This window comes from Streptomyces sp. NPDC026575 (assembly GCF_055567415.1).
Genome location: NZ_JBVHQM010000008.1, coordinates 288,357 through 335,722 on the forward strand (window position 1 = coordinate 288,357; position 47,366 = coordinate 335,722).

Genomic DNA, 47,366 nt, shown 5'->3' on the forward strand with positions numbered 1-47,366 from the left:
GTCCGGAGAGCCCCTGCCCTGGCTCGAAGACGGTGCTGAGCCCAACGCGGATATGTGGGCCACCGCCGACGAGTCACGCGATCACATCGTGGAGCTCTACCGCCGGGCGTGGGCGCACGCGGACGCGACGATCGACGCGCTGACTCTGGACACGATCGGCAAGGTGCCGTGGTGGCCCGACGGAAGGGACGAGGTGACGTTGCACCATGCCGTGGTGCGCGTGATCGCCGATACACACCGGCACGCCGGGCACGCGGACATCCTCCGGGAACTCATAGACGGGGCCGTGGGGATGAACCAGGGCAACGACAGCCTGCCGCCGGGCGACTCAGCGTGGTGGGAGAACTATCGAACCCGGCTGGAGCGTGCAGCTCAGGAAGCCGATCGAGACGCATGACTGCGGACCAGACCGAGTCGGCCAGCCGCTCGCGGCTCGGCTCCACCCGTTCGCGCGCTTTGTTCGCGGGACGTGAGTGAGGCGTTTCCGGAACGTCAGGGGCCCCGGGAAAAGTGGTGTCCACACCGCGGGAACGGCCAAAGAAGACTCCCGCACGAAACACAGGGGGAACCCGATCATGCGCACTTCCCGGATTCGTACCGCCACCCTGGCCGCCGTCACCGCCGCACTGGCACTGGGCCTGACCGCATGCGGCGGCGCCGACGGTGGCTCGAAGCCGGCGGGCGGCGACGACGCCGCCGGCACCGCACAGGGCCGGTTCACGTCCAACGGGGACGGCAAGGGCGGTGCGAAGCAGGCCAACGGTGGCAGTGACACCAAGGAGGGCGCGCGCTCGACCACCGCCTCGGGCGGGACGGACGAGGTCGCGAGCAAGGGCACAACGGCCGGCGCCCAGCAGTGCCGCGGCGACCAGATGCTGCTCACCGCGGTGCACCGGTTCGCCGGGCAGCAGGGCGACCACCTGCTGGTCACCGCGTCGAACAAGGGGACTAAGCCATGCTGGGTCACCTCCTACCCGGCCGTGAAGCTCGGCGACGACGTCGACGGGGCCGCACTTCCGCACTCGAAGAAGGACAACCCCGGCGGCGACAAGCACCTCACGCTCCAGCCCGGTGGCAAGGCATACAGCGCAGTGAACCTCTTCGACTACGGCTCGAAGAACCACACGGCGCAGTCGTTCGCCCTCGCACTGCGTGGCGCGGAGGGGCACCACGGCCCCTTCTACTCCGTCCACATCAACGGCGAGAAGCCGCAGTTCAGCTGGAACGAGGCCGACGTGCTGAACTGGAGCACCAAGAAGCCGTACGACTTCTGACGGCCCGTCGGCCAGTGACGGTCGTCCCGGACACGCCGCACCACGCGTCCCGCCCAGTCACACCGACATAAGGCCGAGCGCTTGTGTCTGCCATATGAGTGCGGGTGATCGAGCCGTGCCCGTGGCGCATTGCGCCGCGACTGTGCCCCCATTAGCTTCGCGGAAATGCTGGCTGGCCTCCTGCCGGGTCTGCGGGACCTGCGTACACCCCTGACGGTGGGATACCTGTGGCTGACGTGCAGCTGGCTGTGGTTCCACGAGGTACTGCCTCAACGGGCCACGGCCCACGGGGCCATCGCCGACCTGTACGACCTCAATGGAATCCTTCCCCCTGCCGCCCTCCTGGCCGCGCTGACGTTTATCGCCTACTTTGTCGGATCGCTCGTCGAGCTGGACATCGCTTCGGCGCGGTGGCTCGACGTGGCCAGGCTCAACCGGGCAGCTTGGGAAGCGGTCGCGGACCGGGTCGCCACCCGTCTCGACGACACAGCCGACATGACGCCCGAGCGCTACGCGGATGCCGCAGCAGCATGGCAGCGCGCTGCGCCCCGCCGGACAACCACCCGAGTGCAGCTGCACGCCAACTTCGAGTTGCAGGAGGTGCAGCGTCACCTGTCTGAGCGCACGGGCCAGCCCATCGACTCGCTGGGCATCCGGACCGACAGCGATGGCGTCCCTCTTGAGCCGGTGGTGTGGGGGCCGTGGCGGCGGCCCTGGTGGCGCATGCTGAGGCCCCGAACGCCGGTATTCCTGACGCCGGCCTGGCGCCTATGGAGACCCAACTCCAGGCACGACTCGCCGGTGGTCGGGATGCTCGTGGAACGGCGCGTCGCGCTAAGGGCTGTCCCGTCATCCCTGGCGACGCGCACGACGACAGCTACGGCACCTCTCCCGCACGCCTGAACGGCGCGGGGGGGGGACCCCACCGTTGTCGGGACGTCCGGATACGCCCAGTATCCGGACGCCCCTCCGCCTTGCGATGCCGCTCGGCTTCCAAGGAACGGATGAAGAGCCGAGACGGAGTTCGCGGTGGGGACCCCTCCCGCGCCCTGCTCGGCGGGGTGGAGTTCCTTGCCCCAGCCGCGCAGGAGCCCGCTGGCCTACGCGTGCACGGCCCATCCTCCGAACTACGCAAACGACCGAGGTCCTGGCCGCCTTGACGGGGCCAGGACCCGGGATCTTCACTCGCGATGGCCTACCCGCCGTCTTGCAGCGGACAGCTCTCAGGCGCCTCGGCGCACCCGGGCAGCCTTGCGGGCCTCGGCGAGCTTACGGGCCTCCCTGGCCTTGCGAGATGTGCCGCTGGTGCCGCGGGAGGTGTCCTTGCTGGTGCCCAGGCCGCGGAAGGGGGCGTTGGCGTTCTTGGGCCGGGGCGCGGCGGGCCCGCCGTCGAGCGGGATGCCGGAGGGGGGCTTGGCCCCGGTGATCCGGCTCAGCTCAGCCTCGCCCGAGCGCACCTTGGTGGTCGTCGGCTCGATGCCGGCCTCGGCCATCAGACGGCTCAGCTGGCTGCGCTGGCCCGAGAGGGCCAGGGTGACGACGCTGCCGGACTCACCGGCCCGGGCGGTGCGGCCCGCGCGGTGCAGGTAGTCCTTGGGGTCGGTGGGCGGGTCGACGTTGACCACGAGATCGAGGTCGTCGACGTGCAGGCCACGGGCCGCGACATTGGTCGCCACCAGGACGGTGATCTGGCCGTTCTTGAACTGCGCGAGGGTCCGGGTGCGCTGCGGCTGGGACTTGCCACTGTGCAGGGCCGCGGCGTGGACGCCGCTGGCCCGCAGGTGCCGGGTGAGCTGGTCGACCGCGTGCTTGGTGTCCAGGAACAGCAGTACGCGGCCGTCGCGGGCGGCGATCTCCGTGGCGACGGCATACCGGTCGGGGCCATGGACGACCAGCACATGGTGGTCCATCGTTGTGACCGCGCCCGCGGACGGGTCGACCGAGTGGACTACCGGGTCGTGGAGGTAGCGGCGGACCAGGTGGTCGACGTCGCGGTCCAGGGTGGCCGAGAACAGCATCCGCTGGCCGTCGCGGTGCACCTGGTCGAGCACCTCGGTGACTTGCGGCAGGAAGCCCATGTCACACATCTGGTCAGCCTCGTCGAGGACGGTGATCCTTACCCGTCCCAGGTGGCAGGCCCTGCGCTCGATGAGGTCGTGCAGGCGGCCAGGCGTGGCGACAACGACCTCGGACCCGTCGCGCAGCGCAGCGGCCTGTCGGCTGATCGACATACCGCCGACGACCGTGGCCATCCTCAGCCGGAGCGCCTCGGCATACGGCGCGAGGGCCTCGGTTACCTGCTGGGCCAGCTCCCGGGTAGGCACCAGGATCAGGGCGAGAGGCTGCTTCGGCTCCGCGCGCCGCCCGGCCGTCCGTGCGAGCAGCGGCAGGCCGAAGGCGAGCGTCTTGCCCGATCCGGTGCGCCCGCGTCCCAGGACGTCGCGTCCCGCGAGGGCGCTGGGCAGCGTGGCTGCCTGGATCGGGAAGGGCTTGCGCACGCCGAGCTCGGTGAGGGTTCGCAGCACTTCGGCCGGCAGTTCCAGGTCCGCGAAGGAGGCGACCGGAGGCACCGTCGGGGTGCGGCTCGCCGGCTGGGCGAGGTCGCTGTGTGAGGTGCCGAGGTGGTCCGGGTGGTTCATGAAGAGCCTTCCGCATGCGGAACGTACCGAGGAAGGCCCGGCAGGACAGGAGAAGCCGACGAAGAATGGGATCCGGACTGGCGGAATTACCAGCCGCCACAGCCGCCCAAAAGGCGAAGGGTAACACAAGGCCAGGGGGTGAGAAGCCCGCGACCATGCTGACCGGCCTCACCGCCGCGACGGGTCGCACGCTCATGGTCCTGGCGGTCATCGCCGCACTCGGCGCCCTGGCCGCCTGCCGACTGCCCTCGCGCTCGCGTCAGGCGAACAATGCGGCCGCAGCTCCCCAGAGTTATCCACAGGAGGCGCCCTCCGGAAACGCTCCCCGCCCGACTTCGCTACCGTCGGTGACATGCACGGAGGACTGCCGTTCATCGGCATCAGCACCATCATCTACGGCCTGATCGGCCTGATCGCCGCCGCAGTCGGCGCGATCCGCACCACGGGGGGGGCTCGTCATGCACACCATCACCGTCATCGTCCCAGCTCACAACGAGGAGGAGGGGTTACCGGCCACGCTGGAGTCGCTCGCCTGCCAAACGCGCCGGCCTGACCGCATCCTGGTCGTGGACGATGCCTCCACGGACCGCACGGGCGAGGTGGCCTCATCACACGGCGTGACGGTACTCCGCCCGCCGCGCAACCTCGGCAGCAAGGCCAAAGCCCAGAACTACGCCCTTCCGCACTGCACCACCGACCTGGTCCTGGCCGTCGACGCGGACACCGTCCTCGCCCCGGACTACATCGAGACCGTCGTCCCCGTCTTCGACGACCCGGCCGTCTCCATCGCCGCGGGCATGGTCCGCACCCGCCACACCCGCACGATCTGGGAGCGCGGACGCTCCACCGAGTACCTCTTCGGCTTCCACTGGCACCGCCCCATCCAAGCCCGCGCCAACAGCCCCATGGTCTGCTCCGGCTGCTGCTCCGTCTTCCGCCGCGACGACCTGATGTCCTTCGGCGGCTTCCCCGAACGCACCATCGTCGAGGACATGGACTACACCTGGTCCCAGCAACTGGCCGGCAGACGCGCGGTCTACGTCCCCGATGCCGTCGCCCTCGCCGCCGACCCGGAGGACCTCACCTACCTCCGCAAACAGGTCTGGCGCTGGATGGCCGGCTTCTGCCAGAACGTCCGACTCCATCTGGGCCGCCTGATCCTGCACAAACCCCTCCTGGCGCTCTGGGTGCTCCTCGCGCTCTTCGAGATCGTCACCGCCCCCTTGTGGTGGGCAACGCCGTTCCTGGCAGCCGCCACCACCGGTCAGCCGCTCCCGCTGACCGTCACCTGGTGGGCAGGTGCCGAACTCCTCCTCACCACCCCACCCCTGATCTACGCCGCCCACCGCCGCAAACTCCCCCTGATCGGCGTCCTGTTGAACCTCCCCTGCGTCTACGCCACCAAGGCCGTCAACCTCGTCTACGCCTGGAAGGCCCTCGTCGTGGAACTGCTTCTGGTACCACTCCATCTCGCACGGGGCCTGACGGTGTACGAGAAGGGGCGAGCCGACACCCCGTCCCACCGAACGGCAGTGGCGGGAGCGGGGTGAGTATGAGTTCAGCGAGGCCGGCCCTGCCCTGGAGGCGAGGGGCTGCTCAGGACACCAGGGTCTGCTCTTCCAGCTCGGTCAGCTTTACGGTGCACAGGCCGCCGCGTTCGGTCTTTACGTCCGTCACCTTGAGCTGTGTGCCGGGCGAGAGGATGAACTCCTCCTCGTCGGTGAACGCGGAGAAGCTGTGGATTCCCACGGCGCGGACGGGGCGCACCTCGAAGAGCGTCCGCTTGCCGCGACTGCCGAGGAACGCCCTGGCCACGCTGAGCTTGGACGTGCAGGAGGACACGCCCCACCAGGTCACGGTCCGTCCGAGCGGGTACTGCGCACGCAGATCCAGCGATACTCCGCGCCACAACGACTGGGTGCGGTGGGGAAGTTGCGACATCGCCGAGAACAGCAGTCGGAGATAGGGGAGGTAGGGAACGATTCTGGTCCGGTCCGGAGAGCGCAGGATGGCGTTGATCTCCCGGTAGAAGGCGGACTCGCAGGTATAGAGGTAAAGGGCGGCGATCGCGTCGGCGGGCAAGCCGCCGGTCACCTCGTCCGCCCGCCTCTTGCCGAATTCATGCGACAGCTCGACGTGCCGGTCGAGCCCGGACAGCAGCTCGGCGACCGGGCTGACGGCGTCACGGAAGTCCATGAGCGGGGTGTCGAAGACGCCGGTGATCGCCGGGAGGACGAGCCCCTCGTCCTTTACACCGGCGAGTCGTTCGAGGTAGAGCTGATGAAGCTCCATGGTGGACGCGATGAAGGCGCCCATGCGTGCGGCGAGGGCGCCGGTCGTCCCGTCGGTCTCGGCCGCGAGCGCGTTCCATCCTGTGCTCGGCAGCCAGTCGATCTCATCGGCGCCCAGCGACGCGAGGGCCGCGTTCACCGTGCCGAAGTGGTCGCCTTCGCAGAAGATATCGCCCTGGGCCGCGGGATTGGGGTGGTCGATGTGGCGGACCTCGACCTCGGGGTACTTCTCCTGGAGTCGGAGGACGACCTTTTTGAGATTGCGTGCGTGGGCTCCCCACCAGGCGAAGACGACACCGCGGTCCTCCTCGTCGGCGTCCTGTTTTGCCTTGAGGATCTCCTCGACGATCCGCTCGGCGACCGGCCGCCAGAATGCGGTGTGCCGGTCGGGTCCCGTCGTCCCGTCACTGCTGGCGGTGAGTGCGGCGTTCAGCAGCAGTACACCCTGTGTGAGCATCGCCTGGAACCACTCCGGTGGCTGGACGGCGTCCTGCTCCTTCAACAGTGCGCGAACATCGGCAATGGGGGTCTTCTTGGGTATGCCGTACTTCCACATCGCCGCGGCCTTGATGATGCAGCGGATGCTGACGACCCTGCCGAACTGGCTGTCCTTCCAGTCGTGGAAGGTGTTGTCGAACATGGCGATACCCGTGGCGCTCTCCGGCCGCGGATAAGGGTTCTGGCCGAAGACGACGACCTTCCATTTGTGTGGTGGATGGGGCTTGAGAGCCTGGAAGGTCAGTTCACGGACGGGGACGACCTCCGGTCCGCGCCCCGGGCCCATGAACGCGGCCGCGTCCGGCTGCGCCTCGATGACAGGCTTCAGCAGGGGAAGCCACGGTTCACCGCCGCCCTTGAACAGTTCGGCGAGGGCCAGCGGGTCATTCGGGTCGGGCGTGACAGGGGTGTGGGCATCGCTCATGGTGACGGAACTCCGCAATATCAAAACGTACTTGAGGGAATGACGGGCGAGCTGAATTAAAGAGACGATGGAAGGAGGTGAGGTAAAGAAGCGACCGAAGGGATGAACTGGCGGCGGGTCGGTGAAGTGATGGGGGTCGATTGCCGCACCGGCAGGTGGTGGATGTGATGAAGGCGATGCCGGGAAACCTCAAATGCCGGTCATTTGGGCAGGCGTCGACGTTCGTCGAAGGTGTGGGAATCCAGGGCCTGACCGGCGGAAATCTGGCGGCAGGCTAGCACCGGGTCGGTGGGCTGGCAATCGTGACGAGAGGTCACGGACGGCTGCTGGCAGCGGTGTTGTCAGTGGGTCAGGGTAGCGTCGTGAGCGGTGGAAGGGCTGTCTCTCAAGGGGAGTGGATTATGACCGTTGGCCGTGCTCAGGCGCCGCTCAGGGTGGTGTTGGCCGACATCAACACGAAGGTGGTGGAGGCATGGCGGGCGGCGTTCGCCGATACCCCCGAGATCGAGATCCGGACGGGCTCGATCCTCGATGAGAAGGTCGATGCCTGGGTCAGCCCGACCAACTCCCGGGGCCGGATGGACGGTGGGGTCGACGCGGTCATCAAGCGGCATATCGGAGCGGGTATCCAACTGCGCGTGCAGCGGGCGATCCGCGACGAGTTCGCGGGAAGGCTTCCGGTGGGCAGTGCGGTATGCGTGCGGTCCGGGGCGGTCAATCCGAAGTTCCTGATATCGACGCCGACGATGGAAGCCTCCTGCCAGAACGTGAGCGAGACCCTGAATGTGGCCCTCGCGTGCGCCGCCGCGTTCCAGGCCATCCACCGGCAGAACAAGGAGGCACCCGGAAGCATCGAGTCGGTGGCGCTGGTCGGCATGGGCGCCCACACCGGCTGGGTGCCGGCGCAGGTCTGCGCCAACCTGATGTGGACGGGCTACACCCTGTTCCACGACTTCCACTTCGAGGACTACGACGAGCTGCGGGGCACGATCATCGCGCAGCTCGACGACATCGAGAACGCACCCGACGAAAGGCGGGTACGCATCGCCCCGCCCCAGCGTCCCGCCGCCCGCCGCTGACGGCTTCCGGGCCTTCCCAGGGAGCGCCTTCCGATCTAGGGAGCGCCTTCCGGTCTTCGTGGGCCTGGAAGATCGGAAGGATGCCCCCTAGGCGTGTCCGGCCGAGCGGTTCCCGGTCGGGCATTGTCTTAAGAGTGGCCGCCGCCCGGGGCCGTACCGATGAGGGCCTGCGCCGCCCCGGGGGCGTGGGCGAGTCGCCCGGCTTCGCGGATCTGCTCCTTGTCCAGGGTCCCGGCCTTCGCCAGCTGGATCGCCTCGTGGATGCCGCTCTCGTCGCCGTGCGCGAGCATCACGAAGAACCAGCGCACTGCCTGCACCGGGTCTGGCGTGGTACCGAAGCCGTCGCGATACCAGCAGGCCGCGGCGTTCATCGCCCCCGTATGCCCACGCTCGGCCGCCCAGACGTACCAGCCCAGCGCCTCCTCGTCCCGGTCCAGCGCCGACAGTCGGTCGGCGAGCACCGCGCCGGCGGCCGCGATCCCCTCGCGTGCGGCGGTCTCCAGCAGTCGCAGGGACTCGTCGGGGTCGTCGACGAGTTGGGCGAGGTTGAAGGCGCCGTAGGCGTCCCCGCCCTCGGCGGCCGCCCGGAACAACTCCGCGGCCCGCCCCTGGTCCTCCTCGACGCCGAGACCCGTCGCCAGCAGGTGCCCGTAGGTGCGCTGTCCGGCCGGGAGCCCGGCCTTGGCCGCCGCGCGGGCATAGCGCACGGCCATGGGCAGGGCCGACTCGTCGAAGTACTCCAGGTAGATCCCGGCAAGCAGCGCGGCGGCCTCGGCCGACCCGGCATCCGCCAGCGGTACGAGCTCGACGGTCACCCCGGCCGCCAGTTCAGCACCCTCCGTGCTGCCCTCCATGGCGGCCCGGACGAAGGCGTGTCCCGCGCCTACCCAGTCCCCGGCCTCGGCGGCCCTTCGTCCCTCGTCCAGCTGCATGCGGGAACCATAGGCCACCGTCTGGTGGGCCGTGCTCGGAGCCATATCCGGAGCGCGGCGCCCCGGAACCGTCCGAGTCGCTCGGTGGGGTGGTGGTGCCGAGGCATCGCCGGACCTGGGCCCTCGTGGCGTCCACCAACAGGACCTACCGACCCCCTCGACCTTCGTCTGCTCACCCCGCCACATGTCGGCAACAACGCGGCGGCAGCGCGACGGCCACATGGTCCGCCGGACACCTGCTAGGGCGTGTCTCTTGGATGGGCTGGTCAGTTGATCGGACGTGTCTGTCCGGTTAGTGATCACTGATGCGATGTGGGGCCGGATCGAGCCGTTGATGCCGGCCGATCCGGTCCGTGGACGACGGTGGGCCGACCACCGCCGGACCCTGGAGGCCATTGCGTGGAAGTACCGCACCTGTTCACCCTGGCGAGACCTGCCCAGCGAGCTAGGGTCTTGGCAGACCGCTCACAAGCGCCTGATCAGGTGGGCCGTGGACGGAACATGGGAACGCATCCTCGCGGCGGCCCTCACTGCGGCGGATGACGGTGGCGACGTGGACTGGACAGTCTCGGTGGACTCCACCGTCTGCCGGGCTCACCAACATTCGGCCGGAGCCAGGAAAAGGGGGCACCAGACCATTCCGAGCCCGAGGATCACGCGCTCGGACGTTCCCGCGGCGGCCTGAGCACAAAGGTCCACTTGGCCAGTGACAGCCAGGCTCGCCCTCTGGGTATCCACGTCACCGCCGGTCAGGCTGGCGACGCGCCCGCCTTCGAGGCGGTCATGGCTAGGATCCGGATCCCACGCAGCGGACCCGGGAGGCCAAGAACCCGCCCGGTGACCGTCCTGGCGGATCGCGCCTACTCGTCCCGGGCGATCCGTGCACACCTCCGCCGCCGAGGGATCCGGGCTGTCATCCCGCAGCCCGCCGATCAGATCGGCCACCGTCTGGGGCGAGGCCGCGCTGGAGGCCGCCCGCCCGGCTTTGACCCCGACAAATACAAGGAGCGCAATGCCGTCGAGCGGTGCATCGCCCGACTCAAGCAGTGGCGCGGCCTCGCCCTACGGACGGACAAACTCGCCATCGCCTACCAGGCCGCACTGCACGTCGCCGCCATCCTCATCTGGGCCCGCAGATGACCAAAGAGCAGAACCCAGTGTTGACATTGACCATGCGGCCAATACTATTGACCGCATGGTCAATAGTATGGAAGCACACACACCTCATCGACTCGGTGCCGTCAGCGCACTGGTGTGGGGCTACGTCGCAGCCATGGTCGCAACCGTCGTGGCGCTGGCGCTCCTGGCGTCCAGGGCCCCGGGGCAGGCGACTGAGGAGGCATGGGGGCACGCCCTGATCGTCATGCTCTTCGCAGTCCTCCTTCTGGTGCGACTCCGGTCGGCTCGGTCGGGCAGTACCAGGGCGGTACGGGCACTCGGCATCATCGCTGCGGCGCTGCTCGTCGTGAACCTGGTGGAAGCCGCCCTGCCGGACGTCTTCCCAGAGTGGATGCGGGTCGAGATGGTGGCGATCGCTCTCTGGATGGCGGCACTGCTCATCCTGGTCCGCCGTTCGGCACGCCACTGACCAGCGCACCGACCCGCTAGGAATGATGCTGTGAACACGCCCCACTCAGAGCCTCGCCCACGCACCCGTCAGCGCCTCAGCGAGGAAGTACGTCGGACACAGATCATCAAGGCCACCATCGCGGTGGTCGACGAACTTGGCTACGAGAGTGCCTCTTTGGCCCGGATCGCCGAGCGGGCGGAGGTCTCCAAGGGCCTGGTCTCGCACTACTTCACGGACAAGGATCACCTGATGGAAACGGCCGCCAGGACCACTCTGGCGACCATGAGACAGGACATCGCAGACTCTCTCGTCCTGACCGATCCGGTCCCCGAGGTCATCCGCGCCGCGATTCGCCGTGCGGCCAGTCTGGGTACAACGCACCAGGCCGAGCTGACCGCGATGCGACAGATCAGCACTAACCTGCGTAAGGCCGACGGCACCCCACGGCTCGGCCTCACCGACTACGAGCAGACCTACCAAGGCCAGGAAGCCCTGTTCCGGCGCGGTCAGGAAGAGGGCACACTCCGCGACTTCGACACCCGGGTCATGGCCGTCACCTACCAGGGAGCCATCGACACGATGCTCACCTACCTCCATGGCCATCCCGAGGCCGACGTCCACCACTACGCGGACGCCCTCGCCGACCTCATCGTCGCGGCCATCAGACTCCCTCAAACGGCCACTTGACACTCTTTGGCCATCCGGGGCCCGACCAAAGAGACACGCTCTAGCCGATATCGGGCGCCGATCGCACTTCGATGCCGTCGCCGGTCCGTTCCATCTCCAGTACGACGAGCTCGTTCTTGCCCCGCCGCCACAGATGGCTCGGCGCGTACAGGGTGATCTGCGGTCCCAGGGACCAGTAGCGGCCGAGTGCGAAGCCGTTGAGCCAGACCATGCCCTTGTCCCAGCCGGGAAAGGCGAGGAAGCCGTCGGCGGGGGTGTCGACATGGACCCGGGCCCGATGGAACGCGGGGCCGGTGGGCGTGCTTCCGCCGCCGAACTTCAGGGCCGAGAGGTCGTCCAGGGGCAGGCGGCGGATCTCCCAGTCGCGCAGCTCCTCGTCGTCGAGGAGGACCTGTCCACTGATGCCCTTGGGGTCGTTGAGGCCCTGGCCGAAGTTGATCCGGCCGGTGGGGTCGACCAGCAGATCGAGGGTGCTGGAGGCGCCGGAGGTGGTGAAGTCGACGGTGTGGTCGGGTTGGTTGCGGTCGAAGGTGCCGATGCGCCGGCCGTCGCCGTACACCAGCGCACGGTCGCCGAGTCCGGTGATCCGCAGGCGTCTGGTCCCCCGCGGTCCGCGCACCCGAGTGCGGTAGTGGATGAGTCCGTGCGGCTGCCCGAGGGCCTCCATGTGGACGGGGGTGGTACGGCGTATCGGAGCGTCGCTCAGTGCGTCGAGGGCCTTCATCAGCGGTACCGACTCGCGGACGGCGACCTTCTGGGGCGGCATCCGGCGTGGTGTGGCCGGCAGCGGGGCGTTCGGCAGTGTGGTGTAGTCGGCGAGCACCTCGCGCACCTTGTGGAACTTCTCGGTGAGTTCGCCGGATTCGCTGATCGGGGAGTCGTAGTCGTAGCTGGTGACGGTGGGCTGGTAGGCGCTGCCGTGCAGGTTGGCACCGGCGGACCAGCCGAAGTTCGTTCCGCCCACCGCCATATAGAAGTTGATCGAGGCTCCCGCTTCGAGGATCTTTCGCACGTCGGCGGCGGTCTGCGCCGGGTCGGTGGTGTGGTGCCGCTCTCCCCAGTGGTCGAACCAGCCGTCCCAGAACTCCGTGCAGAACAGGGGCTTGTCGGGCTGGAATCTGCGCAGCTCCGCGAAGGGCCCGGTGGGGTCCCCGTCGAAGTTGACGGTGGACAGGAGGTCGGGAAGGCTGCCCGCCTCCAGCGCCTGCCGGGTGGCTCCGTTGGAGCAGAACAGCAGGCTGTCGATGCCCTGCGCCCGCATGGTGTCGCGCAGATGCTCCAGGTGTGCGTGGTCGTCGTCGTAGCTGCCGTACTCGTTCTCCACCTGCATGGCGATGACGGGTCCGCCGCGGGTGGCCTGCAGATCGACGAAGCGCGGCAGCAGTTCGGCGAACCAGGTGTCGACCGCCCGCTCGTAGGCGGGGTCGGAGCGGCGCAGCGGCGCGTCCTTGTCCTTCAGGAGCCAGGCGGGCAGGCCGCCGAAGTCCCATTCGGCGCAGATGTACGGCCCCGGTCGCACGATCACCTTGAGCCCGGCCTCGTCCGCGGTCCGTACGAAAGCCGCGACGTCGCGCCATCCGGTGAAGTCGGCCTTCCTCTCGTACGGTTGGTGGAAGTTCCAGGCGACATAGGTCTCCACCGTGTTCAGGCCCATGGCCCGCATCCGCAGCAGCCGGTCCCGCCAGTCCTTGGGATGCGTCCGGAAGTAGTGGAAGGCGCCCGAGAGGATCCGGAACGGCTCGCCGTCCAGCAGGAATTCGTCGCCGCGGAGGGTCAGTCCGCGCGGGCTCTCGGCCTGGGCGAGGGTGGTACGGCCGCCGCCCAGGGCGACGCCCACGGACGCCGCCCCCGCCATGGCCGCGCTCACGAATCCACGTCGGCTGAACTGCGTCATCTCTGCTCTCCTCGACTCGATCGGTCGTCGCCCAAGGTTCGAACATGTTCAGCGGTGCGCGTTTCTGTGCATTGAGAGTGTTGTGTAGAACAGAAAGGAACACAAGGGTTCGTGGCCAGGGCATGATGGAGGACAAGCAAAAGCGCGTGAGACAACCGGTGTTGGTTGCCTCACGCGCTCTCGGGTCCGCGTGCGCAGGAGTGTGTCAGCAGATGGCCGGGGGCGTCTTGATGCGTCTGGAACGTGTGGCTGCCGGGGTCAGGTGGGGGCCGGTGCCGGCTTCCGTTCCCGGCTCGGTGCGTTGTCGCGCCGGGGGAGGAGGAGCGGTGTGGCCAGCAGGAGCAGACCGGCCAGGGCGATCGCGGTGCGGGGGCCGGTGAGGCCGGCCAGCAGGCCCCACAGTCCGGTCAGTGCCGCGGTGGCGGCCTTGGCGGTGACCGTCCACGCGGACAGGGCGCGGGCGACCTGGTCCGTCGCGGTGCGCTCCAGCCGGTAGGTGGCGTACACCGTGTTGAACACCCCGATGCAGGTGATCAGCCCGAGTTCGACGGCCATGACGAGCACCATCCCGGCGGCCCCGGGGCCGACGAAGGCCAGTCCGATCGACCAGCAGGCGCGCAGAGTCCCGGAGGCCAGCATCACCCTGCGCTGCCCGAACCGCGCGACGAGCGGCCGGGCCAGCCGTGAGCCGATCATGCCGCCGACGCAGGGCACCGCGAAGGCGAGGCCGTACTGCCAGGGGGCGAAGCCGAGGCGGCCGAGCATGAGGACGGTGAGCAGTGGCGCGGTCGCCATGATCAGGGCATTGACCAGGACCGTGTTGAACAGCAGCGGGCGCAGCGTCGGGTGGGCGAGCAGATAGCGCCATCCTTCGAGCAGGCCGCCGGCCCTGGGGCGTGGCGCAGCGGTGCGCGCGGGGCGTGGCTCGCTGCCGCCGATCGCGCGGATCCCGACCGCCGAGAGCAGATAGCTGACGGCATCGGCCACCACGGTCACCATGGGGCCGAGCAGTCCGATCGCGGCAGTGCCGAGCGGCGGTCCGATCAGGGTGGTGGTCCACGTCGTGCTCTCGAACCGCCCGTTCGCGACCAGGAGGTCCCGCGGCGGTACGAGCGACTTCAGATACGCCCCGCCGGCCGCCCTGAAGGCGATGTCGGCCGCGGCCACGATGACCGACACGACCACGAGTTGGGCGAAACCGAGCCGGCCGAGCGCGTACGCGGCCGGGAGGGACATCAGCGCCGCGAACCGGGCCAGGTCCATCGCCACCATCACCGGCCGCTTGCGGCGGAACTCCACCCACGGCCCGAGCGGCACCGCCACCACCGCGCCCACCGCCAGCCCCGCGGCGGCCAGCACCGACACCTGCGCCGGCCCGGCGTGCAGCACCAGGATCGCGAGCATGGGGAACGCGTCGAACGCGAGCCGGGTGCCGAACGCGCTGACCGCGTACGCCGCCCACAGCCACCCGAAACTCCGCCCCAGCGACCTCTTGGTCCGCATGCCCAGCCCCCCTGGCCGTCGCCCTCACCTCACCCGGACAACCTCGCGTTGCCGTGACGTATCCAAGCCAGTGGCGGGCCCGCCGATCAAACAACCGCTGTGCGTGGTGAGGTACAACCATGCGTTGTACACAGAGGCGGAGCCGCCGCCTAGGGTGGTCGGTGTGAATCTCGATGCCGTGCGCACCTTCGTCGCCGTCGCGGACGCGGGGCAGTTCCAGGAGGCCGCCGCCCAGCTGTCGATCACCCAGCAGGCCGTCTCCAAGCGGGTCTCCACGCTGGAACGGGACCTCGGGGTGCGGCTGTTCACCCGTACCGCGCGCGGAGCCCGGCTCACCATCGACGGGCAGGCGTTTCTTCCGCACGCCCGCGACCTGCTGCGGGCCGAGGAGCGGGCGGCCGCCTCGGTACGCCCCGGCAGTCGCGCGCTGCGCGTCGATGTGATCGGCCGGCAGCTGGCCCCCGCGGCGCTGCTGCGCGACTTCCACCGCGCGCATCCCGGGACCGCGCTCGACGTCGTGACGCTCTTCGACGTCGACGCGGCCCTCGCCGCCGTCCGGTCCGGCACGATCGACGCGTCCTTCCGCGCCGTCACCCTGCCCGTGCGGCAGCTGCCCGACGGCATCGAGGCCGCCCGGGTCCTGCATGAGCCGATCCAGCTCCTCACCGGACCGGCCCACCCGTTCGCCGCCGCCGGTTCGGTCGCCCCCGCCCGGCTCGCCGGCCACCGGATCTGGATGCCCGGCATCGTCACCGGGACCGAGTGGGCCCTGTACTACGACGATCTCGCCGCCGCGTTCGGGCTCACCATCGAGGTGACCGGCCCCGACTTCGGCACCGAGCCGCTGCTCGACACGATCGCCGACTCGGCGGTGCTGGCCACCTTCGTCGGCGAGCAGACCCGCCTGGTCTGGCCCGCCGACTGCGATCTGCGGCGCATCGACCTGCGCGATCCGACACCGGTCTACCCGCACTCGCTGATCTGGCGCAGCGACAACCCGCACCCCGCGCTGCGCACGCTCCGCGACTACCTCGCCGCCAGGCGGCCCGGCCCGCACGACGCCGGTACATGGCGACCGGAGTGGGCCCAGTGAGCGACGCCGGTCCGACGTCCGCGCCGCGGCGGGGACCGGCGGCAACGGCCCCGGCGCCCCGAGCGGAGCCCGGCCAGGACCCATCGGACAGGCCCTAGGCGATCAGCGCCGGCAGTTCGCCGCGGACGCCGGTCACCGACTGGTCGTAGCGGCGCAGCACCAGCCGGGCCAGTTCGGGAGCGGAGCCGAGGACGGGGGCGAGGACGTCGGCGCGGGCCTCCCGGGCACCGGCGGCGATCCGGTCCGGGAGGAAGCCGGGGGCGATGACGTACGGGGCGACGGCCACCCGGTGCACGCCCTCGGCGCGCAGGGCCCGTACGGCGTCGGCCGTGCGGGGAAGAGATGCGGAGGCGAACGCAGGTCGCACGGCACACCAACCAGCGGTGCGCCGCCACTCCCGCGCGATTTCAGCGATCACTGCGATCGCCTCCGGGTCGGAAGAGCCCGCCGAGGCCAGGACGACCCCGGTCGAGCGGCGGTCGCCGGGCCGCAGCCCGGCCTCGGCCAGCCGGCGCTCCAGCGCACCGGTCAGGAGCGGGGACGGGCCGAGCACCTCGGCCTGCCGGACGGTCAGCAGGGGCAGCCGCGCGGCGGCCTCGCGCAGCACCGACGGGATGTCGGCCTTCGCGTGGAACGCGCGGGTGAGCAGGAGCGGCAGCGCCACCACATCCCGTACTCCTTCGGCCGACAGGCGCTCAAGCACCCGCGGCACCCGGGGCGCGTTGAAGTCGAGATGGCCGACCTCGACGCGCAGCCCCGGCCGCAGCGCCCGTACCCGCGCGCAGAGCGCGGAGACGGTCGCCGCGTGCCGCGGGTCGCGGCTGCCGTGGGCGACGACGACAAGCGTGGGGGAGGCGGGGCGGAGGTCCATGGTTTTCAGCTCTTCACCAGCAGGCCGCGGCTGCGCAGCACCCGCCGCTCGATCGGTGCGAAGATCAGCAGCTCGATGCCGATGCCGACGATCAGGATCAGCAGGATCGCGCCCAGCACCCAGGACATGTCCTGGAGCTCGCGCCCCTGCTCCAGCAATTGCCCCAGACCGGTGCCCAGATCGGGCGCGTTGACGATCAGTTCGGCGGCCATCAGCGAACGCCAGGAGAACGCCCAGCCCTGCTTGAGGCCGGCGATATAGCCGGGCAGCGCGGCCGGCAGCAGCACATGCCGCACCCCGGCCAGACCGGTCGCGCCGATGGTGCGGCCGGCCCGCAGATAGAGCGGGGAGATCTGGTCGACGCCCGCCACCAGGCCGTTGGCGATGGAGGGCACCGCGCCCAGCAGCACCACCGCGTAGATGGTGGCGTCGCTCAGCCCGAACCAGATGATCGCCGCCGGGACCCAGGCCACCGAGGGCAGCGACTGCAGACCGCTCAGGATCGGGCCGATCGCAGCCCGTACGGCCTTGACCTTGGCGACGATCAGGCCGAGGACCGTACCCAGGACGACCGAGGCCAGGAAGCCCAGGGCGCCGCGGGAGACGCTGGTCCACACGAAGTTCAGCAGGGTGCCCTCAAGCCACTTCTGCTGCAGCGAGCGGGCGACGTCGACGGGACTCGGCAGCAGGTAGTGCGCCTTGAGCTCGAAGTGGTAGGCGAGCTGCCACAGCCCCAGCACGATCGCGATGGCGACGAGCGGAGGCAGCGCCTTCGCCACGGCGGTGCGCAGCCACGGCTGCCGGGCGACGACCGTGGACTCCAGTGCGTCGAGGCCGGCCTCCAGACCGGCGATATCGCCGGCGGCGTCGCGCTTCTTCGCGACGGCGGTGTCGGTGGCCGAGGCGTCGCCGGTCGATGCGGCGGCGGCCTCGGCCGAGGTCTCAGTGCTGGCCATGGCGGCGGATCTCCCCACGGAGCTGTTCGGTGATCTCGATGGAAAGGTCGGCGACCGCGGCGTCCTCGATGCGGCGCGGCTGCGGGATGTCCACCCGCCACTCGCGTGCGATCCGGCCCGGCCGGGAGGACAGCAGCACCACCCGCTCGGCCAGCCGTACGGCCTCGCGGACGTTGTGGGTGACGAACAGCACCGAGAGGTTGCCGGCGGAGCGGCTGTCGTTCTGCTCCTGCCAGATGCGGGTCAGCTCGTCGTGCAGGACATCGCGGGTGATCGCGTCCAGTGCGGCGAACGGCTCGTCCATCAGCAGCAGTTGGCTGTCCTGGGCGAGCGCCCGGGCCATCGCCACGCGCTGGCGCATACCGCCGGACAGCTCGTGCACCCGCTTGCCGTACGCGCCCTTGAGGCGGACGAGTTCGAGCAGCCGCTCGGCCTCGTCGCGGCGCTCGGCGCGCGGCACCCCGCGCAGCCGCAGCGCCAGTTCGATGTTGCGGCCCGCGGTCAGCCACGGGAACAGCGCGTGCTCCTGGAACATCAGGGCCGGCCGGCCGCCGGGCGTCTCGATGGTGCCGGCGGACGGCGCGTCGAGGCCGGCCACGAGGTTGAGCAGGGTGGACTTGCCGCAGCCCGAGGCCCCCAGGAGGCAGACGAATTCGCCGGGTGCCACATCGATGCTGATGTCGTCCAGCACATGCTGCTGCGCGCCGGTGCGGCCGAACGACTTCGAGACATGGTCGATGCGAGCCGCGTACGGCACGGTGGTGCCCGTGTCCGCCGTGGCGGGCTGCTGCTTGGTGAGCGTGGTGGTCGTCATCGGTGTCACCTCCTGGGGGAGTGCGGTGCGGTGCGGGCTACTTGCTGCCGAGGCCGGCGTCGTCGACCGGCTGCTTGCCCTCGGACCTGAGCACCTTGTTCAGCAGCGTGAGGTCGTAGACGCCCTTGAGGTCGGGCTTGTGGAGCAGACCCGCCTTGACGGCGTGGTCGGCCTCCTGCCGGAGGGTGGCGGCCAGCGGGTCGTCGGTGACGTCGACGTTCTTGAACGCCGGGTCCAGGACGTTGTTCGGCAGCGCCTTGCCGGCGACCTCCGCCAGCTTGTCGTTGAGCGCCTTCTTCGCGTCGGCCGGGTGCGACCGGATCCAGTCATTGGTCCTCACCGAGGCGCGCAGCACGGCCTCGACGGCCTTCGGGTGCTCCTTGAGGAACCTCTGCGAGACGATCACGTTCGTGATGACGAACTTGCCGTCCTTCCACAGCTTCTTCTCGTCCAGGATCGTCTTGCCGCCCGCGGCGACCAGCTTGGACGCGGTGGGCTCGGGCACCCAGGCACCGTCGATGGAGCCCTGCTCGAAGGCGGTCGGCGTCACCTTGTTGTCGGTGCGCTGGACGGTGACGTCGCCCTTGCCGGTGGTGGCGTCGACCTTGTAGCCCTTGCCCGCCAGGAAGTTCAGCAGCGCCACGTCCTGGGTGTTGCCCAGCTGGGGGGTCGCGATCGTCTTGCCCTTGAGGTCGTTCAGCCCCTTGATCTTCTTGGGGTCGACGACGAGTGAGACACCGCCGGAGGCCGAGCCCGAGATGATCTTCAGGCTCTTGCCCTGCGACTTGGTGAAGCCGTTGATCGCGGGGGAGGGGCCGATCCAGCCGATGTCGATGGCGCCCGAGTTGAGCGCCTCGATCTCCGCGGGGCCCGCGTTGAAGGTGGCGGGCTTGACCGCCGTGCCGCCCAGTTCCTTCTGGAACAGGCCCTTCTGGAGGCCGATCAGGGGAGTGGCGTGCGTGGTGTTGCCGAAGAACCCGATCTTGACCTGATCGAGCCCGTCGATCTTGGCGCCCTTGGGAGCGACGCCGGCCGCGGTGTCCTTCTTGGCATGGGAGCCGTAGCCGCAGGCGCCCAGCGCGCCGATCAGGAGCGGGACGGTGGCGGCGGCCGCCAGCAGGCGGTGACGAACGGCAGACACGGGAGGAGTTCCTCTCGGAGGGCCGGGGCAGCCGCGCCCGTACTAGGGCGCGCCCGGCGGAGCTATGGATCTTCGGAAGGGGGGTGTGGGGGGTACGGAGTCACGCATCGTCAGCGCACACATCGGCCGACTCCGCCCTGACCGCTCCCTAGGAGGCCGCTGCCGATGCGGCCGCCCTCCTTCGCGAAGGTCGAGAAGATGTCCTGGGTCGTCTCTGACATGTTCAGAAGTCCCATCCCTCGTCGTCCGCCGCCGGGGCCGGGGCGGCCTGTGCGGCCGCCTCCGCGAAGGCGGTGCCCGCCATCCCCGCGGTCAGCGTCGTACCGTCCGCCGGGTCGATCAGCAGGAACGAGCCGGTGCGGCGGGAGTCGGCGTAGGCGTCCAGGGCCAGTGGCTCGGCCGTGCGGACCACCACCCGCCCGATGTCGTTGGCGGCCAGCTCGCCGGGCGCCGGGTGCTGGGAGAGATCGTCCAGCGTCAGCCGGGACGGGATGTCCTTGACGATCGCCTTGACCGTACGGGTGGTGTGCTTGAGCAGCACCCGCTGGCCGACGGTCAGCGGCCGGTCCGCCACATGGCAGACCGTCGCCTCGACGTCCTGGGAGACGGCCGGGGCCGCGGCGGTCGGCGCGATCAGGTCGCCGCGCGAGATGTCGATGTCGTCGCTCAGCCGCACGGTCACCGACTGCGGCGCCCAGGCGACGTCCACGGCCTGGCCGAGCGCGTCGATCGCCTCGATGCTGGTCGTACGGCCCGAGGGCAGCACGGTGACGGCGTCGCCGACGCGCAGCACACCGGAGGCGATCTGGCCCGCGTAGCCGCGGTAGTCGGGGTGCTCGGCGGTCTGCGGGCGGATCACGTACTGGACCGGGAAGCGGCCGGGGTCGTCCGACGGGTCGGCGACGACCGGCACGGTCTCCAGATGCTCCAGCACGGTCGGGCCGCCGTACCAGTCCATGTTGGCCGACGGCGACACGACGTTGTCGCCGGCCAGCGCCGAGATCGGGATCGCGGTGATCTCCGGGACGCCCAGCGAGGCCGCGTAGGTCGTGAACTCCTCGGCGATGGCGGCGAAGACCGGTTCGGCGTAGTCGACCAGGTCCATCTTGTTGACCGCGAGGACGACATGCGGGACGCGCAGGAGGGCGGCGACCGCGGCGTGCCGGCGGGTCTGCTCGACCACGCCGTTGCGGGCGTCGACCAGCACCACGGCGAGCTCGGCGGTGGAGGCGCCGGTGACCATGTTGCGGGTGTACTGCACATGCCCGGGGGTGTCGGCGAGGATGAAGCGGCGCCGCGGGGTGGCGAAGTAGCGGTAGGCGACGTCGATGGTGATGCCCTGCTCGCGCTCGGCACGCAGCCCGTCGGTCAGCAGCGCCAGGTCCGGCGTCTCCTGCCCGCGGCCCAGCGAGGCCCGCTCGACGGCCTCCAGCTGGTCGGCGAGCACCGACTTGGAGTCGTGCAGCAGCCGCCCGACCAGGGTGGACTTGCCGTCGTCGACGGAGCCGGCGGTGGCGAAGCGCAGCAGTGAGGTGGCACCCGCGTCCACGGTGTTGATCGTGCTCATGGTTAGAAGTACCCCTCGCGCTTGCGGTCCTCCATGGCGGCCTCGGACAGCTTGTCGTCGGCCCTCGTCGCGCCCCGCTCGGTCAGCCGGGACGCGGCGATCTCCGCGATCACGGCCTCGATGGTGTCGGCGTCGGAGTCGACGGCACCGGTGCAGGACATATCGCCGACGGTGCGGTAGCGCACCTGCCGGGTCTCCAGGCTCTCGCCGTCCTTGGGACCGCCCCACTCGCCGGGCGCCAGCCACATACCGCTGCGGGCGAACACCTCGCGCTCGTGGGCGTAGTAGATGGCGGGCAGTTCGATCTTCTCGCGGGCGATGTACTGCCACACGTCCAGCTCGGTCCAGTTGGACAGCGGGAAGACCCGGACGTGCTCGCCGGGCGAGTGCCGGCCGTTGTAGAGCTGCCACAGCTCGGGGCGCTGCCGGCGCGGGTCCCAGCCGCCGAACTCGTCGCGCAGCGAGAAGACCCGCTCCTTGGCGCGCGCCTTCTCCTCGTCCCGGCGGCCGCCGCCGAAGACCGCGTCGAAGCGGTTGGTGTCGATGGCGTCCAGCAGCGGCACGGTCTGCAGCGGGTTGCGGGTGCCGTCGGGGCGCTCGCGCAGCTCGCCGCGGTCGATGAAGTCCTGCACGGAGGCGACGTGCAGCCGCAGGCCGTGCCGCTGCACCGTGCGGTCGCGGTAGTCGAGGACCTCGGGGAAGTTGTGCCCGGTGTCGACGTGCAGCAGGGAGAACGGGACCGCGGCGGGCGCGAACGCCTTCAGCGCGAGATGCAGCATGACGATGGAGTCCTTGCCGCCGGAGAACAGGATCACCGGCCGCTCGAACTCGCCCGCCACCTCGCGGAAGATGTGCACCGCCTCGGACTCCAGGGCGTCCAGATGCGACAGCGCGTAGGGGTTGTCGCCCCCGGGCTCGCCGCCGGTCTCGGTACGAACGGTCGCGGTGGTCACGCCAGTCCCCTTTCGGTCAGCAGCGCATGCAGCGCCGCCGCGGACTCCTGCACGGTCTGGGTGTGCGACTCGATGCGCAGATCGGGCGATTCGGGCTGCTCGTAGGGGTCGTCCACACCGGTCAGCCCCGAGATCTCGCCGGCCGCCTGCTTGGCGTACAGCCCCTTCACATCACGCTCGGAGCAGACCTCGACGGGCGTCGCGACGTGCACCTCCAGATACGCGGTGCCCTCGTTCTGGTGGCGCTTGCGCACCGCCTCGCGGCTGTCCGCGTACGGCGCGATCACCGGCACCAGCGCCTTGACGCCGTTGCTCGCCAGCAGCTCGGCCACGAAGCCGATGCGCTGGACGTTGGTGTGCCGGTCCTCGCGGGTGAAGCCGAGGCCCGCGGAGAGGAACTCGCGGATCTCGTCGCCGTCGAGCACCTCGACGCGATGACCCTCGCCGCGCAGCGTGGCGGCCAGCTCGCGCGCGATGGTCGTCTTGCCCGCGCTCGGCAGACCGGTCAGCCAGATCGTGGCGCCCGTCATGGATATCTCCTGATGCTCTGTCATCAGTGCAGCCCGCACTCGGTCTTGTTGCTCCCGGCCCAGCGGCCGGCCCTGGCGTCCTCGCCCGCCAGCACCCGCCGGGTGCAGGGCGCGCAGCCGACGGAGGCGTAGCCGTCCATCAGCAGCGGGTTGGTGAGCACGCCGTGCTCGGCCACGTACGCGTCCACGTCGGCCTGCGTCCAGCGGGCGATCGGCGAGACCTTCACCTTCTGCCGCTTGGGGTCCCAGCCGACGACCGGGGTGTTCGCCCGGGTCGGCGACTCGTCCCGGCGCAGGCCCGTCGCCCAGGCGTCGTACCCGGTCAGGCCCTCTTCGAGGGGCTTGACCTTGCGCAGCGCGCAGCACAGGTCCGGGTCGCGGTCGTGCAGCTTCGGGCCGTACTCGGCGTCCTGCTCGGCCACCGTCTGCCGCGGCGTCAGGGTGATGACGTTGACGTCCATCACCTCGGCGACCGCGTCCCGGGTCCCGATGGTCTCGGGGAAGTGGTAGCCGGTGTCCAGGAAGACCACGTCCACGCCCGGGAAGGCCCGCGAGGCCAGGTGGGCGACGACCGCGTCCTCCATCGAGGAGGTCACGCAGAAGCGCGCACCGAAGGTCTCCGCGGCCCACTTGAGGATCTCCAGGGCGGGCGCGTCCTCCAGGTCGCGTCCCGCCTGTTCGGCGAGCTGCTGAAGGTCGGTGGTGGTGGTCACGGGGTACCTCCGTCGGAAGCGGCGGGCCCGGTGGCTCCGGGAGCCAGCAGGCCGAGGAACTTCAGCCGGAACGCCCGGCTGCAGGACCGGCATTCCCACGCCCCGTGGCCCTCCTCGGAAGGCAGCAGGTCCTCGTCCCCGCAGTACGGGCAGTAGAAGGGCGCGGCGCGTTCGCTCACTTCAGCGCACCCTCTTCCGCGCGGGCGGCCCAGGTGGCGAACCGCTCGCCCTCCTCGCGCTGTGCCTCGAAGTTGCGCAGCACCCGCTCGACGTAGTCGGGGAGTTCGTCGGCGGTGACCTTCAGACCGCGCACCTTGCGGCCGAAGCCGGGCTCCAGGCCCAGCGCGCCGCCCAGGTGCACCTGGTAGCCCTCGACCTGGTTGCCGTCGTCGTCCAGCACCAGCTGCCCCTTGAGGCCGATGTCCGCGACCTGGATGCGGGCGCAGGCGTTCGGGCAGCCGTTGAGGTTGATGGTGATCGGTTCCTGGAAGTCCGGCATCCGGCGCTCCAGTTCGTCGATGAGCAAGGAGCCCCGGCCCTTGGTCTCGACGATGGCGAGCTTGCAGAACTCGATACCGGTGCAGGCCATCGTGCCGCGCCGGAACGGCGAGGGGTTGACCTGGAAGTCCAGTGCCTCCAGCGCGGCGACCAGCGAGTCGACCTGGTCCTGCTCGACGTCGAGGATGATCATCTTCTGCTCGACGGTGGTGCGCAGCCGGTCGGAGCCGTGCGCGGCGGCGAGTTCGGCGATCTTGGTGAGGGTGGTGCCGTCGACCCGACCGACGCGCGGGGCGAAGCCCACGTAGAAGCGGCCGTCCTGCTGCTGGTGCACACCGATGTGGTCGCGCCACTTGGAGAGCGGCTGCTCGGGCGCCGGGCCGTCGACCAGCTTGCGCTGGAGGTACTCGTCCTCCAGTACCTGGCGGAACTTCTCCGGACCCCAGTCGGCCATCAGGAACTTCAGCCGGGCGCGGGTGCGCAGCCGGCGGTAGCCGTAGTCCCGGAAGATCCCGACGACACCGGCCCAGACGTCCGCGACCTCGTCCAGCGGCACCCAGGTGCCCAGGCGCTGGGCGAGCTTGGGGTTGGTGGAGAGCCCGCCGCCGACCCAGAGGTCGAAGCCAGGGCCGTGCTCGGGGTGGACGACACCGACGAAGGCGACGTCGTTGATCTCGTGGACCACGTCCTGGACCGGCGAGCCGGAGATCGCGGTCTTGAACTTCCGCGGCAGGTTGGAGAACTCCTTGCTGCCGATGTAGCGGTCGTGGATCTCGTCGACGGCCGGGGTGCCGTCGATGATCTCGTCCGCCGCGATGCCGGCGACCGGGGAACCGATGATCACTCGCGGGCAGTCACCGCACGCCTCGGTCGTGGAGAGCCCGACGGCCTCCAGCTTCTCCCAGATGGCGGGGACGTCCTCGATGCGGATCCAGTGCAGCTGGATGTTCTGCCGGTCGGTGATGTCCGCGGTGCCGCGGGCGTACTGCTCGGAGACCTCGCCGATGGCCCGCAGCTGCGCCACGCTCAGCCGGCCGCCGTCGACGCGGACCCGCAGCATGAAGTACTTGTCGTCCAGCTCCTCCGGCTCCAGGATCGCGGTCTTGCCGCCGTCGATCCCGGGCTTGCGCTGGGTGTACAGGCCCCACCAGCGCATCCGCCCGCGCAGGTCGTTGGGGTCGATCGAGTCGAATCCGGCCTTGGAGTAGATCGTCTCAATGCGTGTCCGCACATTGAGACCGTCATCGTCCTTCTTGAACTGCTCGTTGCCGTTCAGGGGCGTGTAGTGACCCACTGCCCACTGGCCCTCGCCGCGGTGGCGTCCGGCCTTGCGGCGGGTGGTGGCTGCGGAGCGGGCACCCCCGGCCGAAGGCTGGGGGGCATCTGGGGTGGCGGCCATGGGCGTACGTCCTTCTGGGCGGGCTCAAGTGATCGGGACCGGCGCCGGGCGCCCACGGTGACCTGCGCGGACACACCGAAGTGCGGCGCGTGGGGACGCGTCGGCGGTGGATCTGCGGATCGTGGGGTCTCAGCGCGTCCGCGACGATGGGGACGGCGGGGTGTGCGGTGGTGCTGGGTGCTGTCCGGGGGCGATCGCCCCAGGTGGGTGCAGCCTCAGCCCGCCCGACAAATGGCGCTGGACATGCGGCCGAGGTCGACGTGCCGCCGACTCACCAAGGCAATTCCAGCTCGAGACATGACGGAAGCGTGGCACGCCGTTCTCGGGCCAGTCCACCGTTATCCAGGATATGGACATGGACGTCTCGCATGACGGGACGATGTGGTGTTGATCACGCCTCGGAGGGGGTGTGCGGTGCGACGAGCGGGCCCGCACCCGGCCAGGGTCCCGGGGCCGGTGCGTCGGGCTCCTCGGTCACGGTGGTGTCGTACAGCCGGAAGCCCCGCCGCTGGTAGTTCGCCATCGCGTGCGCGCCGTCCAGGGAGCAGGTGTGCAGCCACACCCGCTTCGTCGGGGCCTGCCCCGGCCAGCGCTCGGCCAGGTCCCAGGCCCGCTCGATCCCGTACGCCAGCAGGTGCCCGCCGATCCGGCGCCCCCGGAAGGCCGGGATGAGCCCGAAGTAGACGATCTCCACGGATCCGTCCCGGGCCGCTTCCAGCTCGATGAACCCGGCGGGCGTCCCCCGCTCGTACGCCACCCAGGTCTCCACGCCCGGCCGCCCCAGGTACTCCGCCCACCGCGCGTACGGCCACGCGAGCCGGTCGGTCCAGGCGACGTCGCCGCCGACCGCCGTATAGAGGAACCGGCTGAATTCGGGCGACGGCCGTTCGGACCGGACGATGCGGACGCCCTGCTCGGCCGGCGGCTCCTGCGCGGGGGACAGGTCCGCGGGTGCGGTCTGTTCGAGGTACCAGGTGGTGACCGAGAGGCTCATGCGGCCAGCACATCACACCGGCCCGCGGCGGCCGGATCCGGGCCGCGGGCCGGAACGGCGCCGCCGCCGTACCGTGCGGCGGCGCACCATCCGGATCGTGAGACATCGGCTCACCGTGTGGACGGCGCGGTGGTGCGTGCCGCTGCCCGACCGGTGTCGCTACCCGCTCTTCACCATTCTGGCGAAGACCACCACGTTGCCCGTGTAGCCCGAGCCCGCGGAGTACGTCCCACCGCAGGTCAGCACGCGCAGCTCGGGGCGCCCGGTGTCCTGGTAGACCTTTCGGGCGGGGAAGTCGCGCTTGCCGAAGACCCGGACGCCGTAGACCTCGAAGACCGCGATCCGCCCGTCCTCACGGGTCACCCGGATCGTCCTCCCCTTCTCCAGGGAGCCCAGCCCGTAGAAGACCGCCGGCCCGCTGGCGCTGTCGACATGGCCGACCAGGACGGCGGTACCGCGCTCCCCGGGAGAGGGGGCCGCCCGGTACCAGCCCGCCAGATGGGCGTCCGACGCCGGCGGCGCCGCGATCCAGCCGTCCGCGTCCAGCCCCAGCGGCAGCACCGGGGCGGACACCCCGATCGACGGGATCGCCACCAGCGAGGGGGCGGAGCGCGGCAGCGGCGGCGGGGCGGGGCCACCGGGCGGCGCGTCGCCGGAGAAGAGGGAGGTGGCGGCGTCCGGCTGCGGCGGGCCGTCCGCCTCGCCGGACAGCCCGTGGCGCAGCATGCCGAACCCGACGAGACCGACCAGCACCAGCGCGCCCCACCGGGGCCGCCGCCCGCCCGCCGGTTGCCCCGGGGCCGCTTCCGGTGTCCTCGGCGAGCCCGCCGCGCCCATCGCTCACCTCCCGCGGCCGCGTGCCGGGGAGTGCGCGGCCCCGGTCGGCACGCTAGGCCGCGGCCGGGGCGGCGGCGAGCGCAGCCCGTCGAACGGGTGGCGGACGGATCTCCCCGCGCGCACCGCTTGGCCCGCGCCGCGCGCCCTCACCCCCGCCGCGCCGCGACCACCGCCGGCGCCGTCGACTGCGGCAGCAGCTCCGCGAGCCGGGGCGGCGGCAGCAGTTCCACCGCCACCCCGTCGGCGAAGCGGTACGGCCGGTGCGCCAGCACGCCCCCGAGATGGCGGCGCAGGCGGGACAGCTCGGCCCGCACCGTGACCGTGCGGCTCCCGTCGCCGAACAGGTCCTCGGCCAGTTCGGCGGCGCTGCGCCCCCGCGGATGCGCGGCGAGCACGAACAGCAGCTCGGCATGGCGCGGGGTCAGCGCGTGCGACCAGCTGCCGGCCGGCCCGCTGACCGTGACCGTGGCACCGTCGCGTCCGCTGACGTCCAGCACCACCCGGCTCGGCCCGGCCTCCGGCTCCGGCCGGCCGACCCGGATCAGCCAGCCGCCGGGCAGCGGTTCCAGGGCGCACATCCCGTAGCGCGGCAGCCACAGCGGCCCGGCCTCGGGCGCCTTGGGCAGCGCCACCCGCTCCGGCGGCGTCAGGCCCGTCACGCCGACGACCCAGCCGTTCGGGTCGACGGCCAGCGCCCGCCCGCCGAGCCGCGCCAGCACCGGCGCCGCACTCGACCGCAGCCGCTCCAGGGACGTGTGGTGGCGGGTGCGCAGCTCGCCCTCCGCGAGCCGGGCGACCGCCGAGACCAGGGACAGCGTCGTGGGGTGGAAGGTGTGCGCCGGTCCGCTGATGTCCACGGTGCCCAGCAGACGGCCGTCGCGCGGGTCGTGCAGCGGTGCCGCGGCACAGGTCCACTGCTGGTGGCTGCGCACGAAGTGCTCGGCGGAGTGCACCAGCACCGGGCGGCGGGCCACCAGCGCGGTGCCGATGGCGTTGGTGCCGACCACGCCCTCGGTCCAGTCGGCGCCCTTGTCGAAGCCCAGCCGGTCGGCCATCCGCCGGACCGGGGCGCTGCCCTCCCGCCACAGCACCCGGCCCTCGGCGTCGGTGACGACCATGATCTGCTGGGCCGCGTCGGCCGTCGCCAGCAGCCCCTCGTTGAGCACCGGCAGCACCGTCGCCAGCTGCGACTTCTGCCGACGGTGCTCCAACTCCGCGACGGACAAAAGGAGTTGGGAGCTATCGCGATCCGGGTCCACGCCGGAGCCCAGCACCCGGCGCCAGGACTCGCCGATGACCGCGCGGGGCGACTCCGGCGGTGCGCCGGGTAACGCCTCGCCCGTGAGCGCCGCCTCGTGCACGGTGGCGAGGCGGCGGGTGGTCGAGCGGATGTCCTGGGCCGACCAGATGGCGCTGTGGATCGGTCTGTCGCTCACGCTGTTCTCCGTTGTGCGGTCCACCGGGCGGTGCCCATCGTGCCGTCACCAGGCCGTCCCGGAGGCGCCATTGTCCAGATCCGGAGTGTGCGCTGCAACGCATTGCAACCGTTGTGGCCTATGACGCGTAACCGGGACGCTGGGCCGAGCGGCCGATGGCTTCCCGCCGCCGCGCGGTACGCCGGTCACCCGTCGGCGAAGCCGCCGGTGACGTCGGGACTCCATCGGCCGCGGCGCGACGTCGGCACGGTGCGAGGGGGGCTCACCATGGTGGCCGCTGCTCCGCGTGTCGTGGTGATCGGAGCGAGCGAGGGGGCGCGGATCACACGCGCCGCCCGGCTCGCCGGCCACTACAAGGTCGCCCGGCTGCCCGCGGTCGACGTCCTGATCAGACGTCAGCCGCTGCCCGCCGACGGCTATGTCATCGACGGCGCCCCCCAACTGCTCGACCGGGTGGCCGGTGTCGGCGGTCTGCTGCCCGCACTGGCCTTCGCCGACCTCGTCGTGGTGCTGCACGGTGCCGAGTGGAACGGCACGGGTGAGGTCTGCCGGGTCCTGCGCTACTACGAGGCGCGCGGGGTGCTGGCGGCCTTCCCGCCGGGCACACCGGACGGCGAGATCATCATGGCCGTCGACGCGGCGCTGCGCGGGCGCACCGCGGCGGACCCGTCCGACGACCCGCCGGACCCGCCCTAGCGGCCCCCAAGACCGGGAGCGGTGCCGAGTCGGCGCGGCACCGCTCCCCGACGGGCGCGGCGGCGGTAACCCCCTGTCCCCGTCCCCCCGCGAGGCAACGGCCCGGAGGTGACGTGGAACCGCCGCCGCGCCGCCGGCTCCACGGGCCGACGCCGCTCAGGGCGCGTCGTCCGGGACCGGCCGCGCCCGCGCCACGATCGCCGCGAGATCCAGTGTGTGCGGCAGCGTCCCGAACGCGGCGCCCGCGTCGCCGCCCAGCCGGGAGGCGCAGAACGCGTCCGCGACCTCGGGCGGTGCGTACCGCACCAGCAGCGAGCCCTGGAGCACCAGCGCCATCCGCTCCACCAGCCGCCGGGCCCGGGCCTCGATGCCTTCCAGGTCGGCGAGTTCGGTGAGCAGCCCCCGGATCGCCCGGTCCAGCCGGTGGTCCGCACCCCGCGCGGTGCCGATCTCGGTCAGGAAGGCGTCCAGCGGCCCGGGGTCGTGGCGCAGGGCGCGCAGCACGTCCAGCGCCTGGACGTTGCCGGAGCCCTCCCAGATCGAGTTCAGCGGCGCCTCGCGCAGCAGCCGCGGCAGGCCCGACTCCTCGACGTAGCCGTTGCCGCCCAGGCACTCCAGCGCCTCCGCGACCATCGGCGTGCACCGCTTGGTCACCCAGTACTTCGCCGCCGGGACCGCGAGCCGCAGCAGCTGCCGGTCCTGCTCGCCGCCGCCGTCGTAGGCGGCCGCCAGCCGCAGGGCGAGCGTGGTCGCCGCCTCCGACTCCAGCGCCAGGTCGGCCAGCACATTGCGCATCAGCGGCTGGTCGATCAGCCGGCCGCCGAACGCCTCCCGGTACGCCGTGTGGTGCAGCGCCTGCGCCACCGCCTGCCGCATCACCGCGGCCGAGGCGGTCACACAGTCCAGCCGGGTCGCCGCGACCATCTCGATGATCGTCGCCACCCCGCGCCCCTCCTCACCGACCCGGCGCGCCCAGCTCCGCCCGTCGAACTCGACCTCCGCCGAGGCGTTCGAGCGGTTGCCGAGCTTGTCCTTCAGCCGCTGGATGCGGAACGCGTTGCGGCCGCCGTCCGGCAGCACCCGCGGCAGCAGGAAGCAGGTGAGCCCGCCGGGCGCCTGCGCCAGCACCAGGAAGGCGTCCGACATCGGCGCCGAGCAGAACCACTTGTGCCCGGTCAGCACGTACTCGCCGGGCGCGGCCAGCGGCTCGGCGCGCGTGGTGTTGGCCCGTACGTCGCTGCCGCCCTGCTTCTCCGTCATGGCCATGCCCGCCAGCGCACCGCCCTTCTCGGCGACCGGCCGCAGCTCGTGCGCGTAGATGTGCGAGGTGAGCAGCGGCTCCCATACGGCCGCCAACTCCGGTTCGGCGCGCAGCGTGGGCACCGCCGCATGGGTCATCGACAGCGGGCAGCCGTGTCCGGCCTCGGCCTGGGTCCACACCAGGAAGCCGGCGGTGCGGCGGAGGTGGCCGTCGGGCCGGGACCAGGCGTCGGTCAGGCCCGCCGAGACGGCGTGGCCCAGCAGCCGGTGCCAGGCCGGGTGGAACTCCACCTCGTCGATGCGGTGGCCGAACCGGTCGTGGGTGTGCAGGACCGGCGGATGGGCGTTGGCCTGCTCGCCCCAGCGCTGGGCGTGCGCCGAACCGGCCGCCTTCCCCAGCAGGCTCAGTTCCGCCCGTACCTCCGCGAGCCGGGCGCCGTCGAGGTACCGGGCGACGCCCTCGGTGAGGGCCGGGTCGCTGCCGAAGACGTCGTAGCCGACCAGCGGCGGGGGCTGGTTGGTGACCGTGTGAGTGGTGGCTGCCATGCCGGATACGGTAAGGAGGTGCAGCCGGCAAACGAACCAACCGAGCGGCCCGCGGGGCGTCTGACCAGGGCCCGTGTGCTGTACCGCAATGTCTCCAAGCGCCGGCTGGCCTGGCTGCTGTTCAAGGACATCGTCCACTCCTGCATGACCTACCGCGTCACCGGTCTGGCCGCCGAGGCCGCGTTCTGGTGCCTGCTGTCGCTGCCGCCGCTGATCCTCGGACTCCTCGGCGTGCTCGGCTACACCCAGGCGTGGATCGGGCACGACACGATCGACGCCGTCCGCGAGCGCATCCTCGCCGCCGCCGGCACCGTGCTGTCCGGCAAGGGCGTGCAGCAGATCGCCCGGCCCCTGCTGGACGACGTCTTCACCGGCCGCCGCCCCGACGTCATCTCCCTCGGCTTCGCCATCGCCCTGTGGTCCGGCTCCCGGGCGCTGAACGTCTTCGTCGACACCATCACCATCATGTACGGGCTCGACGGCCGGCGCGGCATCGTCAGGACCCGGCTGCTGGCGTTCGCGCTCTACCTGGGCGGGCTGGTCGTCGGCGCCGTCGCGCTGCCGCTGATGGTGGCCGGGCCCGACACCGTCGTGAGCTGGCTGCCGGCCAGTGAGCAGATCATCCGGGTGCTGTACTGGCCGTTCGTCCTGCTGGTGTCCGTCGCCTTCCTCACCACGCTCTACCACCTGTCCGTACCCGTCCGGTCGCCCTGGCAGGAGGACATTCCGGGGGCGGTGGTCGCCCTCGCCATCTGGGTGCTGGGTAGCTTCCTGCTGCGGCTCTACCTCACCTCGACGGTGGAGGGCCCCACGATCTACGGGTCGTTGGCCGCGCCGGTCGCGGTACTGCTGTGGATCGGGGTGTCCGCCTTCGCGGTCCTGGTCGGCGCCGCGATGAACGCCTCACTCGACCGGGTGTGGCCGTCGGTCGCCACCGCCGCGGCGCGCGAGGAGCGCGAGGAGAACGCGCGCCGCGCGGCGGAGCGGGACGGCGACGGGGGCGGGGACAAAGACGCCGATGCGGACGGGAGCGGCACCGGCGAGGAACGCGCCGGCTGAGTGCGGTCGTCCTGGTATCGCCTGTCGCTCCGGTGGCAGGGGCTGCTTCAGTGGCCACGTACGCCTTGCCCCCGCCCGTCCGCAACCGCAGGGAGACGGCATATGGCCCCGACCCCGCAGCCCACCGACCTCGCCGGCCCACGCGTCCCCGAGCACCCCGCCCCCGCCCCCGCCCCCGAGCACATCCCGTACCGCGGCAGCACAATCCGCCAACCCCAGCGGCCGCCGGTCGAGATCGACCACCGCGCCGACCCGGAGGCCGTCGAGCTGCACGGACCCGTCTTCGGTGGCACGGACGTCGGCGCGCTCGACGCCGACCTCACCCGCCGGCACACCGGCGAACCCCTCGGCGAGCGCATCACCGTCACCGGCCGCGTCCTGGACCGCGCCGGCCGCCCCGTGCGCGGCCAGCTCGTCGAGATCTGGCAGGCCAACGCCGCCGGCCGGTACGCCCATCGGGGCGACCGGCACCCGGCCCCGCTGGACCCGAACTTCACCGGCACCGGCCGCGCGCTGACCGACGACGAGGGCCGCTACGCCTTCACCACCATCAAGCCCGGCGCCTATCCGCTGGACACCTACGACCACGCCTGGCGCCCAGCCCATATCCACTTCTCGCTCTTCGGCTCGGCGTTCACCCAGCGGCTGATCACCCAGATGTACTTCCCCGGCGACCCGCTCCTGCCGTACGACCCGGTCCTCGGCTCGGTCACCGACCCCGCCGCCCGCGCCCGCCTGGTGGCCACCTACGACCACGCACTGTCCGACCCCGAACGGTTCCTGGGCTACCGCTGGGACATCGTCCTGGACGGCCCGTCCGCCACCTGGATCGAGGAGGGCCGCTGATGCCCCGTGCCACCACCCGGCCGGACTCCGGCACCGCGCCCGACGCCGCCCCGCCCGCACCGACACCGGCGCAGACCATCGGCCCGTTCTACGGCAACGCGCTCCCGTTCCCCGGCGGCGAGCGGATCGCGCCGGCCGGCCACCCCGACACGATCACCGTGCACGGCCGCGTACGGGACGGAGCCGGAGCCCCGGTGCCCGACGCGCTGCTGGAGTTCTGGCAGGCGGCACCCGACGGCAGCCTGACCGGCGCGCCCGGCTCGCTGCGCCAGGACCCGGCCACCGGCGCGCTCCTCGGCCGCGACGGCGTGGACTTCACCGGCTTCGGCCGCGTCCCCACCGACGCCGACGGGCGCTACGCCCTGCGCACCCTGCCCGCGGCCGCCCCCGCCGGCCGCCCGGACGCCGCGCCGTACCTCGCCGTATGCCTCTTCGCCCGGGGACTGATCCAGCACCTCTTCACCCGCGTCTACTTCCCCGAGCACCGGACCGCCCACGCCGCCGACCCGCTGCTGACGAGGCTGCCCGCCGCCCGTGCGCGCACCCTGCTCGCCGAACCGGACGGGCCCGGCCGGTACTGCTTCGACATCCGGCTGCGGCACTCGGCGGACGGCGCGCACGAGGAGACGGTCTTCCTCTCCCACCGCTGACCGCCCCGGAGGCGGCGCCGGCCCCTCGCCGCCTCCGCACACGCCGCGGCGGAACCGGCGTCACTCCACGGGGCCGCCTCTGGAGTGACGCCGGTTCAGCGGGATTCCCGGTAGCGCACCAGCAGCATCGCCGCGTCGTCGTGGAGCGGCCCCTCGGCGTGCTCGACCACGTCTTCGCGGACCGAGCGCAGCGCGGCCTCCGGGTCGGGGTCCTTCAGCAGCGCGGAGCGCTCGTCGAGGGGGTAGAAGCGGCCCGTCGCATCGCGGGCCTCGGTGACCCCGTCGGTGTAGAACAGCAGCTGGTCGCCGGGGGTGAACGGCACCTCGTAGGGGAGCGGGGCACCGGAGCCGGCCAGCGTGAGGCCGAGCGGCAGGGCCCGGTCGGGCGGTGCGGCGAAGGCGACCGTGCCGGCGGGGCGGACGACGAGCGGGGCCGGATGGCCGTAGTTGAGCAGCGTCGCCCGCGGCCCGTCACCGATCTCGGCGAGCACCGCCGTGACGAACCGCTCGCCGGACAGATGGCGGTTCAGGGCCCGTTCGACGCGTTCGCCGACGGCCGGCAGATCCGGCTCGTCGTGCGCGGCCTCCCGGAAGGCGCCCAGCACCACCGCCGCGCTCTCCACGGCCTCCAGGCCCTTGCCCTGGACGTCGCCGACGATGATCCGTACACCGGCGGGCGAGGTCACCACCTCGTACAGATCGCCGCCTATCCGGGCCTCGGCCACCGCCGAGGTGTAGGAGACCGCGATCCGCAGCGGGCCCGCGCTGCGCGGCACGGGGCGCAGCAGCACCCGCTGGGCGACCTCGGCGATCGAACGGACGCTGGCCAGCTCCGCCTCGCGGCGCTGCCGCATCACCGCGGCGACCACACCGGCCGCGGTCACCCCGGTCACCGACAGCAGCGCGATCAGCCCGCGCCGGCTCTCGAACAGGCCGTCGTAGACGCCCAGGCCGAGGCAGAGGACGAACGCCGTGAGTCCGACGAGAGCGGTGCGCCGCCAGCCGCCCACCAGTCCGGCGAACGCGGGCCCCAGGGACACCAGGGGCAGAAAGCCCACTTCCGGGCCCGCGGTGAGGTCGACGACGCTGACCACGGCCATCACCGTGTAGGGGAGTACGGACAGCACACGGGAGCCGGTGCACAGCTCCCCGTTCTCCACGGCCAAGGTGTTCTCCGACGGTGTCGTGTCCGGTGATCGGGTTACGGGGGCGGGCCGTCGGCCGTCGGAGTGTCCAAAATCGGCCCCCCGACCCCCGACCTGAGCATATGCAACCTATGCCGTACCGAAATACCTCGAATGGGCCTGTTACCGAATCGCAGTGGCCCGCAGCGCACCGTGCAGACGGCCGCCGATTCTTACGGACCCGTGACGCGGCGGTCGTGGCGCGCGCCGCAGGGCCCGGTCACGCTTAGCGTGACCGGCATGCGAGTACTGGTCACCGGCGGCGCCGGATTCATCGGATCGCAGGTCGTCGCCGCGCTCCGCGCGCGCGGCCACGAGCCCGTGGTCTTCGACGCACTGCTGCCCTCGGCACACCCCGAGCCCCCGCCGCCCCGCCCGCAGGAGCACCGCATCGTCGCGGACGTACGCGACCGGGCGGCCGTCGACGCGGCCCTGCGGGGCATCGACGCGGTCTGCCACCAGGCGGCGATGGTGGGCCTGGGCAAGGACTTCGCCGACGCGCCCGGCTACGTCGGCTGCAACGACCTGGGGACGGCCGTGCTGCTGGCCGCGATGGCCGACGCGGGCGTGCGCCGGCTGGTGCTCGCCGGGTCGATGGTGGTCTACGGGGAGGGGCGCTACACCTGCCCCGGACACGGTGTGGTGCGGCCCGGCCCGCGCGCCGCCGACGAGCTGGCCGCCGGGCGGTTCGAGCCGCGCTGCCCGCAGTGCGGTGCGCAGCTCGGACCGGGGCTGGTCGACGAGGACGCGCCCACCGATCCGCGCAACGTCTACGCCGCCACCAAGCTCGCCCAGGAGCATCTGGCCGCCTCCTGGGCGCGGGCGACCGGCGGCCGGGCCGTCTCGCTGCGCTATCACAACGTCTACGGGCCCGGAATGCCACGCGACACCCCGTATGCCGGCGTCGCCTCATTCTTCCGCTCGGCACTGGCCCGCGGCGAGGCACCGACCGTCTACGAGGACGGGGGCCAGCGGCGGGACTTCGTCCACGTACGGGACATCGCGGCGGCCAACGCGGTGGCGCTGGAGGCCCTGCCGGAGCGGGCGCCGGACACCCTGACCGCGTACAACACGGGCAGCTCGCAGCCGCACACCGTCGGCGAGATGGCGCACGCCCTGGCCGCGGCATACGGCGGCCCGGCGCCGGTGGTGACGGGGGAGTACCGGCTGGGCGACGTACGGCACATCACGGCGTCGTCGCGGCGGATCGCCGAGGACCTCGGCTGGCGGGCGGAGATCGGATTCGCCGAAGGGATGACGGAGTTCGCCCGGGAGGAGATGCGCCCGGCGGCCGGTCCGGCGGCCGGTCCGGCGGCCGCGGTGACCGGGGCGACCGGTGCCGCGGCGGGTGCCGCCCGCCCCGCCCCGGTGGACGTCGTGCTGCCCTGCCTCGACGAGGCCGCCGCGCTGCCCTGGGTACTGGCGCGCATCCCGGCCGGCTGGCGGGCGATCGTCGTGGACAACGGCTCCACCGACGGCTCCGCCGAGATCGCCCGCGACCTGGGCGCCACCGTCGTCCACGAACCGCGCCGCGGCTTCGGCGCCGCCTGCCACGCCGGACTGCTGGCCGCCGAGGCGGACATCGTCTGCTTCTGCGACTGCGACGCCTCCCTCGACCCGGCGCTGCTCGCCCCGTTCGTGGCCGCCGTCCGCGACGGTGACAGCGATCTGGTGCTGGGCCGCCGGCGACCCCAGGGGCGCGGCGCCTGGCCGCCGCACGCCCGAGCCGGCAACCTCGCGCTGGCCCGGATGCTGCGCCGCCGCACCGGGCTGCGGCTGCACGACCTCGGCCCGTTGCGCGCCGCCCGGCGCACCGCGCTGCTCGGCCTCGGCCTGACCGACCGCCGCAGCGGCTACCCGCTCCAGATGGTCGTCCGGGCCGCCGACGCCGGCTGGCGCGTCGAGGAGCGCGATGTGCCCTACCGGCCGCGTACCGGCCGCTCGAAGGTCACCGGCACCTGGCGCGGCACCTGGCACGCGGTCCGCGATATGCGCGGCGTCCTGACCCAGCCGCCGCTGACGCCCCGTACGAAGGAGGCGGCCCGATGACCGCGCCCGACCGCCCGGAGCCGCCGGTGGGCCGCGGGCCGACCACGGTCCTGGTCATCGCCAAGGAGCCGGTGCCCGGCCGGGTCAAGACCCGGCTCACCCCGCCGTACACCCCCGCCGAGGCCGCCCAGTTGGCCGAGGCCGCGCTGTACGACACCCTCCGGGCCGTCCGCGCCGTGCCCGCCCGGCGACGGGTGCTGGTGCTCGACGGCCGGCCGGGAAGCTGGCTGCCGGCCGGCTTCGACGTGCGGCCGCAGGGCGGCGGCGGCCTCGACGAGCGGCTCGCCCGAGCCTTCGCCGACAGCACCGGACCGACCCTGCTGATCGGCATGGACACCCCGCAGGTCACCCCCCGACTCCTCGCCCCCGTAACGGACGTGGGTGCATGGGACGACTGCGACGCCTGGTTCGGCGCGGCCGAGGACGGCGGATTCTGGGCGCTCGGCCTGGCCGTGCCCGACCCCCGGCTGCTGCGCGGCGTCCCCATGTCCACCGACCGCACCGGGGCCGTCCAGCGGGCCCGGCTGACCGCCGCCGGACTCCGGGTGGCGGAGTTGCCGCCGCTGTGCGACGTCGACACCGCGGACGACGCCGAGCGGGTCGCGGCCGCGGCACCCGGCGGACGGTTCGCCGCCACCCTCGCCCGGCTGACCCGGGCCGGCGGCCGATGAGCGCCGCCGTGCCGCCGGCGACCGCTCCGCCCGGCACCGCCTCCTGGGGAGCGGACCCGTACGCCGACGCCCTCCGCAGCGGTCGCGGCCCGCTCTTCCTGCGCCGTACCGACGGGTGGCTGCTGCCGCTGGAGGTCGAGCGCTGGTGCGCGCGGGCGGACGCCGCCGACCTGTCGGCGCTCGGCCGCTGCGAGGGCGCCGTCCTCGACATCGGCTGCGGCCCCGGACGGCTGGTCGCCGAACTCGCCGCACAGGGCCGGCCGGTGCTCGGCATCGACGTCAGCCGGGCCGCGGTCGCCCGCACCGCCGCGACCGGCGGTGCCGTGCTGCACCGCTCCGTCTTCGACCCCCTGCCCGACGAGGGGAGTTGGGGCACCGCACTGCTCCTGGACGGCAATATCGGCATCGGCGGCGACCCCCGTGCCCTGCTCGCCCGGACGGCCGAACTCGTCGCCCCGTCCGGCCTGCTCATAGTCGAGACCGCCCCGGCGGACCTCGACGAGCGCGTCGAGGTCCGGGTCGACACCGGGCAGCATGCCTTCCTCGGCCACGGCCACGACGACGGACACCGCGCACCGGGCGCCCCGTTCCCCTGGGCCCGGGTCGGCACCCGTGCGCTGCTGCGGTACGCGGCCGCCACCGGCTGGGCGCCCGCCGAGCGGTGGACCTTCGCGCGGCCCGGTCAGTCCCCGGCGGCCGGCCGCTGCTTCGTCTCCCTGCGCCCGCGCCGGTCCCCGCCCGCCCGGCGCGGCTGAACCGTACGGCACAGCAGCCACAGGGCCGAGGCCGCGAACAGCCCCGCGGTGATCAGCAGCCAGCGGGTCAGGAACCCCTGGCCGGACAGCCCGGTGGCGGTCTCGAAGTGCGCCGCCGAGCCGCTCCCCGCCGAGCCCGCGATCAGCGGGAACCACACCAGCAGCAACAGTCCGGACAGCGCGGCGGGGACCCGGACGTACCCGGTCCAGGCCGGATGCCGGGCGGTCCGTGCCGTGTACGCCGCCACGCCGCGGTCGGCGCACGCGTACAGCGGCAGCAGCACCAGGTCGTGCAGCAGCGCCGCCCCGACGAACCATACGACCACCAGCGGCCAGTCCCCGCCGCTCAGCAGCCGCACCCCCGCGTAGCCGGTGAGCGCGAAAGAGGCGAGCATCAGCAGCAGATGCAGCGGCCCTTCGCCGTACCAGCGGTGACGCCGCAGCGTCCGCAGAGCCCGGACCGCCCGCTCCCGCCACCCACCCACGCGCTCGCGCCACGTGCGCCGCATCCTCACCACTCCCCGAACGTCAGCCGCGACACCCACTTGGTGTTGAGCACCCCGGGCGCCGCCGGAACGATGATCCGTGCCGGATAGCCGTGGTCCGCGGACAGCTCCGCACCGCCCACTCGCAGCGCGAGCAGCGACCGCGGATCGCGCACCTGGTTGTCGCGCAGCGCGGCCCGGCGGAACGCGCCGTGCAACTGGAGCGACTCCACCAGCAGGCCGGGCGGCTGCGCGCCGAGGCCCACCAGCGCGGCGAGGTCGCGCAGCCGTACGCCGCTCCACAACTGGTCGTCCGTCGACCAGCCCTCCACACAGGCGATCGGCAGCGCCGACACGTGCTGCGGCAGCCCCAGCAGCGCGGCGCGGTCCAGCCGCACCCGCCGCCCGCCCCCCTCGACCGTCAGCCGCCAGTCGCCGCCGGTGTCCTGCGCTCTGATCCCGGCGAACGCGGCCGTCTTGTTGATCTGGAAGCCGTTCGGTCCGCCGCCCGGGTCGCGTCCGCCGTGCGGCGCCAGCAGGGCCGTCCGCCGCCACCAGCCGCCGACGCTCTGCCCGGCGGTCGTCGCGAGCAGCAGCAGCGATCCGGCGCCGACCAGCCCCAGCGCACCGCGCCGGGACACCGTCGGCCGGTCCGGCCGGACCGCCACCAGCCCGGTGTCATCGGCGTCCGCTGCCGGGTCCGTGCGCTCCCGCACCGCCCGTACGGTCCGCGGCAGCCGCAGCACCACATGGGCGACGAAGGCGCCGATGAACACCCACGCGCCGTAGAAGTGCAGCGGATAGAACGACCCCGGGAAGAGGTACTCCAACTGGATGTTGAGGATGCCGGTCACGAACTCGAACAGCGCGCCGCCGACGAGCAGCAGCAGCGAGACCCGCTCCAGGGCGTGCCCGACGGACCGGGCCGGCGGCAGCGTGAACAGCTTGGGGATCACCGACCACAGCTTCGCCAGCAGGATCGGCACCAGCGCGACGCCGAGCGTGACATGCACCCCCTGGGTGAGCCGGTAGAGCCAGTGCGGATCGGTCGGCCAGCTGAAGAGGTAGAAGCCCAGCAGCCCCTTTCCGGGCGTCTTGTCGTTGACACCGCCGGCCAGGTCCGGGTTGTACGCGGCGTACGAGAGCAGGCCGGTGACGAACAGCAGCGTGATCCCGGCCAGCAGCACCACACCGAGCAGCGCGGTCAGCCGGGGGCCGCGCAGCGGGCTGCGCCAGAACGACGGCGACGTGGGGGGAACGAGACGGTGGTGGGCACCCATGATGAGTCCTCGGCGGTCGATGAGCCCTCGTCGGTCGGCGCGACGGCGCCGCACCGCCCGGACGAGCAGGTCCGCTCCGACGGTATGCCGCCACCCGGGCCCCCAGGGGGCCGCGACGCATGACGAAACTCTGACGTCGGCGGAACGGCGGGCCCCGGTCGCACCGCTCGCGCCCTAGCGTGCCGGTGTGACCCCCCGACCGACTTCCGAAGAACGCGCCGACGCGGCCGATGCCTGCCGTACTCCGGAGGACCGCGCCGCCCGCCGGGCCGATCTGCTGGCCGCCGCGGCCGGCGCCCTGCTCGTCGTGCTGGCCGCCGCCGTCGGCGCCGTCATCCAGCGCGCCAACGGCAGCCTGCACGTCAACGTGCCGCCGCTGTACGCCTCGTGGTTCGCGCACCTGGGCCCCGGCACCCCCGCCGCACTCGCGGTCGCCGTCCTCGTGATCGCCTACGGGCCGCCGCTCGCCGACCGGCTGCCCTGGCGCCGGCTGGTCCTCACGGGCTGGGCGGCCTCCCTGGCCTGGACGTGGTCGCTGGCCCTGGTCGACGGCTGGCAGACCGGCGTCGCCCGCCGCCTCACCACCGAGTACGAGTACCTGACCGTCATCCGCCGCTTCGACGATCTCGGCCCGGCACTGCGCGACTTCACCACGCACATCCTCAACACAGGGCCCGACCACTGGCCCGCCCATGTCGCCGGGCACCCTCCGGCCGCGGTGCTCACCTTCGTCGGCCTGGACCGCATCGGCCTGGGCGGCGGGGCCTGGGCCGGCGCCTGGTGCATCACCGTCGGCACCTCCGCCGCGGCCGCGGTCCTCATCGCGCTGCGCGCCCTCACCGACGAGCCGACCGCGCGCCGGGCCGCGCCGTTCCTCGCGCCGGCCCCGGCCGCGGTGTGGGTGGGCACCTCCGCGGACGGCTACTTCGCGGCCGTCGCCGCCTGGTCGCTGGCGCTGCTCGCCCTCGCCGCCACCCGCCGCACCCGCCACCCCGCGGCCGCCGCCCTGGCCTCCGGGCTCCTCTTCGGCCTGACCTGCTACCTCTCCTACGGCCTCACCCTCATCGCGCTGATCGCCGCCGCGGTGCTGCTGCTAGGGCCTGTCCGATGGGCCCGGCCAGGACCCATCGGACAGGCCCTAGCCCGCACCGCGCGGCCGCTGCCCCTGCTGGCCGCCGGGGCCGGCGCCGTGGCCGCGGTCTTCACCCTCGCCGGTTTCGACTGGTGGGAGGGCTACCGCCTGCTGGTGGAGCGCTACTACCAGGGCGCCGCGGCGGTCCGCCCGTACGCGTACTGGATCTGGGGCAACCTCGCCTGCACCGTCCTGATCACCGGCCTGGCGACGGCCGCCGGTCTGCGCCGTGTCCTGGCGGCCGCCCCCACCGCCGTACGGCAGCTCCGCGCACGGACCCTTCCCACCACCGGACGGGCCGGAACCGGCCCTGTGGACCGCCCCGCCGACCGCCTGGCGATCCTCGTGATGGCCGCACTGCTCGCCCTGCTGGTCGCCGACCTCTCCGGCATGAGCAAGGCCGAGACCGAGCGCATCTGGCTCCCCTTCGCCGTCTGGCTCCTGCCGGCCTGCGCCCTGCTGCCCGCCGCCCGGCAGCGCCACTGGCTGACGGCGCAGGCGCTACTGGCGCTGGCGGTCAACCATCTGCTGTACACGGGGTGGTGACGGGGCGTCGGCGAGGACCGTGCGGGCCGTTGCGTGCGCGGCGACCGGTCCGCCCGCCAGACCCGAACGGACGGGAGCCGGCCTCAGGCGAGGTACGTACGGGCCGCGTTCACCCGGCCGGGGCGCAGGATCCGGATCGGGCCGAGGTTGCAGGACGGGCAGTCGCTGCGGGTCAGCGGGGACGCGACCCGGACGCCGCGGGTGAAGTAGTCGGCACGCCGATGCCCGGCCAGGTCCGTGGTGTGCCGGATCTCGTACTCCTCCTCCCAGCCGTGCCCGCAGTGCAGGCAGACGAACGAATACGCCTCGTGAACCGTCTCGGTGTCCCGTTCCATGGTCACCACGCCCTCTCCCCGGGCCCACCGCGCTCGCGCCGGGGCCGGATACTTGCCGCACCTCCCATTATTGCGCCGGGCAACCGCGATCGCCGGTGCGGATCCACCGGTCGCCGGCAGCGCCCGCAGGGGCCTGTCACCAGGTGCGATGCCGTCAGCGGTATAAAGGCAGCCATGGGGCACGACGATGAATCCGGCCACGACGACGATCCCGTCCCGGCCGCCGATCCCGGCCGGGACGCCGATCTCGATCAAGACGTCGAGGAGGTCATCGCCGCGGTGCTGACCGCCTCCCGGCTGCTGGTCGGGATCTCGGTCCGGGCGCTCGCCCGGACCGACCCCTCGCTCACGCTGCCCCAGCTGCGCGCCCTCGTGGTGCTGGACGGACAGGGCCCGGTCAAGCTCGCCACGCTGGCCGCCGCGCTGGGCGTCAATCCGTCGACCGCGATGCGGATGGTCGACCGGCTGGCGGCGGCCGGCAGCGTCACCCGGCAGGCCAATCCCGGCAACCGCCGGGAGGTGGTACTGAGCCTGACGGCACAGGGCCGCGCGCTCGTCGAGCGCGTACTGGCCCACCGGCATACGGAGATCGCCGCGATCGTGGCCCGGCTGCCGGTCGCCCAGCGCGCCGGACTCGTGGACTCGCTGCGCGCGCTCACCGATGCCGCCGGCGAACCGCCCGTCGCCCCGAGGCCCGCGCCGCCGCCCGAGTCGGCCACCCCCTAGGTGTGTTGTCCGATGGGTCCTGGCCGGGGCCGACCCCGACCCATCGGACAAACTCTGGAACCGGCCGGGGGCGTCAGCCCCGCACCCCCTCCAGGGCCGCGTAGACCGCCGCGATCAGGCCGAGGTTGCGTGGATCGTCGCCGGTCGTGCCGCCGCCGCACTTGTTCATGACGTAGGCGTACGCCACCCCGTTCTCCGGATCGGCGAAGGCGTACGAGCCGCCCACCCCGCCATGCCCGAAGGCCCGCGGGTTGGGGCCCGCCAGGCCGTGGTGGTTGAGCAGGTAGCCAAGGCCCCAGCGGTGCTCGAAGCCCGCCGGGGCGAGCGCGCCGAGCGCCAGGTCGTGCTCGCCGGGCAGGCTCTGCGACCGGCGCATCGCCTCCAGGGTGGCCGGGCCGACGAGGGTGCCGCCCGCCAGTGCGCCGTACACCGTCGCCAGCCCACGGGCGGTGGCGTGCCCGTTGCCCGCGGGGATCTCGGCCGAGCGGTAGGCGGCGCTGTTGACGTCGCCGGTGGGGATATAGGTCAGCGCCAGCAGCACGGCCGTCAGCGGATGATCGGTGATCGACCGGAACGGCGGCTTCGGCGCGCCGGGCAACCGCTCCCCGAGCCGTGCCTCGTCCAGCTGCCCGATCATGTCCGCGCAGGAGGCGTGCTCCTCGGCGGGGGTCCCGATGAACACCCGCGCGCCCAGCGGCCCGGTGATCTCGCTGCGCAGGAACGCGCCGAGGGACTGCCCGGTGATCCGCCGGACCACCTCGCCGACGAGGTAGCCGAAGGTCACCGCGTGGTAGCCCTGAGCGGTGCCCGGCTCCCACCACGGCGCGGTGGCCGCCAGGTCGGCGCAGACCCGCTCCCAGTCGTAGGCGCGCCCCGCGGGCAGCGGCTCACCGGGCGCGATCAGCCCGGCGCGATGGCTGAGCAGCCAGCGTACGGGTATGTCCTGCTTGCCGGCCTGCGCGAACTCCGGCCAGTAGCGGGCGACCGGCGCGTCGAGATCCAACTCGCCCCGGTCCACGAGGAGATGGGCGCACAGCGCGGTCATGCCCTTGGTCGTCGAGTAGACGTTCACGAGGGTGTCGCGCTCCCAGGCGCGGGTCCGATCGGCGTCCGCGTGGCCGCCCCACAGGTCGACCACCCGTGCGCCGTCCACGGTCACCGCGACCGCCGCGCCGACGTCGCCCTGGTCGTCGAAGTTCCGCTCGAACGCTTCCCGTACGCCGGCGAACTGCGGTGCGCAGTAGCCATTGACGGCGGCTGGTCCCACGGCGGCTCTCCTCAGGTCGTCCTTGTGCGTCGTTCCGTGAGTCCGTACGGCGCGTACACGGCCGCTGTGCGGGGCGAGTACCTGCGCCGAGTGCGTGCGGCGCGTACCTGTGGCGAGTACGTGCGTACGGTGTGCTCGACCGGATGATCCGCCCGGTCGATGACCATGGCAACGAGGTGAGCCCGGACGGCTCAGCGGCGCGTGTCCGCACAGGCCGACGTGCGGCGACAGGGCCTGTGTGACCTCCGGCGGTGTGACGTCCTTGACCTTCCGCTGGGGTGAAGTCCCTGGCCGGATCCCGCCGTGCTCGGTGATCACCGCCCACCCACGCGACGCACCATGGCCACCATGACCACGACCAGCACCACGACCGGGACGCACGCCGCGACGCACTCCGGGGCCGAGACGCGACCCGGGGCCGGGGCCGAGACGCAGCCCGCGGGGACGGCTCCCGAGACGCCTGCCGTCACCGCGACCGGCGCGCCGGTTCACCCGGCCGGCCCCCTCCTCCCCGTCGACGCCCTCCTCCTCATCGATCTGCAGTCGGCCTTTGTCGCGGGCGACGAGGCGGTGCCCGACGCCGCGCGGGTGCTCGACCGGAGCCGCGACCTGCTCGCCGGGGCCCGAGCCGCCGGCGCCCTCGTCGTGCATCTGCAGAACGACGGTGAGCCCGGAACCGCCGACGAGCCGCACACGCCCGGCTGGGAACTCCATCTGCCCGTCGAGCCGGGCCCCCGCGAGGTCGTGGTCCGCAAGGCGGAGGACGACGGCTTCGAGGGCACCGAGCTGGGCGCCCTGCTCGCCGACGCCGACGTCCAGGCGCTGGCCATCTGCGGAGTTCTCTCCGAGATGTGCGTCGCCGCGACCGCCCGCACCGCCCTGGACCGCGACTTCCGGGTCGTTCTGCCGCACGACGCACACGCCACCTACGACATCCCGGCGGCCCCGGGCATCAGCGATGTCGTCCCGGCGGCGCTGTCCTCCCGCGCCGCAGAATGGGCCCTGGGCGACGAGGTGGAGATCGTTGCCCGGGCTGCCGACGTCACCTTCACCCGCACCCCGTCCACCGCGTCCCACCCGGACCGATGAATCCGCCCCTCGGGCGCGGTCTACCTCCCCGGACCCAGCGGCCCACCTCCCCGGACCCTGGAGTCCCGTAGTTCCCTGCACCTCGCAACAGGAGGACACCGTGCCCGACACCACGCCCCCCGCCGCTCTCCAGCCCGTGATCGTCACCCCCGACGCCGACCGGCTGCGGAGCTTCTACCGCGAACTGCTCGGCGCCGAGGAGTTCACCCGTGTGCCCGAAGAGGGGCCGCTCTTCTTCGTCGGGCTGCGGCTCGGCGGCTCGGAGCTGGGCATCGTGGCGGACAAGGACGTCGAGACCGGCACCCCGACCCGCATCCTGCTCAGCTTCGCGGTCGAGGATGTGGACCACCTCCTGGAACGGGTCGCGCCCCTTGGCGGCACGGTGCGCGGCCCGGCCAATGACATGCCGTGGGGCCAGCGGGTGGCCCACATCCAGGACCCGGACGGCAACGCCGTCAACCTCACCCAGCCGGTCAGTTCTGGTTCTTCTCCAATGCGTTGATGTACGCCTTCATGAAGTGGTCGCGGACGCCGTCGGAGGCGGGCGCGAACACATCGGCGGTGAGCCCCTTGGCGCGGTCGAACAGGCCGCTGATCACCGGCATGGTGTTGTGGATCGTGCCCTGGGAATCGATGTAGCGCAGCGCGGAGACGTGGTGGAAGGCGGGCTCCGGGGGGAGCTGCGGCACGATGTCGTTGTTGTTGACGAAGCGGTACATGCGGTCCGTGAAGGCCGCGCTGAACGCCTGCGACAGCAGCCGGTCGCAGGTCCGCGGCTGCCCGAAGGTGTAGACGCCGGTGGCCGTCACATGCGGCTCTTCGAAGTGCAGCCGGGCGCCGGCCAGCATCGCCAGCGCGCCGCCGAGACTGTGGCCGGTGAACCACACGGTCTGGTTGTTGTCGCGGAACTCGTCGATGGCGGCGCGGACCTGCGGCCAGATGCCCGCCAGCGCCTCGCCGAAGCCGTAGTGGATGTACCCCTTGCCGCCGGGGCCGGGCCACGGCGGCGTGGTGGAGTCGGAGAGCCAGTCGCGCATTTCCGCCGGCTCCGTCCCCCGGAACGCGGTGATGATCATGCTCTCGCCGCCGAGGGTGTACGCCTGGGTGTCCTCCAGCGGGAAGGGCGGACGGAACTCGGTGAGATGGTGGCGCACCCGGTCGAAGCCCCAGTCATGGGCGGTGGCCTCGACGGTCTTCTCGTCCTTGTACGCGAGGTCGGCGGCGCGCGCCATGCAGAGCGCATGGCGGACGGTGTAGCTGGTGACCTTCTGATCGATGACGGCGCTGGTCAAAGTCGGCTCCCGGTGGGTCGAAGGTGGGTACTGACTGCTGATCACTGCTGATTCCTGCCGATGGCTGCGGCTGTCCTGCGATGCGCGGTCTGTCCTGCGATGCGTGTGTCAGGCGCGTGAGGCATGTGAGGCCACACGCTCACGCGGTGCCGGCGCGGCGAGCGCGATACTCGAATCGATCACAGAGCGCCGCCATCGACTACAGAGCGTAACCATCATGCGTCGCGTCGCAACGTTGCGCCGTTCAAACCACTCGTTCGAGTCTCGGGTCGCACACACCGGGCCGTGGCGCGAGCCTGGAAGCGTTCGGCCCCGGAGGAAGGCCCGCAGAGGAAGGCCCCACAGTGAACAGCGCGGATCAGGCATCACACGCGGAACACGTATCGGCCGAGGTGGTGGTGGAGCTGGAGAGCTGTGCCGCGCAGGACGCGCACGCCGTCTTCAGCGCGCTGCGTACCTCCTTCAGCTCAGACCGGGCCGCCGATGACGTGCCCGAGGAGATGGCGGGGCCAGGCGCGACCGTGTGGACCTCGACCTTCGACGTGAGCGAGCGCAAGGCCGAGGCCGAGCCCCGGCGGCTGACCTCGCCCGTCATCGTCAGCCTCCAGGGGGGCTATTGGGCGGTCGACCAGCTGGTCAAGGGCCTGAAGCCGGCGTTCGCGGTACAGATTCTGGGCATGGCCGCCGGCGACCAGGAAAAGGAAGTCGAACTACGCCTGGAAACCCGCTGAGGTAGGGCGCGCCCGCTGCCCCCGCCGCCACCCCACCACCGCCCCCACCCTTCAGGGTGGGCAACCGCGTTACTACACCCGCCCACCCCCCGTAGGGGGGTGGGCGGCGGGGAAAAACAAATACGCCCCGCCCACGCCCCCGCCCCACCCCACCCCACCCCCGCCCCACCCCAC

General features: G+C 72.1%; 47 protein-coding genes and 1 pseudogene (1 of these 48 only partly in view). 22 read left to right on the forward strand and 26 right to left on the reverse strand.

The genetic code is table 11. The features are described from left to right. From ACZ4NB_RS14025 to ACZ4NB_RS14035, 3 genes are all read left to right on the forward strand, one after another. Positions 1–397, forward strand: the 3' portion of a protein-coding gene (locus ACZ4NB_RS14025) for a DinB family protein (RefSeq protein WP_467661192.1). Its footprint begins 197 nt before the window's first position; only the last 397 of its 594 coding nucleotides appear in the window; the start codon falls outside the window, past its left edge; it ends in the stop codon at positions 395–397. Between the two features lie 178 nt (positions 398–575). After that, on the forward strand, positions 576–1,274 hold the full coding sequence (locus ACZ4NB_RS14030; protein ID WP_467661194.1) for a DUF4232 domain-containing protein: 699 nt from the start codon (positions 576–578) through the stop codon (positions 1,272–1,274). Positions 1,275–1,439: 165 nt separating this feature from the next. After that, on the forward strand, positions 1,440–2,177 hold the full coding sequence (locus tag ACZ4NB_RS14035) for a hypothetical protein (RefSeq protein ID WP_467661195.1): 738 nt from the start codon (positions 1,440–1,442) through the stop codon (positions 2,175–2,177). 320 nt (positions 2,178–2,497) lie between these two features. Here ACZ4NB_RS14035 and ACZ4NB_RS14040 read toward each other — a convergent pair whose 3' ends face one another. Continuing rightward, the gene (locus ACZ4NB_RS14040; RefSeq protein ID WP_467661196.1) at positions 2,498–3,913 is read right to left on the reverse strand and encodes a DEAD/DEAH box helicase; all 1,416 of its coding nucleotides are present in this window, start codon (positions 3,911–3,913) and stop codon (positions 2,498–2,500) included. A 458-nt stretch (positions 3,914–4,371) separates the two neighbouring features. Here ACZ4NB_RS14040 and ACZ4NB_RS14045 point away from each other — a divergent pair, with 458 nt between their 5' ends. Continuing rightward, complete coding sequence (locus tag ACZ4NB_RS14045; RefSeq protein WP_467661198.1) at positions 4,372–5,463, forward strand: glycosyltransferase family 2 protein; 1,092 nt, start codon at positions 4,372–4,374, stop codon at positions 5,461–5,463. 46 nt (positions 5,464–5,509) lie between these two features. Here the strand turns inward: ACZ4NB_RS14045 and ACZ4NB_RS14050 are convergent, their stop codons facing one another. Then, positions 5,510–7,126, reverse strand: a complete 1,617-nt coding sequence (locus ACZ4NB_RS14050; RefSeq protein ID WP_467661199.1) for an ADP-ribosyltransferase domain-containing protein — start codon at positions 7,124–7,126, stop codon at positions 5,510–5,512. A 401-nt stretch (positions 7,127–7,527) separates the two neighbouring features. On the opposite strand from ACZ4NB_RS14050, the gene ACZ4NB_RS14055 reads away from it, so the two are divergent. Beyond that, positions 7,528–8,205: a macro domain-containing protein gene (locus ACZ4NB_RS14055; protein ID WP_467661201.1), complete on the forward strand. Its 678-nt coding sequence runs from the start codon at positions 7,528–7,530 to the stop codon at positions 8,203–8,205. A 128-nt stretch (positions 8,206–8,333) separates the two neighbouring features. Here ACZ4NB_RS14055 and ACZ4NB_RS14060 read toward each other — a convergent pair whose 3' ends face one another. Next, positions 8,334–9,137 (reverse strand): tetratricopeptide repeat protein, encoded by an 804-nt coding sequence (locus ACZ4NB_RS14060; protein WP_467661202.1) that lies wholly within the window; start codon positions 9,135–9,137, stop codon positions 8,334–8,336. Between the two features lie 310 nt (positions 9,138–9,447). On the opposite strand from ACZ4NB_RS14060, the gene ACZ4NB_RS14065 reads away from it, so the two are divergent. From ACZ4NB_RS14065 to ACZ4NB_RS14075, 3 genes are all read left to right on the forward strand, one after another. Next, positions 9,448–10,277, forward strand: a protein-coding gene (locus tag ACZ4NB_RS14065) for an IS5 family transposase (RefSeq protein ID WP_467661276.1) whose coding sequence is annotated in 2 segments (ribosomal slippage) — positions 9,448–9,757 and positions 9,757–10,277 — 831 coding nt in all. Because the reading frame shifts where the segments join, the coding sequence is not laid out codon by codon here. 67 nt (positions 10,278–10,344) lie between these two features. After that, positions 10,345–10,725, forward strand: a complete 381-nt coding sequence (locus tag ACZ4NB_RS14070; RefSeq protein ID WP_467661203.1) for a hypothetical protein — start codon at positions 10,345–10,347, stop codon at positions 10,723–10,725. Positions 10,726–10,755: 30 nt separating this feature from the next. Beyond that, positions 10,756–11,394, forward strand: a complete 639-nt coding sequence (locus ACZ4NB_RS14075; protein ID WP_467661205.1) for a TetR family transcriptional regulator — start codon at positions 10,756–10,758, stop codon at positions 11,392–11,394. 40 nt (positions 11,395–11,434) lie between these two features. Here the strand turns inward: ACZ4NB_RS14075 and ACZ4NB_RS14080 are convergent, their stop codons facing one another. Continuing rightward, positions 11,435–13,288 (reverse strand): glycoside hydrolase family 35 protein, encoded by a 1,854-nt coding sequence (locus tag ACZ4NB_RS14080; protein WP_467661207.1) that lies wholly within the window; start codon positions 13,286–13,288, stop codon positions 11,435–11,437. A 258-nt stretch (positions 13,289–13,546) separates the two neighbouring features. Continuing rightward, complete coding sequence (locus ACZ4NB_RS14085) at positions 13,547–14,791, reverse strand: MFS transporter (RefSeq protein WP_467661209.1); 1,245 nt, start codon at positions 14,789–14,791, stop codon at positions 13,547–13,549. Positions 14,792–14,954: 163 nt separating this feature from the next. On the opposite strand from ACZ4NB_RS14085, the gene ACZ4NB_RS14090 reads away from it, so the two are divergent. Continuing rightward, positions 14,955–15,884 (forward strand): LysR family transcriptional regulator, encoded by a 930-nt coding sequence (locus ACZ4NB_RS14090; protein ID WP_467661211.1) that lies wholly within the window; start codon positions 14,955–14,957, stop codon positions 15,882–15,884. Positions 15,885–15,978: 94 nt separating this feature from the next. Here the strand turns inward: ACZ4NB_RS14090 and ACZ4NB_RS14095 are convergent, their stop codons facing one another. From ACZ4NB_RS14095 to ACZ4NB_RS14160, 14 genes are all read right to left on the reverse strand, one after another. Beyond that, the gene (locus ACZ4NB_RS14095) at positions 15,979–16,755 is read right to left on the reverse strand and encodes a sirohydrochlorin chelatase (protein WP_467661213.1); all 777 of its coding nucleotides are present in this window, start codon (positions 16,753–16,755) and stop codon (positions 15,979–15,981) included. 5 nt (positions 16,756–16,760) lie between these two features. Next, positions 16,761–17,711, reverse strand: coding sequence for an ABC transporter permease (locus tag ACZ4NB_RS14100; protein WP_467661215.1), 951 nt, complete (start codon positions 17,709–17,711; stop codon positions 16,761–16,763). Then, complete coding sequence (locus ACZ4NB_RS14105) at positions 17,698–18,525, reverse strand: ABC transporter ATP-binding protein (protein WP_467661217.1); 828 nt, start codon at positions 18,523–18,525, stop codon at positions 17,698–17,700. Before ACZ4NB_RS14105 ends, ACZ4NB_RS14100 begins: the two co-directional genes overlap by 14 nt. Positions 18,526–18,562: 37 nt before the next feature. After that, complete coding sequence (locus tag ACZ4NB_RS14110) at positions 18,563–19,666, reverse strand: aliphatic sulfonate ABC transporter substrate-binding protein (protein ID WP_467661219.1); 1,104 nt, start codon at positions 19,664–19,666, stop codon at positions 18,563–18,565. A gap of 223 nt (positions 19,667–19,889) precedes the next feature. Continuing rightward, a complete protein-coding gene (locus tag ACZ4NB_RS14115) occupies positions 19,890–21,233 on the reverse strand; it encodes a sulfate adenylyltransferase subunit 1 (protein ID WP_467661220.1) in 1,344 nt (447 codons plus the stop codon). Positions 21,234–21,235: 2 nt separating this feature from the next. Then, positions 21,236–22,186, reverse strand: coding sequence for a sulfate adenylyltransferase subunit CysD (gene cysD, locus ACZ4NB_RS14120; RefSeq protein ID WP_467661222.1), 951 nt, complete (start codon positions 22,184–22,186; stop codon positions 21,236–21,238). Further along, positions 22,183–22,716, reverse strand: a complete 534-nt coding sequence (gene cysC, locus ACZ4NB_RS14125; protein WP_467661224.1) for an adenylyl-sulfate kinase — start codon at positions 22,714–22,716, stop codon at positions 22,183–22,185. The genes cysD and cysC overlap by 4 nt, the downstream gene beginning before the upstream one ends. A 23-nt stretch (positions 22,717–22,739) precedes the next feature. After that, positions 22,740–23,429: a phosphoadenylyl-sulfate reductase gene (locus ACZ4NB_RS14130; protein WP_467661226.1), complete on the reverse strand. Its 690-nt coding sequence runs from the start codon at positions 23,427–23,429 to the stop codon at positions 22,740–22,742. Next, on the reverse strand, positions 23,426–23,608 hold the full coding sequence (locus tag ACZ4NB_RS14135) for a hypothetical protein (RefSeq protein ID WP_033270289.1): 183 nt from the start codon (positions 23,606–23,608) through the stop codon (positions 23,426–23,428). Before ACZ4NB_RS14135 ends, ACZ4NB_RS14130 begins: the two co-directional genes overlap by 4 nt. Continuing rightward, entirely contained in the window at positions 23,605–25,326 is a 1,722-nt protein-coding gene (locus ACZ4NB_RS14140; RefSeq protein WP_467661228.1) for a nitrite/sulfite reductase, read from the reverse strand. The genes ACZ4NB_RS14135 and ACZ4NB_RS14140 overlap by 4 nt, the downstream gene beginning before the upstream one ends. 215 nt (positions 25,327–25,541) lie before the next feature. Next, entirely contained in the window at positions 25,542–25,625 is an 84-nt protein-coding gene (locus ACZ4NB_RS14145) for a putative leader peptide (RefSeq protein ID WP_350257049.1), read from the reverse strand. Positions 25,626–25,717: 92 nt separating this feature from the next. After that, positions 25,718–26,320: a GNAT family N-acetyltransferase gene (locus tag ACZ4NB_RS14150; protein WP_467661230.1), complete on the reverse strand. Its 603-nt coding sequence runs from the start codon at positions 26,318–26,320 to the stop codon at positions 25,718–25,720. Between the two features lie 159 nt (positions 26,321–26,479). After that, the gene (locus ACZ4NB_RS14155; protein WP_467661232.1) at positions 26,480–27,157 is read right to left on the reverse strand and encodes a class F sortase; all 678 of its coding nucleotides are present in this window, start codon (positions 27,155–27,157) and stop codon (positions 26,480–26,482) included. A 146-nt stretch (positions 27,158–27,303) separates the two neighbouring features. Beyond that, a complete protein-coding gene (locus tag ACZ4NB_RS14160; RefSeq protein ID WP_467661234.1) occupies positions 27,304–28,593 on the reverse strand; it encodes a helix-turn-helix domain-containing protein in 1,290 nt (429 codons plus the stop codon). Positions 28,594–28,860: 267 nt separating this feature from the next. Between ACZ4NB_RS14160 and ACZ4NB_RS14165 the strand changes: the two genes are divergently transcribed. Further along, on the forward strand, positions 28,861–29,289 hold the full coding sequence (locus tag ACZ4NB_RS14165; RefSeq protein WP_467661236.1) for a hypothetical protein: 429 nt from the start codon (positions 28,861–28,863) through the stop codon (positions 29,287–29,289). Positions 29,290–29,445: 156 nt separating this feature from the next. On the opposite strand, the gene ACZ4NB_RS14170 is transcribed toward ACZ4NB_RS14165, so the two are convergent. After that, positions 29,446–31,095, reverse strand: a complete 1,650-nt coding sequence (locus ACZ4NB_RS14170; RefSeq protein WP_467661238.1) for an acyl-CoA dehydrogenase family protein — start codon at positions 31,093–31,095, stop codon at positions 29,446–29,448. Between the two features lie 18 nt (positions 31,096–31,113). On the opposite strand from ACZ4NB_RS14170, the gene ACZ4NB_RS14175 reads away from it, so the two are divergent. The 3 genes from ACZ4NB_RS14175 to pcaG all read left to right on the forward strand — a co-directional run bounded on the left by ACZ4NB_RS14175 (position 31,114) and on the right by pcaG (position 33,650). Then, complete coding sequence (locus ACZ4NB_RS14175; protein WP_467661240.1) at positions 31,114–32,154, forward strand: YihY/virulence factor BrkB family protein; 1,041 nt, start codon at positions 31,114–31,116, stop codon at positions 32,152–32,154. A 102-nt stretch (positions 32,155–32,256) separates the two neighbouring features. Beyond that, on the forward strand, positions 32,257–33,000 hold the full coding sequence (gene pcaH / locus ACZ4NB_RS14180; RefSeq protein WP_467661242.1) for a protocatechuate 3,4-dioxygenase subunit beta: 744 nt from the start codon (positions 32,257–32,259) through the stop codon (positions 32,998–33,000). Further along, a complete protein-coding gene (pcaG, locus tag ACZ4NB_RS14185) occupies positions 33,000–33,650 on the forward strand; it encodes a protocatechuate 3,4-dioxygenase subunit alpha (protein ID WP_467661244.1) in 651 nt (216 codons plus the stop codon). Before pcaH ends, pcaG begins: the two co-directional genes overlap by 1 nt. A gap of 95 nt (positions 33,651–33,745) precedes the next feature. On the opposite strand, the gene ACZ4NB_RS14190 is transcribed toward pcaG, so the two are convergent. Continuing rightward, positions 33,746–34,750: a PP2C family protein-serine/threonine phosphatase gene (locus ACZ4NB_RS14190; RefSeq protein WP_467661278.1), complete on the reverse strand. Its 1,005-nt coding sequence runs from the start codon at positions 34,748–34,750 to the stop codon at positions 33,746–33,748. 324 nt (positions 34,751–35,074) lie between these two features. On the opposite strand from ACZ4NB_RS14190, the pseudogene ACZ4NB_RS14195 reads away from it, so the two are divergent. The 4 genes and pseudogenes from ACZ4NB_RS14195 to ACZ4NB_RS14210 form a co-directional block, all read left to right on the forward strand. Further along, a pseudogene (locus ACZ4NB_RS14195) lies at positions 35,075–36,142 on the forward strand (NAD-dependent epimerase/dehydratase family protein); the annotation flags it as partial. Positions 36,143–36,211: 69 nt separating this feature from the next. Further along, on the forward strand, positions 36,212–36,883 hold the full coding sequence (locus ACZ4NB_RS14200) for a glycosyltransferase family 2 protein (RefSeq protein WP_467661280.1): 672 nt from the start codon (positions 36,212–36,214) through the stop codon (positions 36,881–36,883). Further along, entirely contained in the window at positions 36,880–37,554 is a 675-nt protein-coding gene (locus ACZ4NB_RS14205; protein WP_467661246.1) for a TIGR04282 family arsenosugar biosynthesis glycosyltransferase, read from the forward strand. The genes ACZ4NB_RS14200 and ACZ4NB_RS14205 overlap by 4 nt, the downstream gene beginning before the upstream one ends. 8 nt (positions 37,555–37,562) lie before the next feature. Next, complete coding sequence (locus ACZ4NB_RS14210; RefSeq protein WP_467661248.1) at positions 37,563–38,309, forward strand: class I SAM-dependent methyltransferase; 747 nt, start codon at positions 37,563–37,565, stop codon at positions 38,307–38,309. Here the strand turns inward: ACZ4NB_RS14210 and ACZ4NB_RS14215 are convergent. Next, positions 38,237–38,818 carry a hypothetical protein gene (locus ACZ4NB_RS14215; protein WP_467661250.1) on the reverse strand — a complete coding sequence of 194 codons (582 nt, stop codon included), beginning with the start codon at positions 38,816–38,818 and terminating at the stop codon, positions 38,237–38,239. The genes ACZ4NB_RS14210 and ACZ4NB_RS14215 overlap by 73 nt on opposite strands. A 2-nt stretch (positions 38,819–38,820) precedes the next feature. Then, positions 38,821–40,074: a molybdopterin-dependent oxidoreductase gene (locus tag ACZ4NB_RS14220; protein ID WP_467661252.1), complete on the reverse strand. Its 1,254-nt coding sequence runs from the start codon at positions 40,072–40,074 to the stop codon at positions 38,821–38,823. A gap of 187 nt (positions 40,075–40,261) precedes the next feature. Between ACZ4NB_RS14220 and ACZ4NB_RS14225 the strand changes: the two genes are divergently transcribed. Beyond that, complete coding sequence (locus ACZ4NB_RS14225) at positions 40,262–41,752, forward strand: hypothetical protein (RefSeq protein ID WP_467661254.1); 1,491 nt, start codon at positions 40,262–40,264, stop codon at positions 41,750–41,752. Positions 41,753–41,835: 83 nt separating this feature from the next. Here ACZ4NB_RS14225 and ACZ4NB_RS14230 read toward each other — a convergent pair whose 3' ends face one another. Then, positions 41,836–42,087: a hypothetical protein gene (locus tag ACZ4NB_RS14230; protein ID WP_467661282.1), complete on the reverse strand. Its 252-nt coding sequence runs from the start codon at positions 42,085–42,087 to the stop codon at positions 41,836–41,838. Between the two features lie 174 nt (positions 42,088–42,261). On the opposite strand from ACZ4NB_RS14230, the gene ACZ4NB_RS14235 reads away from it, so the two are divergent. Next, complete coding sequence (locus ACZ4NB_RS14235) at positions 42,262–42,813, forward strand: MarR family winged helix-turn-helix transcriptional regulator (protein ID WP_467661256.1); 552 nt, start codon at positions 42,262–42,264, stop codon at positions 42,811–42,813. Positions 42,814–42,886: 73 nt separating this feature from the next. Here the strand turns inward: ACZ4NB_RS14235 and ACZ4NB_RS14240 are convergent, their stop codons facing one another. Next, positions 42,887–44,080 (reverse strand): serine hydrolase domain-containing protein, encoded by a 1,194-nt coding sequence (locus ACZ4NB_RS14240; protein WP_467661258.1) that lies wholly within the window; start codon positions 44,078–44,080, stop codon positions 42,887–42,889. Between the two features lie 348 nt (positions 44,081–44,428). Between ACZ4NB_RS14240 and ACZ4NB_RS14245 the strand changes: the two genes are divergently transcribed. Together ACZ4NB_RS14245 and ACZ4NB_RS14250 are read left to right on the forward strand one after the other, a co-directional pair. Continuing rightward, complete coding sequence (locus tag ACZ4NB_RS14245) at positions 44,429–45,169, forward strand: isochorismatase family protein (protein WP_467661259.1); 741 nt, start codon at positions 44,429–44,431, stop codon at positions 45,167–45,169. Positions 45,170–45,269: 100 nt separating this feature from the next. Then, positions 45,270–45,671, forward strand: coding sequence for a VOC family protein (locus ACZ4NB_RS14250; RefSeq protein ID WP_467661261.1), 402 nt, complete (start codon positions 45,270–45,272; stop codon positions 45,669–45,671). On the opposite strand, the gene ACZ4NB_RS14255 is transcribed toward ACZ4NB_RS14250, so the two are convergent. After that, positions 45,643–46,461 carry a lipase family protein gene (locus ACZ4NB_RS14255; RefSeq protein ID WP_467661263.1) on the reverse strand — a complete coding sequence of 273 codons (819 nt, stop codon included), beginning with the start codon at positions 46,459–46,461 and terminating at the stop codon, positions 45,643–45,645. The genes ACZ4NB_RS14250 and ACZ4NB_RS14255 overlap by 29 nt on opposite strands. A 344-nt stretch (positions 46,462–46,805) precedes the next feature. On the opposite strand from ACZ4NB_RS14255, the gene ACZ4NB_RS14260 reads away from it, so the two are divergent. Then, positions 46,806–47,192: a hypothetical protein gene (locus ACZ4NB_RS14260; protein WP_467661265.1), complete on the forward strand. Its 387-nt coding sequence runs from the start codon at positions 46,806–46,808 to the stop codon at positions 47,190–47,192. Positions 47,193–47,366 lie beyond the last annotated feature (174 nt).

Coding starts and splice junctions, on each gene's coding strand:
- ACZ4NB_RS14155 (WP_467661232.1), bottom strand. CDS start 27,157: ATGGGCGCGGCGGGCTCGCCGAGGACACCGGAAGCGGCCCCGGGGCAA.
- ACZ4NB_RS14095 (WP_467661213.1), bottom strand. CDS start 16,755: ATGGACCTCCGCCCCGCCTCCCCCACGCTTGTCGTCGTCGCCCACGGC.
- ACZ4NB_RS14100 (WP_467661215.1), bottom strand. CDS start 17,711: ATGGCCAGCACTGAGACCTCGGCCGAGGCCGCCGCCGCATCGACCGGC.
- ACZ4NB_RS14235 (WP_467661256.1), top strand. CDS start 42,262: ATGGGGCACGACGATGAATCCGGCCACGACGACGATCCCGTCCCGGCC.
- pcaG (WP_467661244.1), top strand. CDS start 33,000: ATGCCCCGTGCCACCACCCGGCCGGACTCCGGCACCGCGCCCGACGCC.
- ACZ4NB_RS14040 (WP_467661196.1), bottom strand. CDS start 3,913: ATGAACCACCCGGACCACCTCGGCACCTCACACAGCGACCTCGCCCAG.
- ACZ4NB_RS14050 (WP_467661199.1), bottom strand. CDS start 7,126: ATGAGCGATGCCCACACCCCTGTCACGCCCGACCCGAATGACCCGCTG.
- ACZ4NB_RS14205 (WP_467661246.1), top strand. CDS start 36,880: ATGACCGCGCCCGACCGCCCGGAGCCGCCGGTGGGCCGCGGGCCGACC.
- ACZ4NB_RS14220 (WP_467661252.1), bottom strand. CDS start 40,074: ATGGGTGCCCACCACCGTCTCGTTCCCCCCACGTCGCCGTCGTTCTGG.
- ACZ4NB_RS14080 (WP_467661207.1), bottom strand. CDS start 13,288: ATGACGCAGTTCAGCCGACGTGGATTCGTGAGCGCGGCCATGGCGGGG.
- cysC (WP_467661224.1), bottom strand. CDS start 22,716: ATGACGGGCGCCACGATCTGGCTGACCGGTCTGCCGAGCGCGGGCAAG.
- ACZ4NB_RS14105 (WP_467661217.1), bottom strand. CDS start 18,525: ATGACGACCACCACGCTCACCAAGCAGCAGCCCGCCACGGCGGACACG.
- pcaH (WP_467661242.1), top strand. CDS start 32,257: ATGGCCCCGACCCCGCAGCCCACCGACCTCGCCGGCCCACGCGTCCCC.
- ACZ4NB_RS14085 (WP_467661209.1), bottom strand. CDS start 14,791: ATGCGGACCAAGAGGTCGCTGGGGCGGAGTTTCGGGTGGCTGTGGGCG.
- ACZ4NB_RS14190 (WP_467661278.1), bottom strand. CDS start 34,750: ATGGCCGTGGTCAGCGTCGTCGACCTCACCGCGGGCCCGGAAGTGGGC.
- ACZ4NB_RS14230 (WP_467661282.1), bottom strand. CDS start 42,087: ATGGAACGGGACACCGAGACGGTTCACGAGGCGTATTCGTTCGTCTGC.
- ACZ4NB_RS14215 (WP_467661250.1), bottom strand. CDS start 38,818: ATGCGGCGCACGTGGCGCGAGCGCGTGGGTGGGTGGCGGGAGCGGGCG.
- ACZ4NB_RS14140 (WP_467661228.1), bottom strand. CDS start 25,326: ATGGCCGCCACCCCAGATGCCCCCCAGCCTTCGGCCGGGGGTGCCCGC.
- ACZ4NB_RS14170 (WP_467661238.1), bottom strand. CDS start 31,095: ATGGCAGCCACCACTCACACGGTCACCAACCAGCCCCCGCCGCTGGTC.
- ACZ4NB_RS14055 (WP_467661201.1), top strand. CDS start 7,528: ATGACCGTTGGCCGTGCTCAGGCGCCGCTCAGGGTGGTGTTGGCCGAC.
- ACZ4NB_RS14245 (WP_467661259.1), top strand. CDS start 44,429: ATGACCACGACCAGCACCACGACCGGGACGCACGCCGCGACGCACTCC.
- ACZ4NB_RS14070 (WP_467661203.1), top strand. CDS start 10,345: ATGGAAGCACACACACCTCATCGACTCGGTGCCGTCAGCGCACTGGTG.
- ACZ4NB_RS14145 (WP_350257049.1), bottom strand. CDS start 25,625: ATGTCTCGAGCTGGAATTGCCTTGGTGAGTCGGCGGCACGTCGACCTC.
- ACZ4NB_RS14150 (WP_467661230.1), bottom strand. CDS start 26,320: ATGAGCCTCTCGGTCACCACCTGGTACCTCGAACAGACCGCACCCGCG.
- ACZ4NB_RS14035 (WP_467661195.1), top strand. CDS start 1,440: ATGCTGGCTGGCCTCCTGCCGGGTCTGCGGGACCTGCGTACACCCCTG.
- ACZ4NB_RS14115 (WP_467661220.1), bottom strand. CDS start 21,233: ATGAGCACGATCAACACCGTGGACGCGGGTGCCACCTCACTGCTGCGC.
- ACZ4NB_RS14045 (WP_467661198.1), top strand. CDS start 4,372: ATGCACACCATCACCGTCATCGTCCCAGCTCACAACGAGGAGGAGGGG.
- ACZ4NB_RS14165 (WP_467661236.1), top strand. CDS start 28,861: ATGGTGGCCGCTGCTCCGCGTGTCGTGGTGATCGGAGCGAGCGAGGGG.
- ACZ4NB_RS14030 (WP_467661194.1), top strand. CDS start 576: ATGCGCACTTCCCGGATTCGTACCGCCACCCTGGCCGCCGTCACCGCC.
- ACZ4NB_RS14060 (WP_467661202.1), bottom strand. CDS start 9,137: ATGCAGCTGGACGAGGGACGAAGGGCCGCCGAGGCCGGGGACTGGGTA.